Source organism: Lacibacter sp., from assembly GCF_057361365.1.
Genome location: NZ_JBMQSG010000021.1, coordinates 57,672 through 115,342 on the forward strand (window position 1 = coordinate 57,672; position 57,671 = coordinate 115,342).

A 57,671-nucleotide genomic window follows, 5' to 3' on the forward strand; every position below is an offset into this window, starting at 1 on the left:
CATCGCCATAAAATCGTTGTAGTGAATTTTGTCCACCACGTGATGCTGTAATATTTACACCATCATCACCAGCGCCACCGATTCTTAGTGAGCCAATGATAGCTGTTCCGGTTGCATTGATCTTTGTAACAAAAATATCATAACCCCCACCTGCACCAACCAATGTTCCCGGGAAGTTTGCACCTGAATTTGTTCTACCAGCTATAACAAGATTGCCAGCTCCATCTGCAATAAGACTATGTGGCTGATCTAATCCGTTTCCTCCGAGGTAAGTTGCATAGATCCGGTTTCTTCCATCGGGTGATAATTTAATGATCGCTATATCAGGAGGAGCGCCACTGCCCGATGGGCCGCCACCCGTACTCTGTATAGCACCAGCTGTAGTTGGGAAACCATTTGGCTGTGCAATACCTCCGCCAAAAAAACTACCATCAGCACCGGGCGTTGCAGTGAAGCCCCAGTTATCTGCAGTACTTCTGCTGAAAGAAGAAAACACCAGTGAAGGATCAATAATTAACGTTGTTGATTTGTTGTAAGCTTTTATATCGAAGCTGACGGTATTACCCGTGATCTTGTATTTGTTCCCTACCACTTCACGTTTACCATTTACAAATTGATAGCTGTAAGGCTTTAACTCACGGGCTTCACCAACCGAAGTGCCCACAACCAGTTCGTTATCACGAATAGTTAATTTTTCGGCGCCTTCATAATGCATTTGAATTTTAGAAATATCGGCACCCGGGTAAACAATTAGGTCATATTTCAACTGATCGTCCTGCACGTAATAACGTATATCAATATTGGGATACACATTTTTGTAGGTGATAGCCTGGTAAAGACGACAGTCACTTGCCCATTTTGATGGATCGTTTCCAATAAAATAATTTTCAATTCCCGGAAGTTGTTTTTCCATAACGGGTTTTGAATTGAAGTTGCCGCCCAGAAATTTAACACGAAAAGCATGACCCCGTATTTTTTCCGGAGCCGCCGCTCTTGCATTATACTTCACCAATGAATCGAACCCATGACCATGATTGAATTCTGATAAACGTAAATAATCGTCGGGGTGATTGATGAGAATGCTATACCCATCCTTAGTGAGAAAGAAAGCACTGTTGCCGGCCTCCGTTTTAAAATGCACCTGCTGATCCCATTGGCCCTTATTCTCAACAAAATAAAGTTGCGAAAAGCTCACGAAGGGTGCAGCTAAAAACAAGCAGGGAACAAGAAGGAGTCGGAGTAATTTCATGTAAATATTTTCTTATGCTACGGGACTTTGAATTTAAAACTTTAAAACGGAAATTACTATCGCTTATTTCTTTAAGCCACTCTGCTCCACTCCGTTTTTCCTTTTTTTAACAACAGGTATGATTTCAGCAGCAAATTTTCGGCCGAAGACAACTCAGGATCGTCTTGTAACAAACGGTCGCTCCATGTTTTTGCGATTTCCAACAAGTCTTTATCCTGCACAATACTCGCCAGTTTAAAATTGAGCATTCCACTTTGTCGGGTTCCTTCAATATCACCGGGTCCCCGCAGTTCTAAATCTTTCTCCGCAATCAGGAAGCCATCATTTGTTGCACACATTATCTTTAACCGTTCCCGGGCATCATTCGTTAATTTGTTACCTGTTAAAAGAATGCAAAAACTCTGTTCACTGCCTCTGCCCACTCTTCCACGCAGCTGGTGAAGTTGAGACAAACCAAAACGTTCCGCACTTTCCATCACCATAACACTTGCATTAGGTACATCAACGCCAACTTCAATAACGGTGGTTGCCACCATGATCTGCGTATCGTTTGTTTTAAACCTCATCATGTTGGTATCCTTCACTTCTGGCTTTTGTTTTCCGTGCACCATGCTGATGTAAAACTTCGGTTCCGGGAAAAATGCTTTTACTTCTTCATAACCTTTCATCAGGTTTTCAAAATCAAGCTTCGAGCTTTCTTCAATTAAAGGATAAATAAAATAGGCTTGCCGGCCTTTGGCAATTTCCTGTCGTACAAAATCCATAATCGACGGCCTTGCTGATTCAAAACGATGAACCGTTGTGATAGGTTTGCGCCCGGGTGGCAATTCATCCATCACACTATAATCAAGATCGCCATAAGCCGTCATTGCCATGGTGCGTGGAATAGGCGTTGCCGTCATTACCAACACATGTGGCGGAATTGTTGCCTTCGTTTGCAATTCGGCCCGTTGTGCAACACCAAAACGATGCTGTTCATCCACAATCGCCAAACCAAGTTGCTTAAATTGCACCACTCCTTCAATAAGTGCATGTGTACCTACGAGCAACTGTATTTCTCCAGATTGCAAACCGTTCAATATCTTTTCCCGTTCAGCTTTTTTGGTTGAGCCCGTCAATAAACGAATGCTGATGTTCATTTCACTCAGCATTTTTGAAAGACTATTGAAATGCTGTTGCGCCAAAATTTCTGTGGGTGCCATCAGGCAACTCTGGTAACCGTTATCGGCAGCAAGTAACATGGTTAATAATGCAACAATGGTTTTACCACTGCCCACATCGCCCTGCAGCAACCGATTCATTTGATGACCACGTGCAGTATCCTGTCGTATTTCTTTCAGCACTCGTTTTTGTGCACCGGTTAACTGAAATGGCAGGTGATGATTATAAAAATCATTAAAGAGATCGCCTACTTTATCAAACACAATTCCTTTTGAAAACCGATGACGGTTGCTTTTGATCATACCCATGCGCAACTGGGCGAAAAACAATTCTTCAAATTTTAAGCGTCGCAATGCATTATCATACTGCGATTGATGAGCCGGGAAATGAATATGGCAATAAGCTTCGTAACGTGATGGAAATTTTAATTCTTTGATAATGCTCTCGGGCAAATTTTCAGGAAGATCTTTTACATGGATTTGTGGCAATAGTATTGCTGTAAGCTTGGCAATGCTTCGTCCATTCAACCCTCTTACCTTTAATTTTTCTGTGGTGGGATAGATCGGTTCCAGCAATGATTTGCCATCAGCATTTGAATGCGTTCGAACTTCAAGTTCGGGGTGAACAATTTGCGGTTTGCCCATGAAAAAACCAAGCTTACCAAACACGAGGAACTCCTCTCCTATAGCCATCATTTTTTGCACCCAGTTAATACCCTGGAACCAGGTTAGCTCCATTGTGCCGCTGCTATCACGTATATGGGCCACCAATCTTTTTCCTCTTTTTTCGCCAATGATTTCAAAGTCGGTTAACCTGCCGGCCACCTGCACATAATCCATATGCATGTTCACCTGCGCAATGGGGGTGATCTTTGTTTTATCTAAATGACGATAGGGAAAATGTTCAAGCAGATCCCCGAAACTAAAAATGTTGAGTTCTTTTTTCAACAAGTCACCACGCAAAGGCCCCACACCTTTCAGGTATTCGATTGGACTGTTTAATATGGAATTTGCATTGCTGATATCGATGCTTGAAAACGTGAAATTATTGAAGAAACAATTAGCAAAGGTTACCGTTTAGCTTTTTCCCACAGCACTGATTGCTTACCGTTAGCGTAACGAACGATACCCGCCAGCATGGCCGCATGCATAAAAACAATATAAAATGGTATGTTGAACAAAAAGAAAGAGCGGTTATTTTTTGCCAGCTGCCACCCGATTATAGCACATAAATAAAACGAGACTTGAAGCAACATGAATAATGTGAACAGGCTTGTGCTTTCCTGGAATAAAATGGCGCCGTTACTAATTAATAATAAAATAAAAGCAGGGGCACAAAACACCCAACGTAACACCCGATGAGAAAAAAACTGGAAAGCGAGCAAAGGATACCTCAAAGGATTGAGTGCCTTACTCAATAAAGAAAGAGATTGGATACCTCCTGCTGCAATTCTTACTTTTCGCTTCCACTCATCTTTTAATGATGCAGAGGCAGGTTCAGTACTTACGGCGTTTGAAGCGTATTGTACGTTTTTATGTTGCAAGTTGATGTTGATCGAAATAAAAAAATCATCGGCAATAGTTTGATGAGGAACCGTAACAAATAATTCTTTTCTTAAAGCAAACAACTCTCCTGCCGCACCCACCACCGTATAAAATTTTGTCTCCTGTTGTTTAAGCCATGATTCATATTTCCAATACCAGCCCTCGCCTGATGCGGCTGACCCGTTTACACTGATCACTTTTTTCTCTCCGGCAACAGCACCGTTTTTCTCATCAGCAAATGGCGCAACCAAATGCTTTAGAGTTTGCGCCGATAAAATGGTATTAGCATCTGTTAAAACAATAATGGAGTGCAATGCATGTTGAATGGCATCATTAATGGCTGCAGCTTTTCCTGCCCTCTCATTTGCATATAACACAGAAACATTATTGAAAGAACTTGCTATGCTTGCCGTAGCATCTGTAGATCCATGGGCAGCCACTATAACCTGGAGTTTTGAAGAAGGGTAATCAAGTGCAAATGTGTTGTTCAACTTAGCCTCAATCACTTTCTCCTCGTTATAAGCTGCAATAATGATCGATACTGGAGGTTCTTCTCCGGAGGTATAGACCGTTTTTGTTCTCTTTCCCATTGAAAATATATACAGCAACACCGGGTATCCAAGATAAGAGTACACAATAATCCCTGCACAGCAATAAAACAAAACAGTCCACATGGGTTAAAAATAAAAAGATTGAAGCATTCGTCCGAATTCAGGTTTACACTTACCAGCTAAAATACCTTGAAGTGGGTATAGAAATATTTTGTTATCATTGCTAACATTGCCCAAGTAAACGGGGACAGTAATTCCCCCCACAAAATGAAACTATTTTTATTCTTAACCCTTTCCACTTTGTTGATGCAGGCAACTGCTCAAACTCCTGAGAAGTATGCATTGATCGTGGCAATCTCCAATTATGCTCCATCAACTGGCTGGAACGATCTGAATGCCGACAACGATATTCCACTTATTAAAGAATCGTTGAAACGCCAGGGTTTTAAAGAAGAAAACATCCGGATAATTGTTGACAAAGAAGCTACGAAAACTGGTATCCTCACTGCCATGCAGCAGCAACTTATTGGCAAGTCAAAACCCGGTGATATCTGCGTGTTTCATTTTAGCGGTCATGGGCAACAGGTAATGGACGATAATGGCGATGAAGCTGATGGCTACGATGAAGCATTGGTTACTTACGATTCACCCATTGAATATAAAGAAGGAGTTGAAAAACATTTAAGAGACGATGTGTTTGGTCTTAAGCTGGAAGAAATTCGTAAACATCTTGGCAGCAATGGTAACCTTCTGGTAATTGTTGATGCCTGCCACAGCGGCACAAGTACAAGATCAGGACTTGGCAACTACCGTGGCACTACCACTAAATATGCACCGAAAGGCTACAAGCCCGTTAGCAATACAAAAATTGTAAATGAGGGCCTGTTTAGTTTGGGCGAATCAAAACCAGGACTTGCACCAATGAGTGCGTTCTTTGCGTCGGCCGCATCGGAACTTAACCAGGAATGTGGCGATGAACATTGCGGAAGCTTGTCATTAGCTTTTTCAAGAGCATTGGCAAAAAGCGATAGTAAAACAAGTTATCGTGGTTTGTTTGATAATGTTCGCTTAGAGATGAGCAAAATGGTGCCAGGCCAAACTCCCAATGCAGAAGGTGATCTTGATAAAGAAATTTTTGGTGGCAACGCATTAGGCAAGCCGAACTATTTTCCAACTGAAAAAATCATCAGCAAGAAAAAGATAGCAATCGCCTGTGGTAAGATCTATAGTGTATTTGCAGGAACTACCGTTTCTGTTTACCCATCAAACACATACAACAGAACAACAACTAAACCAATTGCAAAAGGAAGCATTGTAACCGCTGGCGATTATAGCAGTGAAGTGGAACTTGATACTGAACTAGCTGAGGACGTATTAAAAACTGCCTGGATATTTTTAGAGGAAGTGAGCTTTGGTGATCTTACTGTTCCCATTACTATTAAATCAACTGATGCCGCTATTGCTTCAACGGTGAAGAAAATTGTATCGCAGATAAAGCAGGCAAAACTTACCGAGGCCCAAGGCGATGTGTTTATTGAATATGGTGCTACCGGTTTTAGTGCTGATTCTATTTATGTTTCTACATCAGGCGACTACAGGTTAGGTGTTTGCAGTAAAACATTGACGGAAGAACAACTTTCTACTTTTATCAGTTCAAAGATAGGCGCTTATGGCCGTGCTGCTTACCTGCGCAACCTAAACATGAAAAATGAAGAACTGAATGTTGTGTTTGAATTTGTGCCTATTGATTATAAAAAAGCTGAAGGAAATAATAACGCCATCATTAAAGATCTTCCAGTAAAAACAATTAAAGATGCATCAGGCAATATCGTGTTTCAGCACGATGATCGTTATAATCTCCGCATCATTAACAATGGCCAGGAAAGATTGTACTATAACATTCTTGAAATACAACCCGACAATATTGTGAATGTGTTGTTCCCTGCGGCCAATCAGCAACCAATGGATTGTTTTATTAACCCCGGCGATACCGTTCGTTTAACAAGAATATTCCGTATTGGACCGCCCGATGGAATGAATGTTTTAAAGTTGATTTCAGCAAAATCGGCATTAAATCTACGTCAGGTATTTGCAGCCCCGGGTTTAAGCCGTGGCGATGCTCCAAAGACAAATAATCCATTCGAGAAATTAATGCTGGGCATTAACAAAACAGAAGGTGTGCAAACACGTGGCAGTGGCGAAGAAACCATTCAACCCGATGCAGTCAATATTCATTCAGTACCATTTAAAATCGTTCCTAAAAAACAATAAATCTTTAAACCATCATTTATCACAAATCAAAAAACAATCAAACAGTATGAAAAAGTTAGTGCTTCTTACTATCGCTATCGTAGGTTTAACTGTTGCATTTGGCAACAAAGCAACTGCACAAGCTGCTGCTCCTAAAAAGAAAGTTGCAGTTATTGCACAGGAAGTAAAAGAAAAGAAAGATTTACCTGGCCCTGAAGGTGGTCCACGTGAAAAGAAAACCCGTGGTTACTGCTATGCTTACTTCGATAATTTTACCGGTCACTATGTTGACATTTGGGTAGAAGGTATCTATCAAGGTCGTCTTTCTCCGTATGCTACATCAGTTCGCATTGATGTATGGGTACCGGGCAACTGGACAAAATGGTATGCTGAAACAACCGACAAATCTTTGTATTGGAGCAACAGCAGCTATTGCAACGATAGCCGTGTGTTTACCTTAAACCTTAAGCGTTAATAAGCTTCTTAAATTTGCAAAAGGGTATAAACAATTGTTTATACCCTTCTTTTTTTATACCAACTTCGGCTCATGAAAAAATTCTTTAGTGAATACCTGCTGCTCAACCTTTTTATTCTTGGATGCGTAGCGTTGTTATCGCTGTTCATTCTCAACTTCTCAATATTCGACCCATTCACTGAAGCATTTCGTGATTTCACATTAACCGATTTGTATTACACCAAGGTGCAGGACAAGAATAAAATCTATAACAAAAATCTTGTACTCATCAATGTTGAAAACAAGAACCGCAAAGAGCTTGCTTTTTTATTGCAGCATATTCAGCAAGGCCAACCTAAGGTTGTAGCATTTGATGTAATTTTTGCTGAGCGAAAGAATAATGATGATAGTTTACTGAAGCAAACATTTCAAACCCATAACAATTACGTATTTGGTTATGCCGCCAATTTTGAACAGGAGCAAGCTTCAGTTTACAGCAATAAGTTTTTTACTGAAAGTAAAGGCGGTTATACCAATGTGGCGGGCGAACATGCGGAGTTTTCAACTATCCGGTATTATTATCCATTCAATAAAAACCAGCAAGCATTTACAAGCAGTATTCTTAAGAAATTCGATTCAACTGTTTACCAACGTTTAAAGAAGAAAACAAACCAACAAACCGAAATTCATTATTATGGTAATCTTGCTAATTTCAACTATTTCGATTTTGATGAAGTGATGGCTCAAGAATTTGATGTTACGCAGCTAAAGAATAAAATTGTACTGCTTGGCTATCTTGGCATACCCTCTCAGCGAGCTGATATGCGACTTGATGAAGACAAATTATTTACGCCGCTGAATGCAAGATTATCGGGTCGTAGTTACCCCGATATGTATGGCTTGGTGATACATGCCAATATCCTTCGGATGGCTTTAGAAAAAGATCATATAAAAGTGATCCCGAAATGGGTTACTGGCTTGTTATCGTTCTTTATTATCTGGCTTATTCTGCCCATTATGGGTGGCCTGTTTTTCAAAGGCGATCTTTGGTTTAATTCGGTAGGCACTTTGTTCCAATTGGTCGGCAGCCTGCTTATTGTTTTCCTCACCTTACTCTGCTACACCTATCTCAATATAAAATTCGACCCAGGTTTGCTTCTTGCCTGCTTAGTTTTACTCCCAACTTTCATAAATTTATACGAAGCTTTGCTTAACTTCCTGAAGCATAAAATGAAAATACCTATCACCTCAGCTTTTTTAGTGACGAATAAAAATGACTAAACTATTATTCATACTTTTTTTACTGCAGCAGTCATTTGCGCAAGCAAGCAATGATCAGAAATACCTGCTATACCACGTAAACAAAAATGTACAACGGGTAGAAAACGGGAAAAAAGAAATTGCAAAGCGTGGCATGTTTTTAACGGCGCCGCACACCATCATTGTTCAACCACAAGCCGATGTTATGCTGGTGCGGGGTGATGGCAAATCATTACAATTAAATAAACCCGGCACTTATAGTTTTAAACAAATCATGCAGCTTTTTAGCAAGGGAAACACAAGTTCGGTTTCATCTGCATTCTTTAGCTATGTGTTTGAAAAATTTCTGCAAAGTGAAAACATAGATGAAAAACAAAAAGTAACAGCAGTAGTTTACAGAGGCAGAAAAGCAATGCAGTTACCAGCGGATAGCAGTTTTATCTTTTCCTTCCCTGTTACGCTGCAATGGAAACCCGATCAAAAAAATATTCCTTACAAATTGCATATCCGTCTCAACAGGGACAGTATTGATACCATCATCCGCAACCAAAATACATTTATAGTTACAGAGCAGTTGTTTAAAACCGATAGCAGTGCTGCTCTGCTTGCCTGGCACGCAACACCGTCCGATAGTAAATCGACAACAGTTTCATTTCTTGCAATTGTTCCAGCTTCGGCCGATAAAGAAATAATTGAGCAGCAATTAAAACAATTGCGAACGGCTTACAGCAAGGACCCTGCAATGTTGCGTTTACTTGAAAAAGATTTGTTTGAACGATGGATGGAAGTGTACCAACTCCGCTAACCGGGAGTTAATTAGACTGCGCCAGCATTTCGCTGAGGATAGATGATATTTTCTCAAAATCGGAGCTTTTGTCGAGGAAGTGTTCAGCTCCTAACTCCATACATTTTTTACGGTAGCTTTCAAATGCATGATTGGTGATCATAATCACCCGGCAATCACTGTTATTTTGTTTGATGTAATTAAGAATATCAATACCGCTTTTGCCCGGAAGGTTTATATCGAGCATGGCAATTTGCGGCTGCAGTTCATTTATGAGTGCCGTTGCATCGTCGTAATTTGTAGCTGTATGAAATTTTGCGGCAATAAAATCTTCAGAAAGGATAGAAAGCATCCGTTCTACGTAGCTAATATTATCGTCAACAATAAGAATCACCGATTTCAAGGGCTATTAATTGAACAGCAATTTAGTGAGGTTACAAAGATGGAACTATAGGAGATTTCACCGTACAACTGTAGAGCTTTAAACTACAAGAGGTAGTATAACAACTACATCGCTTAAATCAACTTCTTTTCCAGCGCATACCTTGTGAGATCGGCATTAGATTTCATACCCATTTTTTCGAGTACCCTTGAGCGGTAGGTGCTTACAGTGGTTACACTTAACGCAAACTGGTTAGCAATTTCGCTTACGGCTTTACCACTTGCCAGCATTTTGAAAACGTCAAATTCTCTATCAGAGAGTTTTTCATGGAGTTGATCAGTAGTATCCACTTCAAATGCTTTCGCCAACTTTTCGGCTATGGTGGGTGTAATAAATTTCTTACCGAGTTGTACTGTTTGAATTGCCTTTACAATATCGTCGTGAATAGTTTCCTTACCCAGGTAACCTGCAGCACCGGCTTTCAACACACGCAGTGCATATTGATCCTCTGGATACATACTCATAATAAGCACGGGTAATTTAGGGGCAATTTGCTTAATCTGTGAAAGTGCATCAAGCCCACTACGGCCAGGCATGCTTATATCGCATATCACAACATCCCATTCCTGTTGAATTATCTTATTTACGAGTGTTTCTGCATCACCAGCTTCACCTATTTCTGCCGAAGGATATTCTTCAAGCAATAATAGCCTTAATCCTCTCCTTACTATAGCATGATCGTCAGCAATTAAAATTTTTTTCATAACGACGTTCGTGGGTATTTAGGTTGCAATTAATTTAATGGCACCCTCACTTCCAATTTTGTTCCCTTCAATGGTTCGCTGTTAATAATAAAAACTCCCTGCATCATAGCTGAACGTTCTTTCATCCCCAGCAAACCAAGTGTTTTCTTTCCCGCCACAGCATTCATGTCAAATCCCGAACCATTATCTTCAATACACAAAATAAACTCATTGTTTTGATTTTTCAAATGTATATCTACTTGAGTGGCAGAAGCATGACGAATAATATTTGTTAGCGACTCCTGCAAAATACGGAACAAACCGGTAACATATTCAGGTGGCAAGGCAACAGATTCGGGTTTTGAGAGCTTTACTTTTATGCCCGTGCGTTTTGCAAACTTATCGGCCTCCCATTCAATTGCTGCAATAAGCCCGATATCGTCCAAAAGGCTCGGCCGAAGATCAGTTGCTATACGCCTTACCGAAGAAACTGTTCCGTCGATAATTTCCAGTACTTCATCCATTTTTTCCGGTAAGGGCTCCACAATTCCTGCTTTCACTTTTTTCTTCATCCAGGTAATATCCATTTTCATAACGGTTAACTGCTGGCCAAGCTCATCATGTATTTCACGTGCAATATTGGCTCGTTCATCTTCTCTCACTTTTTGAAGGTAAGCTGTGAGGCGACGTATTTGCTGGTAAGAATCATTGAGATCTTCTTCCGCCTTTTTACGCTCGGTAATATCCCTAATGATGGTGTTTGTCTGTTCCTCGCCTGCAGCTGTTTTAAATTTAACGGAAGTAATCTCTGCCAGAAAAGTAGATCCATCTTTCCTGAAATGCCTCAATTCTCCTTGAGCCTTACCAAACCTGTTCCTCTTTTCAAAAAACTTTGGCCAGTTTGGATCGCTTTCATCAAGTATTGCTTCTCTTCCGCCCTGGCATATTTCTTCTTCTGACATTCCGAATATTTCGGTTGCTGCTTTGTTGGCTGAAAATATTTTTCCCTTACCATCGGTTAGCAAAATACCGTCCATACTGTTTTCGAAAAAGAGACGGTATTTTTCTTCGCTTGCATTTAGTTCCAGCAATGCTTTTTTACGAATAGTGATGTCACGTGTGTAAATTGAAAGTCCGGATGGCGATGGATAAATATTTAGTTCAAACCATTTTTGAAAACGGGCAAGCCATGTTTCGAGATAAATATATTCCCTCGACTTGAATGCTTCTTGAATTGCAGCTTCCACTTCACCTTCTTCGGTTGAAAACAATTCAGCAACAGAAGTATTGTGGAGTTGGGTAGAATCAACATTAAAAAGTAATTCTGCTTTTTTATTAACGTATACAACTTTTTGATCGTTATCAATCCCTATGAACGCATCGGATATACGTTCAAACACATTCCGAAGCTCAGCCGTTTTTTCTTTTACCTGAGCCTCCAGTTGCTGATTAAAAATTTGTAACTGTCTTTCCAGTTGCTTCCGCTCCGAAATATCTTTGTGCACAGCAACATAACCAGTAATATCCTGGTCGGTATTTCTCAATACTGAAACAGAAGCCTGCACGTAAACAGGTTGTTGTTCTTTGCTGAAAAATAAATACTCAGCGTTATAATATCCCCTCCTGTTTAAGTCTTCCATCAAACTACGTGACACTTCCGGTTCGAGCTGACTCTTCAATATATCACGTAAAGGTTTGCCTATGACTTCTTCAGTTTTGAAACCATAAATTTCTTCAGCACCCTTATTCCAGCTCACAATATTAAGAGAGGGATCGGTTGAGAGGATCGCATCACTCGTTTGCTCAACGAGGTTGGCGAGGTAATTTTTTTCCTGGATAATTTCTTCCTGTTTCTGTTCACGCTTGTTAAGCAACAATGTATTTACCCAAATAAATGAAAGGAAAACAAGAATCATACTGGTAACAAAAAGAGCAGATCCAAATTCAAAATTATATAAACCCGATTGTTGCCCCCAGATACGTAACAACCCTATCATTACAGGCAAAACAAAAGCAGGTAAAAACAAACGCCAGGCAATATAACTGCCGCTGTACTTGCTTGTAAGCTGTTCCATAAGTCCCCTGGCGGGTGATGCAAACATCAATGCCAATGAAAAAAGGACAAAACAAATACCGGTGTAAATCGACATGGGCTGGTAATGCCGTATTTCATAAAACTCCTGTGCGCCAAAAATGTACCCAAGAATTGTAAACACGGAGATCATCAATACTAAAACACCTGCTATTTGAGAGATGAATACGAATACATGTTTCGACCTTCGAAAGCAAAGAATAGAAGTAACCAATAAACCAAAACATAGGGCGGTATTGATTGCCATATTACTGCCCTGGCCAGGATGTGCCCCTGTATTTTTATCTTGCGCCAAAATCCGTTCTTCTATAGCAAATTGCCAACCTTCAGCCGTGCCAATAAGTTTTAAGGCGACAGTTATAAAAATGATTCCGGCAATAATATCTGCTAACAATTTCTTTTTTGCCTCTTGTTTGAAATTCAATTTAAGTCGAACTGCTATCACCAATGTTATAAAACAAACTGCGGTAACTGGGTTCATAGCTACCAATTCTTGTACAGGACTCTTTAACAACTGAATAGAAAATACCCAGCCAGCCAATGAAAGCAGGGCGATAAGTAAAATAATCGCAAGCAAAATAAAGGACCTGCTTCTCAGCCTGTGCTGTAGATCAAGGTCCGGACTAAACCCATTCATTGGTCTTTCTATTTTTCGTTTTTACCTCCATTATACTTCCTCAATTGTATATTATTTCATCAATAGTCATAAGCTTCATCTTGCGTAACAGGTACATGCACTTCCACTTTCATTCCTTTGCCCGGGTTACGTTTTATTCTAAAAGTACCCCCCATCATTACAGTACGTTCCTGCATGCCTAAAACGCCTAATGTTTTCTTTCGTCCAACACTGGTTACATCAAACCCTTTTCCATTGTCGGAAATTGTCATGGTTACTACTTTATCTTCCACAAATAATTCCACCATTACCTCTGTTGCTTCTGAATGGCGGGCAATGTTGGTAATACTTTCCTGGTAAATTCTGAAGAGACCGGTAGCTGTTGTTTTTGGAATTGCCACTGCCGATTCGAGTGTGAAGAATTCTGTTTTTATACCTGAACGTTTACCAAATTCTGCAAGGTGCCATTCCAGGGCCGCAGCCAAACCAAGATCATCGAGCAAAACCGGCCGCAGATCTGATGAAATACGACGAACAGTGTTTACTGTGTCATTCAACATCTGAACAATTTCCGTTGCCTTATCATTTAACTGTTGACTTTCGAGCTGTTTGATTTTTTTTGTTAACCACGATACATCCATTTTTAACACGGTTAACTGCTGGCCAAGTTCATCATGAATTTCACGGGCAATATGAGTGCGCTCTTCTTCCCTTGCATTCTGCAAATGCGAGGTAAGTTTTCGAATGGCTTTGTAAGAACTATTTAATTCGTTTTCTGCTTTTTTACGTTCGGTGATATCACGAATAAATGCCAGGAATCGTCCATCAGATAAAAACTTAGCATTGATCTCAATATCTACAATCGTTCCATCTTTTCGTTTCAGTTTGCGTTCACTTCTGGCTCCCAGCTCATTTTTCATCTCTTCAAACCTGAAGGGGTTTATTTTCAGTTCATCAGGATCGGCCAAATCATAAATAGTTAGCGTTGATAGTTCTTCTTCAGTGTACTGTGATAATTTTAAACCTGCTGAATTAACGATCATAAACTTTCCTGTGTGGTCGGCAATAAAAATACCATCGGTTGCCTGTTCAACAAGTGTGCGGTATTTTTCTTCACTCTGTAATAAAGCATCTTCTGCAGTTTTGCGTTCCGTAATATCCATCATACTACCCATCATGCGCACAGGTTTACCATCGGCATTGCGAACAATGTAGGTACGATCGTAAATAGTTATTATTTCACCTGAAGGTTTTATGAACCGGTACTCTACGATCCATGTTTTATCGGTCGAGGCTAAAACATCGTCTAAATTTTTTACGACCCAATCTCTGTCATCGGGATGCAGATGCTCTTTCCATTTTTCAAAATCGGGAATCTCGCTCTCTAATGTAAGTCCATATAATTTTTGATGCATCTCATTTCCCCACGAAAAACCTGTTTCAAGATTTGTTTCCCAAACAGCATCGTTGGTGGTATTTGCAATCAGTTCAAACCGCTGGTTTGAATGAAATATTTTTTCTTCAGCCAATCTACGTTCAGTTATATCCATCATGCTACCCGTCATGAGGATGGGCACATTTTGTTCATTGCGGGTGATGTAGCATCGGTCGAAAATGTATTTGTATTCACTACCGTTGCCTGTACGAAAACGGTATTCGGAGATAAACACGTTTGTGTCAGAAGCCAACGCATCATCCTGCATTTTCAGAATGGTATAGCGGTCTTCGGGATGGATGCGGGAAACCCAATCTGCTTTTTCGGGCACCGAATCCTGCAGTGTTAATCCATATAATTGCTGATGCATTTCGTTGCACCAAAGGCTGTTTGTTTCGAGGTCCCATTCCCACACAGCATCGTTTGTAGTGCTGGTGATACGTTGAAACCTGCTGCTTGATCGTTGTAATTCTTTTTCGGCATTGATGCGCTCGGTAACGTCACGAACATACGTGCACAGGAAATAATCATCACCGTTTTTTATTTCCCTGATCAATAACTCGGCAATAAACTCATCGCCATTGGAACGCACAGCCGGCAGAATCATAACTTTATTGATCATATGACTTGTGCCGGTGGATTGATATTCACTAAACCCTTTCTGATGCTTACTGTAGTAACGTTGATGAATAACAAGCGAAGAAAGTTTTTTGCCGATTGCTTCTTCTTGTTTCCATCCAAAAATTTCTTCTGCCTGTGGGTTCCAGGTAAAGATCACCTCATTTTTATCGATGCAAATTATGGCGTCGAGTGCCGAATCCATAATAAGTTTGCGAATATCTTCACTTCGGCGAAGCTGTTCTTCTTTTTGTTTTCGTAAAGTAATATCACGGGTAACACCTAATGCATGAATAATTTTTCCTTCCGCATTTTTGTAGGGAACAATGTTTGATTCGCACCAACGCTTAGTTCCTTTTTTAGTGATCATTTCAAATTCAATCGAACCTGCTTTTCCGTCAAACGCCTCCCTTATTACTGCAGCTGCGTTCTCTTTAAACGTATCGGCTACAAAGTCAAGAACTGATTTTTCTTTTACTTCTTCAAAAACGCCGATCTCCAACATTTCCAAACCAGCTTTATTAATTTCAATCAACTCCCCATCTCTCCGCATCAGCTTTATACATTCGGGATCGGTATTAAGAATAGTACGTAAACGATTTTCACTTTCAATAAGCGCCAGTTCGTTTTTCTTACGTTCAATACTATATTGAATGCTGCGGGTAAGCGTTGCGTCATCAAACTCGCCTTTAACAAGGTAATCCTGTGCGCCTCTTTGTAAAGCATCCAATGCCAACTGCAAATCATTTAGGCCACTGATGATAATAATGGGAGACGCAGGGAATAGCTGGTTGATCTCTGCTAAAGCAGGTAATCCGTAACTATCAGGCATTACAAGATCAAGAAAAATAAGCGAAGGCGAAATGCCTGCGGCTTTTTCACGAACTTGGTGAAAGTTTGATACGTTAATGATCTCGCCGGTTTTTATACCGCCGGATTCAAGTGCTTCTTTAATTAAAAAGAAGTCTCCTTCATTATCTTCTATGACTAATATGGATTGAACCATTTGCATAACCTCAACATTCTTGACAATTCCGTTCATTATGGTTTAGCAATAAATTGTTGTGTTAATTCAGGTGATGAAGGCTTTGGATAACTTTTTGGGCTAAAGGAGCAACCGCAAAACCTTTGGTTTTTGTATCGAAATGATGAACATAGGAGGATGGTTTAAGCCTACGCAAGATTGATGTTTTTTCTGTTATTTTCCATGCAGTTCTTTATTACAAAATAGCAATTTTCTTTCCCTTCTCTGTGTTTTGTTTTAAAATTAGCAGAAACACATCGAAAGTTTCTCATTTCGTAATGGTTTACACTAAGCTTTATTAGAAACATTGTTTTTGCCTGAGCAAAACACTTGACGAAAAATTCATCTATGTAGATTTTCAACTACACATTTTCCGCAATGCCAATGACCTTAAGATGAGCAGGCATTCTATTGTTACAGGCGTTCGAAATTTGTCTCTTTGTAGTGTTGAAGCAATTGTAAAAAAGATCATTGAGAAACCTGTATTATAAGCAACGGGCGAAAGAAATTTTTTCCAACGCCTCTGAAACCACGATAATCCAACCTATGGCGACCGAAAATTCGATGATGATAAGATGATGATTGATGATGATCCGTATCCTGAAAACCAAAATTCCTGTTGCAAGGAAAACGATTAAGCCCGGCTTTTGCTACTAGCAGCAGCCGGGTTTTTCATTTGGCATGCCAGTTTAAATTCTACTTGCAATTCACAACCCTGTCCCGGAGAAGTAATCATCTTTACTTCTCCATTTTGCAAAGCTGCTCGTGTGCGTATGTTCATTAAACCTACACCCTGCGTTTTTTGTTCCGGATCGAAACCAACACCGTTATCTTTTACACGCAACACAATTTTATGATCTTCCTGCAACAATTGAATTTCGAGTGTTGATGCCTTTGCATACTTGAGAATATTATTTACCTGCTCCTGCAAAATGCGGTAAATGGCAAGTTTTAATGGCTCCGACATGAGGCTTTTATCAATAATGGAAACTTCTTTTGAAACAATAATGCCACTGCCTTCCTGCACAATATTGATAAGTGTGTTAATTGATTTTTCAAGATCAGCATCCTGCATAGCCGGTGGAATTAATGCATGCGAAAGATGACGAATTTCCTGTATGGCATCATGTATCAGCACATCCGATTCATCAATAAACGCTTTATAATCCCAGCCTCTTTCTTTTACTAAACCGAGATACAGTCTTGAGCTTGCAAGAATCTGGTTTACGTTATCGTGCAGTTCACGGCCAATTTCTTCTCTCTCCTTTTCCTGCGCCACAATAACAGCTCTTGTTATTTCGTATTCCATATTTTGCCTTTCTTCTTCCAGCTTACGCTCCAGTTTAATTTTTTCAGTTACGTTTGAAGCAATGGCCATAATTGCAGAGCGATTATTGTATTGAATCTTATTTGAAATGATCTGCATATACATTTCATCGCCTTGTTTATTGATATGCTTCCACAACCTGCTTACAGAAGTAAACGAATCTTTCTTTGCATCGTTGGCAAAATAAGTAAAACTTAAATGATCTTCAGTGCGCCGGATGTTCTGCATCGTCATTCCTAAAAACTCTTTCCTGCTGTAACCGTAATTATCGCAGGCAGTTTGATTTACTTCCACAATGTTTAAACTATCAAGATCCCATATAAATACACTGGCCGGAATATTATTAAAGAACAGGCGGTATTTCTCTTCCGATTCTTTTAACTGCTCTTCAGCAAGTTTGCGTTCAGTAATATCCTGCAACGAACCGATCAAACGGGTAACGTTGCCTTGCTCATTTCTTACAGCATAGCCTTTATCTAACACATGAATATAAACGCCATCTCCACGTAAGAAACGATACTGCTCTTCAAAATGAGTTGCCGTTTTATCTTTTTCAAGACCGCTGAGAATTTTATGCTTTAGATCGCCTTCGTCGGGATGAATACGTGAAGCCCAGAAATCGTTTCCTTCATTTCTCAATTCAGCAGGTAGCTGCAGAATTTTCACAAACTGTTCTTCATTGCGATATACTTTATCGTTCGGCACATCCCAATCCCATACAAGATCATTTGTTGCTTTACTTACCAGTTGATAACGCTCATTGCTATATCGTAATTGGAGTAAAGTTTTCTTCCGCTCTATACTGTACAAAATTGTTTTTTCCAGCAGCTTCTCATTAAACTCACCTTTCATCAGAAAATCCTGGGCGCCCAAGGCAATTGCTTCTATCGCTGTTTTGGCATCATTCATACCAGAAAGAATCACCACAGGAATATTCTGAGCATGCTTATTAATTTGTAGAAAAGTGTCGATGCCATTAAAATCGGGCAAAGAAAGATCGAGCAACACGATATCAATATTCTTTTGTTGCAACAGCGACACTGCAACTTGCACGTTCATTGCCTTTTCAATGGCTACAATATGCAATGATGTGTCTTGCAGCAGTTCTTCGATAAGAAACTGATCACCCGGGTTATCATCCACAATCAACACATGCAAATCACTGTACTTCATAAACTCCCTTTTTAAAATTGTTCATCCAAAAATTCTGGATGTTACGAATGGCATCAAAATAGCCGCCCAAATCAACCGGCTTTTGTAAATAGTAATCAGCTTTTAACATTCTTATTTCTTCCACTTCGCTTTCCCTGCAAGACGATGAAAACACAACAACCGGTAAGTGCTTTAATACATCGCAGGACTTTATACATTTCAATACTTCCTTACCATCTATTTTAGGAAGGTTTATGTCGAGTATAATAAGATCAGGTGCTGAAACATGATTGTAGGGTTGCTCACGTTTCAAGTAACGTAATGCTTCATCGCCATCTTTTAATGTAACAATGCTGTTCTTTAGTTTCCAGCTAATGAATGCTTCTCTCGTAAGCAAATCATCGCCCTGGTTATCTTCAATCAATAATACCTGTACTTCTTTCATAAGTTGCTCTTTCATTGTTCGGAAACCAGGTGTTTCTTAATTGTAAAGAAAAATGTACTTCCTTCTCCGGGCACCGACTCCGCATAAATCTTTCCTCCATGCCTGTCGATGATTTTTTTACATATCGCCAGGCCAATACCCGTTCCCGAGTATTCACTCCGGTTGTGCAGGCGCTGGAAAATCACAAATATTTTATCTGCAAATCGTTCATCAAAACCAATTCCATTATCCTTAACTGAAAATAACCATTCATCTTCTTTGTCTACAGCATCAATTTCAATTAAAGGTTGTTTGTCGCCTGAATACTTTAATGCGTTGCCGATCACATTCTGAAACAACTGTATCATCTGGGTTTTATCGGCCATGGATAATAAAGGCAATGAAGATGTTTTTATTACAGCCTGCTTTTCTTCGATTCGCAAACTCAGGTTCTGCAACACATCCTTTATGACAAAGTCAATATGAACCTGTTCAAGTTTTTGGCGGCTTGTACTTACACGGGAATAGTTAAGCAGGTCATTGATAAGATATTTCATACGCAGCGATCCATCAACTGCATAACGGATATAGTCACGGCCTTTTTCGTCAATAGATCCCTGGTATCGCTTTTCGAGTAACTGCAAAAAACTACTGATCATCCGCAATGGCTCCTGCAGATCATGGGAAGCCACATATGCAAATCGCTCAAGTTCAGTATTTGAAATTTGTAATTGCGCTGCACGTTGTTCAAGTTGATCGTAAAGATCTTTCAAACGTAACTCCGATATTTTTTGTTCCGTAATGTCTTTTACTGAACCAACAAGCCGCACACAATTACCTTCTTTATCTAAAATAGGCGTAACAGTTACTACACCTGTTTTAGTGCCGGTTGGGTAAGTAGTTTCTTCCTGCCAAACAACTGCTTTTCCAAGCTTGATTGCTTCTTTATATTTTCTAGCCACCAATGAATAGGAAGGCTCAGGAATAACTTTGTGTACCGGTTGTCCAAACACATCTTTTTGTTGGAGACCCACAGCGCTTAAACCAGCATTATTCATGGAAATGAAACGAAAATCTTCGCCGTTGTTTTCAACACCTATTAAAAAAATAATGCCGGCAGTGGTGTTGTAAATAAGATTTAACTGCTCTTCATTTACTTTAAGAATTTCTGCCGCAAGCTTTGCTTCAGTGATATCCTGGATAGTACCTTCAACAAAAATCGGCTCTTGGGCATCATTATAAATCACCGAACCTTTTTGCAAAACAAATCTTACCTGTTTATCGGGCATAATAATCCGGTGCTCATGTTGCAACGGTGCGCCTTTTAATACCTTAGTTTGCTGGTTCAGGAATTCAGCCCGATCATCGGGATGAACACGATCGAAAAAAGAATTAAAGTTTGATTTGAACGCATCTTCCTCTACACCGAAAATAGTATACACTTCTTTTGACCAGAATAACACGTCCTTCTTAAGATCATGCGACCAATAACCCAACTTGGCAATTTGTTGTGCCATTTCCAACTTGTTGTTGACCGCCAATAATTTTTGTTGATGGGTTTTACTCTCAGTAATATTTCTTTCACGACATGCAACACCAATAACCTCTTCATTATTTACAATGGGGTTAAAGCTGATCTCATCCCATCGGCTTTCCTGGTTAGCTGTGGCAGGAAAGTGCAACTCAACGGTGAATGATTCTCCATTTAATGCCCTGATATATAAATTTTTCCAGTACTGGATCACATCGTTTGTGAAGATATTTTCATCCAGTACGCTATCACCCGCATTAAGCCGCACATCATAATTCGTTTTCAACGATTGATTAAAAGCCTCATTCGCTGCTATTAATTTATACTCCCTGTTCACACTCCAAATCAAATCAAATGTAGAATTGATGAGTGCTTCCTTATCTAGACGATCGAATTCTTTCTGCTGCTCCGCAAGTTTACGTTCGGTAACGTCGTACGATACGCCGATGATGCCTTGCACATTTCCATCGTTATCATAAACAGGAGAGTTCATGGAGAACGATGTAAACACTTCATTCTGTTTATTTCTTACAAGAAAATCTCCCGACCAGCTTTTGCCTGCCGCCACCAAATGAAATACCTCACCTGCCAAAGCCACATAATGCGGATCGTTTGTTGTAATGATAGAAAGCTTGTTACCAATGGCTTCCTGTTTTGTGTAACCGTATAATTTTTCAGCAAAATGATTCCAGTAAGTGATAGTACCTGTTAAATCCGACGCTATTACCGCTTGCTCAACATTATCCAATAAGTTGGCCTGGAATTTTATATACTCTCTTGCTTCCACTTCACTGGTAATATCCCAGCTAATTCCCACAACACCGATAAGCCTGTTATTTGCGTCAAGCAAAGGAGAATTCTGCACCTGCACTTTAATTGGATCGTTATCCCTGGGCTTTACAACAAACTCTCCCCTCCAACTTTCGCCGGCAACAAGTTGCTCCATCAGGCTTGTTGCCTGTGCGTGCGAAATATCATTAGTTAAAACGTTCTGGAATTTTTTTCCAATTACTTCATTTCGTTGCCAGCCATATAACTGCTCGGCAAAATTATTCCAGTAAATAATTGTGCCGTCGTTATTAGTAACAATAACAGATTGCTGAATGGTACTTAACAGGTTCGATTGAAACTCCAACTCATCTTCATACAATTTTTCAAGTGTAATATCTTTTAAGATGCCATACACGCCTGTTATTTCATTTGAAATAATGATGGGCATTAAACTTACCGCCACAGTTTTTAGTTTCCCGGTAGAAGTTGAAATAGTTGTTTGAAATCTTTGTGATACTCCTTTTACTACTTCTTTAAAATAGTTCCGGATCACCTCTGCTTCACTTTCGCTGAAATACTGATCGAAACGTTCGGTCATCAGTTTTTCACGTGTTGATTCGGCTATTAACATCCCCGCATCATTCACACTAACGAAATTTCCCTGCAGATCAAATGAAACCACTGCATCGGGATTTTGATCAAACAACGATTTATACTCTTGCTGACGAATGGCAAGTTCACGTTCCATGATCTTTTGATCAGTTACATCATGAAAAACACCGGTTATGCGAATTGCTTTCCCCTCTTTATCTAAAATTATTTTTGCTTTTGTATTGATGTAGCGAATGCTTCCATCAGCACGAACAAACCGGGTATCTGTTTCGTAATTCTTTTTATCAACAATGGCTTTTTGTAAGCTGCTGGTAAATGAAGAGAGATCATCGGGATGAACAAATGACCAACCCCGCTCAACAGTTAGGTTAAATGCTTTGGGCTGGTGGCCACAGATACGAAATACTTCATCGGACCAATACAGTTGATTGGTTACAATATCCAGGTCCCAGCTTCCAACATGTGCAATTGATTCCGCCTGCTGCAGCAAATGCTGGCTCTGCGTAATATCATTCAACACCTTTTCTTCAATAGTGATATCTCTCACTGTTATCATAAAGCTTTTGCAGCTTCCATCTGAATCGGTTACAGGTGAAAAAGAAAATTGATAATGTTCAATACCCAGCCCCCTGTCAACTATATGTTTGTACCGGATGATTTCACCCGCCAATACTTTTTCATATACTGCTACAAGATGTGCATGCCTTTCCGGCTCTGCAAGCGATAGTAAGCTATCGCCCAAATTCAACTGTTTTCCTAATATTGATTTAGCTCTTTCTCTTGTTGCTTTATTATAATTAATAATGTTATAATCTTTATCAATAACCATGAACATCTCTTCTGTGTTGTTCAGGATTAATGCCATTTGCTGTTGCGAAAGAAGAAGTTGTTGCTCCTGTTCTTTCCGAACGGTAATATCGTGCGCCAAAGTGCTGGTTGCTTCTTCGCCATTTACTCCTTTGTACTTAATTGAGGAAAATTCGAAAGGAAAACGATCGCCATTTTTTCTGACACCCACCAGTTCACCTGTTGAAAAGCCGTTATCATTACGCTCTTTTAACTTTTGCTCCAATCTCACATCTGTTCCATCGATAATTGCATTTCGGCCAATAGAACAAAATTCGTCTGCAGTGTAGCCAAACATTTTTTCTGCAGCATCATTAACCTCCATTATGGTTCCATCGGGCTTCGTTAGAAAAAAAGCATGGATCGAGTTCTGTATAACCGAACGGTATTTCAGAATTGTATTCTCTGCTTCATCCAGCTTCTGCTTTTCCCGGGAAATATCAGTAAACGATGCCAGGAGTAAATGATCGCCCGTTTCATCGGTGAAAGAATCAAAATGAATGCTAAGCTCAATCAACGATCCTTGCTTCGTTTTTCCAATTGACAAGCTGTTTTTAATAGGCAATCCTTTTAAAACAGCTTGTTGAATGGCATGAACCTCATCTTGAATTGAATCGGGGAAAATTAAGTAAAGTGGTTGGTTGTTAAGTTCAGCAGATCGATAGCCGAACATGTTGCAAAGCTTTTCATTTACTTCAAGAAAAAAACCTTGCCCGTCAATAATAGCCAGGCCCACCGGCGAGCTATTAAACACGGTTTTGAAGAACACAGGATTATTGGATCGACTACTCATTGATGGCTTCGGGTTCTAATTACTTATAAAAACACAAGGTTTCGTTGTACTTCATCATTCAGGAAAAAAGTGAGGCACAAAAAAATCTGCTTTCTGCTCAGCGATAAACCGAAAGACATATCAAACTTCAATACAGCGAAAGAAAAAGATATTCGTTTCCAGAAGCACGCTCTTACAGCACAGATCTTAGCAGGATGAAAATGATGGGAGGTTAAGAAACGGCATCAGTTTAACCATAGGATCTATGCTATTGCAAAAAAAATGTGGATTTTGGGTTCTCATTTTCCTGGCTAAAATGCTTCGGAAAAAGCTGATTTCGTACTTGACAATCGTCTTTTTCCTGCAGGTACAACGAGGGTACAAATATGAATAGAAACACTTAGCTATAATATAGTCTGCTTGCTCTATTGCTTGTAGTACCCCTACTACACTTCTTGAACGCAAAGCGGGCTGCCGACAAAACGAAATATGTAAGCCTTGAATTACTAAGCCGATGCGGTTATCATGGCATTAGATAAAGTGGCATAACATTTTGACCAGGCTGTCTTTACTTCAGGAGTAAAATCGCTTCCCAGCCCTTGCTCTAATGTCCAGAGAAGTGCTTCGCCTACTTTTTGATATTGAGCTGGCTTAACGCCGTATGATACATGCCGACGACCCATAGCAGCAATTTCACCGGACAGATCTTCAAGATGGTCGAGCCTTGCCACCACCGTGCTTAGCATATCAATGATTTTTTGATACTGCTGGTTCATGTCTTTCGGGAACATCTTGCGTATTGCCGGATTGTCAAGAAATAACTTAGAGTAGAAAGTATCGCCAACTACTGCGGGATCTATTTCCCTGAAAAGTTTCCACGTACGTTTAATTAATATAATTTCCTCCTTTGTCATCGCTATTCATTTTCTCAACCGTAAAATTGAAGCAAAGAAAAAAGCTGGCAAAAAATATATAGCCGAAGTGTAGTAAAAACAAATTGAAGTGTAAAAGCCCCGCATACAAGCGGGGCTTATTAAACCTTATATCCAGGAGAAGCAACTATGCACGTTCGGGTGCTTCAGCCGTAGCCTGCAGCATGGCAGAAGAAAGCAAATGATAACAGTTAGCCCAGGCTTCTTTTAGCTCGATCGTCCACAAGGAAACAAGAGCCCGTTCAAGCGTCCATAACAATGCAGCGCCTACAACCTCGTAGTGTTCTTCACGCACGCCGTATTTCACATGACGTCTTGCTAACTGTTTTACGTCTTCCAAAATAGTATCCAGCTTATCCAGCTTGTTGATGACGTAACCGATCATAGCCATTAGTTTTTTCGATTGAACAGGAATTGATTCACTGAACATGGGTTTTAAATAAGGCGCCAACTCAAACAGGCGTTTATAAAAAATACCTCCTGCCACTACTGGATCAATACGGTCGACCACCGACCAGGAATACTTTACAAGGTGAATTTCGTTAGCTGTCATTGTTATTTATTTTAATGTGATGATTAAACTATTAATATTCTTGAGAGATCATCAGGACAACACTTGATATGTATCGTATCGCCGATGAGTGGTTTTTGTTCCTTACTTAACAAAGTTTGCGTGTGCCTGTAGGTTACAACTCCTTTAACTCTTAACATCATCCACATCCTTAGTTGAACATACCCGGGCAACTGATCCTTTTCCTCCACCATATCAAGAATATATGCAGTTGCAGAAACACCGGTTCGCAACAAAAACCTTTGCCATTGCAACTGCTCATAAACCAAGCGCCTGTTGTTTTTTTGAATGAGCCTGTTGAACCAGTGTAGCAACATATCCTGCAATTTGTACTGCAAATATTGAACTGATAATCGCCGGTTAAAAATTTAATAGCGTGAAGCGTATGAATTTTGAAATGAAGTGTACAAGCAATATAATTATACACATGAGGAATGCACTGTGAATTGAAACTATTACCGCTAAAACTAAAAAGCACTTTCCGTGGAAAGTGCTTTTTAGTTTTAGCGGTCGAGCCATTTTTTAAACTCCGGGCTTTTTAACCGGCTCATATCAATCTCGAGTTTATGATTCGGTTCTTTTAGCTTAATGATAAGTTTTGAATTCTCAACCGGCTTTACCGATTGTATTGCTCCAATATTGATAATGAATTGACGATTGGCTCTGTAAAACAAACGGGGATCAAGCAACTCTTCCACCTCTTCAAGCGTTACATAATCAATAATGTATTTTTCGCCGTTAAACAGGTAAATGTAATTCAGCACTTCTTTAGAAAAGCAGGCAATATCACTGGCATTAATGGGCATCCATTGATTACGCACGTTTACAATAAAACGCTCTTTATATTTTGATGCAGAAGCAGGATTACCAATTGACTGAAGAAGTGCAGCAAAATCGGCAGGTGGTTTTTCATTGTTTTTCTGAATCTTCCTGCATTTTTCAATAGCATCGGCCAGTTCCTTTTCCTTTACAGGCTTTAGCAAATAATCTACACTGTTTACTTTAAATGCACGAATGGCATATTCATCATAAGCAGTTGTGAAGATGACAGGGCATGTAAGATTAAAATCGTTGAAAATATCGAAGCTTACGCCATCGCTCAACTGTATATCCATAAACAAAAGATCGGGTTCTGCATTTTCACCCAGCCATTTACGTGCTGTTTTTAAACTGGAAAGCACATGCGTTACTTCTACGTCAGGAGCCACTTTTTTTATTTTATTCTCCAATACGTTAGCGATGATCTCTTCGTCTTCAATGATTACTGCTTTCATAATTGATGTTTTAAATAAGAGGAACTTTTATCTGGAAATATTGATCTGTTTCTTCAATAATAACGGGCAAATTGCTGAGGTAACGGTAAAGGGTTGTAAACTGTGCCAGGCCCTTTTTGTTAGAAGTTTCCACTACGTGCTTTCGCTGCAGATTGTTTTTCACCACTACGTAATCGTCCTCAATAAAAATATCGATCACAAGCGGTGTACTTACATCAATAACATTATGCTTAATGGCATTCTCAATCATGTTTTGCAATGTAACCGGGGCAATCTTGTAATGAAGATATTCATCGGGCACATTCATATTAATCTGTAATCCTTTTTTGAAACGTGTTTGCTGCAGATTGATGTAGAGCTGTACAAATTCTATTTCATCTTTCAAAAAAACCGTTTCACTGTCACCATTCTTTAAAATATAACGGTATATGCCCGACATCTGTTCAAGAAAATCACCTGCTCTTTGCTGATCGGTTTCTATAAGGCCGGATAACGACGTAAGTGAGTTAAATAAAAAATGGGGATTAAGTTGCTGTTTCAGGCTTTCATACATTGCCAGCGTTTTCTCCTTCTCTAACAGCTGGGCTTTTGATTTAAGCGAAAGAATTTGCTGCTGCTTTTGCAATCGAAAACGGTAAAAAAACAGTAAAGCCGCCGCAAGCAAAAAACCTATTGTGCACCAAAACCAGAGTGCTTTATAAAATGGTGTGCGTATGGTTAAAGCAATAATGCGTTCAGGCGTTTGCCAGGATCCATCTTTTGCCACAACCTTTACCCTGAAAATATAATTGCCCGGATCAAGGTTGTTGTACTGTGCAACTGCACTGTTATTTGCAGTCACCCATTTTTTATCAAAGCCGTCTAGTTTATATTCAAATGAATAAGAGAAAATTGCCCCATTTATTAATGAACCGAAACTGAACTCCAGCGAATTTTGATTGGGCTCCAGCTGAAGATTTGTTTCATCAACAATCAATTTATCTTTCCCTGAAATTTTTACCAGGCTTAAAGAAGGTGCTATTAAGGTTGGTTTCAGGTTCAGCCTATCCGGCATAAACGTGACAATGTCTTTATACAAAGTTGAAAGTATAGCTCCATTCCTATCGGCCAATGTAACGTTGCCATAGTTATGTGTATTTTCGTAAAGGGGTATGTTATAATGGCTGATGCTTTTCGTAACCGGGTTGAAAACGGAAAACTTATTTAGCGCTGCAATCCATATACGTTCATTGTTATCAGCAACAGCCTGGCGGGCGAAACTTGTAATTCCATTCGCCTGATCATATAAATGCATTTCCCTTTTTTGTACATCATATTTATACAAACCAATACCTACTGCTGCCATCCATATATTTCCCTGTTTATCATTTGCCAGTGAAGTCAGGTAGCCAGCTAGTTCTTTAGGTTTATTCTTTACGTAGTATGTTACGGTTATTTCATTTTTGTCAGTTATGTAGGCCAGCCATCCAAATGCAGGAATAAACCAGGGCGTTCCTGACCTATCAAAAAACATTGGTGTGTAAACAACTCGCTGCCCATCGGCCAGCATATCAACCTGCATTTTAATTTTCACAGCATGGTTCGATTTTTTATTCCATTTTATATGCCCCTCTGCAGTTGAAAACCAAACATCATCGCCACGCTCTGTAAAATGATTCGAGTGAATATAGGGCCAATCATTAAATTGCTTTTCAAAAGGAATCAACTGCTTAGTTTTCTCATTTATTTTCCAAATACCGTTATGCGTAAATATATACGGTTGGGAATCCATAAAGCCCACATTAAAAACAGGGCCGGCCTGTTGTCCAAACCTGTTCTTTACAGATTTTGAAAAATCGAAGAATTGATACTTGCCCGATTTAGGATAATAATGAATAAGTGAAACATACCCTTCAGATGCTATCCACCAGCTATTATCTCTTATATCAATAGTAAATGCGCCCAGCGATGCGTTTTTCATTTCCGGCACTTTCTCAGTAATTGATGTAATGCTGTACACACTTTTTGAATAGTTACATTTCGAAATGCCACCAGCCGTGGCCAGCCAAATGTTTTTGTCTTTATCTTCCCACGCATCCCAAAAATTATCACCAGCAATGGAAAGAGGATTTTCATTTTTATAGGCGATGGTTGTAAAATGATTTTTCTTATAATCAATTACCACCATATTTTTATTCCATGTACTTACCCAAAGTTTGTTTTCACTGTCTTCAAAAATAGTTTGCCCAAATGAATTGGCCATCGAACTTCCAACCTGGATGCGGTGAAGAATTTTGTGTGTTGACGGATCAAAGGCAACAATGTCTTTGGTAACATTATCGAAGAACCAGAAGTACCCTCCTTTTGCTAATGACAGTGCAGCTATGCCGTGGTTTGTAAACAAAGAATCGCCTGGTTGATTTCTATAGCCATAGAATTTATTTTCTGAAATATTATAAAAATGCAATCCTGAGCGTGTAGCAAACCACAAACCGTTTCCCGACGGATCTTCCACCAAACCATTCTGTCTTACAGAGTATGCTCTTAAAGAGTCTTTATCTTTTGTAAGCGGCCCTATTTCTTCAAATTTTTTCTTCAGCTTGTTGAACTTAAGAATATTCCATTCACTGGTCGCCCAGATATTTCCATTCCGGTCGCAGATAATGTTTTGTATCCGCCTGGCAAAATCGAGAGTTGGAGGAATATAATTAATGAAGCGATTGCGTTTTACATCGTAACAGAAAATGCCGCTGGCCGTCCCTCCCCAGATATTGCCGATGCTGTCCTCACACAAATCAATCACTTCGCTGTTAAGAAATGAACGACTAGTATTTCCGGTATTGAAATTATAAAAATGTGCACCATCATAACGGCTTAAACCATTTACCGTGCCCACCCATAAAAGTCCCCTACTGTCTTTTAATATACTGTAACAGGCATTGTAACTGAGGCCTTGGCGCTCGCCAATATTGTGAAAAATAAATTCTGATGACTGCGATGACAATTCAGAAAACGCAAACAGAAACAACGATATAATAAGATACTTTCTCAACTGCAGATTAAATTATTTGAGTAACGGAAAGCTAGTTAAAACTGGTGGGCTGCACAAGTTTAGCCCTTTGATGTGTCTAAAATTGAATTGAACTGTACTAAAAATAAAACGAAATGTAGAGTAGCGCAGGCGAGGTGAGTACTGCGTCGTTTTCAACCGATTTTTTTCTTTCAAACACGCCTTACACTTCAAATTAAAATAAGGTCACTTTAAGCTTTTCATCTGTCATTTAAGGATCATAAACTTTTATCATGCGACACTCTTTTTCATTTTTGAGTTTCAAACAAATACAAACACCAAATTTTAACAAGCAAAAAAACCAAACTAAAAATGAAAAAGCTAATGCTATCCTTCTCACTTATCGTCATTACATTTTTTACGCAGGCCCAAAGCGTAGCTGTAAACACCGATGGCACTTCAGCACATGGCAGTTCCATTTTTGATGTAAAGAGTACAACAAAAGGCATGTTAATACCACGTATGACCTCCGCTCAACGCTCTGCTATTGCAGCGCCTGTATTGGGTTTACTCGTTTTTGATACAGATACAAAAAGTATCTGGGCATTTAACGGCGTTGCATGGAGTAACCTTACAACTTCTGGCAGTGGCAATTTTTCACTACCGTTTAGCCAAAACGTTAGTCTTTCAACACCCGCTTTTAAAATTGAAAACAACGGCACCGGCGATGTACTTCAAATAGGAAATTTAGGCGCCGGTACTGGTTTAAATATTTACACAACCAATGGCTTCGGTATTAATGTAAATACCAGTAATAATATGGGCATCCTTGCAACAAGCTATACAAGTAACGCCATACATGCATTCACAACAAACCCTGCTAATACAATACCAACCATAAGGGCTAACAATACTGGTGGTGGTGTGGGTATTCACGCAAGTTCAACAAACAATAATGGAATTTTAAGTACTACAAGCGCTGTTAGTAGTTCGGGTGTAAGAGGCGAAGCATCTGTAAACGGTGCGAATGGGGTGTTTGGTATCAATACATCTACCAATGGTGTTGGTGTAAGAGGCGAAGCTTCAGGTACCGGCACTGGGGTAATTGGTTACAGTACAAATGGCACTGGTATGTCAGCAGGAAGCATTGCAGGTACGGGATTATACGCAAACAGTATTTCCGGTCTTGCTTTAAATGTAAATGGGAATGTAAAAATTGCAGGTGGTAATACTGCACCTGGTGCTGGTAAAGTATTAACCAGTGATGCCAATGGAAATGCAACATGGCAAGCAGCACAAACCCCTGCGAAAATTGCTTTCAGAGCTGCTGGAGTAGCTGATGCAATCGGTCTTACAAACTCAATAATAGCATCAACATTTGCCGCCCCTGTTTATTCAAAGGTTGAGTTCAAAGCGGTGGGTTATGATTTCGGAAACGGCTACACACCTTATAACGGAACTGAAACCGGTAATACAAGCACCTACACAATTCCGGTGAGGGGTTTATATCATTTCGATGCTTCAATTCAATTTGTACCCGCAGTTCTACTCGACTATACAGATATTGAAATCGTTATCATGCTGGTACGAGATGGTGCAACATCAACCTTGCTTAGAAAAGGTGCGTATGTGTCAAGCCTGGATAATACTTCAGTAGCTGTAAGCGGTGATGTAACCTTACTGGCGGGCGACAAAGTGTATGTTGGGGTAAGACAATACAACTTTTCATCTCTTCCTTCTTTAATGCTGGATAGCTACGACCAGGTTTTCTTTAATGGTCACATGGTATTCTCTTTCTAAGCAAATCACTCGCTTTAACTTTTAAATACGAGCAATGAAAAAATATTTAATAATTCTGCTGCTGAGCATAACGGGTATGAGAGCATTGGCTCAACTTACGGTCAGTGGCGGAACGCAATGGGTTACCGGCGGTAACGTTTCGGTGGTGCTGCAGGATCTGAACCTCGTTAACGACGGCGTGATTACATCTGGAACCGGCATATTCAAATTTGCAGGATTTCAAAACTCTACCATCAGCGGCAGCAGCACTTCAGGATTTTACATGTTGGAAATGGCTAAGACGAATAGTTCAAAAGTTTTGCTTAGTAACAACATCAACATACAACACTCGATCAACTTTGTATCAGGACAGTTAGACATGAATGGAAGTAATATTTTTCTTTCATCAGCTGCCTACTTAAATAATGAAACAGAGTTGAACAGGGTAACCGGTGCAAGTGGCGGTTATATCCAGGTTATACAAAACCTCAGTGCACCAAACAGCTCTAACCCCGGTGGCCTCGGTGCATTTATCAGCACTGCTGTTAACCTCGGCTCCGTTACCATTCGTCGTGGGCATACTTCGCAAACAGGCACAGGTTTATCAGGAAGTGTAAATCGTTATTACTCGATTGAACCTGCAACGAACGGTAATTTAAATGCAACTATACGCTTTAAATATTTTGATGCGGAGTTAAATGGGCAGATCGAGAATAACCTTGCAACCTATCAAAGTTCTGATGCAGGTATAAACTGGATCAATCTTTCAAGAACAAGTAACAGCACCTCTTCAAACTATGTTGAAAAAACAGGAGTTGCAAGTCTTTCGTTATTCACTTTGGCCAACGACAATACAAGCGCCAGTGCTGTAACCGGTTTAACATTTACCGGAAGTCGTAAGAAAGCAACTGATGTGCAATTAAAATGGAGTACTCAAACTGAAAATAATATGAGTGGATTCCAGGTGCAACGCCGACTTGATACAGAAGTTGATTTTACGGACAAAGCATTTATTAATTCACAGGCGGCAGGCGGTAACAGTAGTACAACATTATCGTATCAAACTGTTGATGCAAATGCACATACCGGAATATCTTACTACCGCTTGAAAATTATTGACAAAGCAAATAACGTTACCTACTCACCCATTATTAATATAGCGGGGAAAACTAAAGGAAACGGCGGCGGTGGAAATGGTAACAATCGTATGATAGATGAAGTGGCAGACGCAAAAGTGACCGTTGGACCTAATCCTAACAATGGTAATTTCTGGTTTGTTGTGAATGGAATCGAGAAAGAAACAAGTGCAACCCTCTTTACGATTGATGGTAAGGTAATAAAACAGTTCAAAGTATTTAACCAACAACAGGAAAAAGTAAACAGCTTACGTACTGGTGTTTATATTCTGAAAGTAGAAGGTTTAGAATCCGTAAGAATAATTGTACAGTAACAACTAACAATCTATCTTAAATAAGAAAGGCTGTCTTAGCATAAAACTAAGGCAGCCTTTGTTTATTAAAAACAAGCAGATACAATTACAATTCCCGTATCATGATATTTTTAAAGTAAGCTTTGTTACCGTGGTCCTGTAAAGCTATTCTTCCTTTTTTTGCCGAACCATAATCAGGATAGTCTTTCCATTTGCCTTCAGTCTTGGCTTTCGTCCATGTTTCATCCCAAGCCTGGAACTCCACAATTTTTTCACCATTCAACCAATGTTCAACATGCCCTTTATTAAAAACGATCTTACTGTTGTTCCATTCACCTACAGGTTTTAATTTCTTTTTATCGTTTGCTAAGTTCATTGCATAATCAGCTCCGGTTTTTTGCCATTCTTCTAATTTCTCCGGAAAGCCAACATCATCCAGTACCTGGTACTCGGGGCCTGTTTCATAAGGTGCTTTATATTTTGGATCTTCTATTACATGATACATGACACCACTGTTACCGCCTTTAGTAATTTTCCAATCCCATATGAGTTCAAAGTTTTCAAACTCTTTATCACTAACAATATCTCCACCCGTATCTCCGTGGGCTGCACCAAGACAAACCAATGCAGAATCTTCAATAATCCAGTTTTTTACTTCACCTTTTTTGTTGAAACCATGCCAGCCGCTCAATGTCTTCCCATCAAACAGGCTGATCCATTCGGCTTCTGTTTTTGTTTCAGGTTGGTCGTTGGTCACAGTATTTTTTTTAATGTTTTTATCAGTGCAGGCAATAAGACTTATCACCAACAATGAAATTCCCATTTTTTTAAACGTAGTTCTTTTCATGCGCTTTTATAATTTTTTGAGATAAATACCAATTTTGAAAATGCAGAATATATTGTTCCGTTTATTTTTTCACCAATAACATTTGTTCAGGATTCCATAAAATAGCTTTATCCTGGTTATAGCTATCATTACACAATAACGCCGGAGCAGCTGCTCTATAACCAAAAGTTGCATCTTCAGCTACCTGTCCGCCGTTCCTTATCGCATTAAAGAAGTTGGCGAAATGATCATAAGGTCCGCCGAGATAACCCTTCTCTGCTGCAAACGTATATTCTTCCGGAGCTAATATTCGTTTACGACCTGTTACCGGTGTTCCTGCCTTTTTCATTTGCTCAATAAAAAACGGATCATCCGAATCAAAACTCTTGTTTCTTTTTAGAGTGACACTATCCCATGTAACATCCATTGATCCTTCGCTACCCACAAGTTTCAGGTAAGTTGTGCCGCTTGTTCCATCAACAAAATTGCAACGCAATGAAAGGTTGAATGCGGGGTGCGCTTTGCTTTGCGGATAATCAAACGTTCCCAACAATACGTCGGGAACTTCACGGCCATCTTCCCAGTAGCGAAGACCACCTGATGCATAAACTTTATTGGGACCAAATGAATTTGTAATAAAATGCAGACTCGAAAAAAGATGTACAAACAAATCGCCCGACATGCCAGTACCATAATCTTTATAATTTCTCCAACGGAAGAAACGTGTGGCATCAAAAGATCGTTTATTTGTATTGCTCACAAACGTATCCCAATCAACTGTTGCAGGCGAAGCATCTGCCGGAATAGGATATTGCCATGCACCGGTTGGTGAATGTCTTGCCCAAAAACCTTCCGCATAATTGAGTTTACCTATGGCCCCGTCTTTCAATAACTCTTTTGCTTTTTCATTACCGAGTGAAGAGACACCCTGGCTGCCTACCTGGAAAATTTTACCGGTTTCTTTTTGTGCTTTTATTACTGCTGGTCCTTCGCCAATAGAATGCACCATTGGTTTTTCGCAATAAACATGTTTACCTGCATGTAAAGCATCAATTGAAATTTGCTGATGCCAATGATCGGGTGTAGCAATGATCACTGCATCAATATCTTTCCTGTTCAATATTTCTTTGTAGCTACGGGTTGTAACAAGATCGGCACCCCATTTTGCTTTTGCATCTTTTAAACGACCATCATAAAGATCACAAGCGGCTACCAGTTTAATGCCGGGAACCTGCAGTGCAGTAATGGTATCTTGTACACCCATACCACCACTACCAATGAGTGCAATATTTATTTTATCATTTGCGCCAGGTGTTTTTCTCCTTAATGTTTCAACGTAACCGGAGTTATTTTCTGATGCAAAACTGTTCGAACCTACTGCTACTGCAGCAGTTGAAGTGGCAAGATTTTTAAGAAACCGCCTGCGTGATGATGCTGACATTATTTTACTGTTAGAGGTTATTGAATAAGTTAATCATTTACTTGAGCTGTTTGATGAGAATATCTTTCCACCTTACTTTTATTCCGCCGCCATCGTGTATTTGCAAAGCAATAAATCCCTGTCCTGCACCTATTTTATCATCTTTTAAATAGATCATTTGTTTGCCGTTGAGCCATGTGGTTACTTCATCATTAATTACCTGTATACGCATGTCGTTCCAATCATCGGCCTTTAATTGTTTTTCATCTTCAGGCTTTGGTTTAATAAGCCAACCTCTTCCATACGATTCGTAAATACCGCCGCTATTATGATCGGGTGGAGCCACCTCTACCTGCCATCCACTGATCTTTGTGCCTTCAATACCCGAACGAAAGAAAACACCACTGTTACCATTAGCCTCAAGCTTAAATTTCAGGGTAAGAATAAAATTTTTGTGCCCCTTGTTGGTTGAAAGATATCCATACTGTTTATCAGGTCCGCTTTCACATACCAACTCTCCATTTTCAACATACCATTTTTCAGTACCGTGGATGGTCCAGTTACTAAGATCTTTACCGTTGAATATTTTTTTAAACTTTGGGCGAATGCTTTGTGCAGAAAGTAAGAAAACAGGAAGAAGTATTGCCAGGTATCTCATGCGTTGACTTTTATTTTTTTATTGCCTCATAATATGTCCACAAAAATCAGTTTCGATAAATTTTTGTGGACACATCTTTATCTGACAATATACTGATTTAACAGTAGCGGAGTCGCTGATTTTTTAGTCAACCGATTGCACTAATGTCGAGATGCATGATTGAATCATTATCCTTAAAACGGAGAAGGCGGGATAGCTTGTTGAAAACTAGTAAAGCCAGCTAATTAGCGGGCTGGCTGAATCGGCGATTTGGTTCACGCCACTACACTTTTACTTGATGATAACCAAGTTGATTATTGAGAAATAAAATTATACTTCTTTAGTAGGCGGTTGCCGCTACGCATTTCCAATGATTTGGCAATGCCGCCGGCATCTATTTTATAGAAATGATCAACCTGCACAAGCAGTTCACCATCTTCATCAAAAACTTTCGCAGTTTTTACCAGGTTCTTTGATTGCTTACCAAACTGGTTGTCGTTTACAAACCCAATCTGCCTTGTATCGAGAAAGTCAACAGGCAAAGAGTTATTTAAGTTGCTGTAGTACTCAATTGATGCTGTTGATTGCAATCTGCCGTTTATAAATTCTTCTACAGTTTTAAGATTTCCGTTCGTATAGGTATAAATAAACTCACGTACAAATCCTGATTCCGTTGGTGTGACCGTTTGATTGATGAGATATCCATTCGCACTATATATAAATCTTACATCCGCCATCTTCTGTTCATTCACATATTTTTCGAAATGATTCACTCTGCCACTAGTGCCTTGCTCCGCATTCTTATAGGTTACTGTTTCATTAGTACCCTTCGCTATCAATGTAGCGAAGTGACTATTACCGGGCTTATAATATATAACAGCATCTCCCGCAGTAAAAGCCAGCAAATACCCATGATCATTATAGAGCAGATGATGGTTCTTACCATCATCGTCAGTAATAGTGGTCAACTGGCCGTTAACTACCGACTTCGATTTTGGAACAGCTACCATTATTTCTTTTCTGCAATTCAACAACAGCAAGGCTGCTACTATAGAAGCGATCAACACTTTCATAAATTATACTTTAGACCGTAAAATTGAAACAGAAAAAATCCTGATGAAAACTTAAGACAGTCAAGAATCAGTTTGATTAATTAGAGAGTATCAAAAGCCAATTGAATTGAAATTGTTGCAAGTGTTCAAATGGATAGTTTTGAGTTTTAAAATTTCAATCCGTTGAAAGCTTCAATCTTAAAAAATATTGAACGGGCCGCCACAAAAGAATATGCCAGGAAAAGCACAACGATTATCAATCACTTTAATGGCCTTTTTCTACGCTTCGAACGGTAAAAACAGCGGTTCACCCTTATTAATTTTTACTTCGCTTTTGTTTACTGCACTTTTACACTGTTGATTTAACAAAGAGAAACACCTTTATGTATTTGCAGGACAGAAACAATAAATACAAGCCCTTCAAAAAGGGCATGCTGCTGAAAAACACCCTACGCATTTTATTAAGCATGAAGGGCAGGCCGGCGATTCAATTGCCGGCTGCCTCCTGCTTTTTTCTTTCGCTTTTACTTTTATCATGTGGCAGTAAAAAGATAGCAGGTGTTACAAAAGATTTTAATACAGGATTAACTGCACAGTACATTAACATGCAACCAAAGTCGGTTTTTCTTATCATGAACAATGAAGTGCTGGGCCATACCGATATTCCTTTGGGCGAAAGTTTTGTGTTGGTGAATGATGAAATTGCCGGCCTGATCGAAAAGAATGGAAATGTATCAGCTGGCTGCTCTTTACGCATCAGCGATGAAGCGGGAAAGATTATATTAGAAGAAAAAGATCTCTTTGCCGGCAATGATGTTTTTAAAAAAGATTCAGCTACCAGATTAAAGTGTACCATTAACACCGGCTCACCGATGGAGTGGGAAAAAAATTATAACATACAAGTGGTCTTTTGGGATAAATATGGTACAGGTAAAATCATCAATGAATGTACAATCAGGAGTATCGACATTCCTTAATTCTCTTATGCAGTTTTTTTGGTTTCCGGCGTTGCTTTTTCCAGGCGACGCTTTTTATTTTCCGATACAAAACTTACTAAAGATATAATCCAATCGATCTTCATTCGTGATCTCACCTGTTATCTCCCCAAGAAAATGCAGGCAGCGGCGAATATCCAATGCCAGCAAATCACCAGGCAGTTGATTATCCAATCCAGCTTTAATATCATTCAATGATTTTTCAACTTCCTGCAATGCCGCATAATGTCTTGCGTTGGTAACTATTGTGCTTTCTGTATGTACTGTTCCTTGCACAACTTTATCGACCAGCCTTTCCTTTAATACATCAATATATTTGTGCGATTTTGCAGCAATAAATAAAACCCCATCACCTGAAAATTTCTCCTGTGCTGCATCTTCACCTAATACATCCACTTTATTCCCAACAAGGAGGTAGTTTTTATTTAGTTCCTGCACCTGCAATAATGCAGTTTCAAGTTCAGTTGTCGCTTCGGTGTTTACATCAAAAAGATAAAGTACAAGATCTGCTTGTTGCATTTTCTCCATGCTTTTTTCCACACCTATCACTTCAATTACATCGGTACTCTTACGAATACCTGCAGTATCAATCAAACGAAAAAGTATTCCGTTGATATTAATTACTTCTTCAATTGTATCTCTGGTTGTACCGGCAATTTCGCTTACAATCGCACGGTTTTCATTTAACAAAGTGTTGAGCAATGTTGATTTACCTGCATTAGGTTTTCCAACTATCGCTACACTTACTCCATTTTTAATGACATTACCCAGCTGAAAAGATTGCAATAAATCGGTTGTAACTTTATGCGACCTATGAATGAGTTCGTAAAATTTTGTGCGGTCAGCAAACTCTACATCTTCCTGGCTAAAATCAAGTTCCAATTCTATTAACGCTGAAAAAGAGATCAACTGATCTCTCAACTCTTTTAATACCGTTGAAAATCCACCACGAATATTGTGCAATGCTGTTTTTTGCGACGCTTCTGTATTACTTGCAATCAAATCAGCAACAGCTTCGGCTTGAGTAAGATCAAGTTTACCTTTTAAAAAAGCACGTTGTGTAAATTCGCCGGGCTTTGCTAAACGTGCGCCATACTTTACTATCGTATTGATCACCTGTTCCTGTATAAACGGAGAACCATGACAGGAAATTTCAATTACATCTTCGCCCGTATAGCTTTTTGGATTTTTAAACAGTGATACCACTACTTCATCAAGCACTTGATCGCCATCTTTCAAAAAACCCACATGAATAGTATGTGAAGATTGTTTTGCAAGATCTTTCGAAGGAAACAATTGGTTAACGATGTCGATTGTTTTTTCTCCACTCAAACGTATCACACCTATTGCTCCAACGCCATGCGGCGTAGCCAATGCAACTATAGTATCGTCCCAGCCTGCTAATTTTCCGAGCATGCTGCAAATTTAACGCAAGCTGACATGCGGATCACTTTTACTGCTTGTCATCCAGCAAAACGTATTTGTTGATGGCAAGAATTTGCATTTCGTCCAACACATCAACAATCTCTTTATACGAAGTTTTTAAGGTTGGCTTAATCAGAACCACATAGTTTGAATCAGTACCGAGCCTTTGAAGAATACGATTGCGCTTATCTATCAAGTGAGTTCGCAGAGAATTTTGCGCATAAAGTGAAAGCGTTCCTTTTTGTGTTGGCTTCTGTTCAAATCCCTCATAGTAATCCACCACGCCATTGCCTTTCAATTGCAAAGTGATTGTTCCCGATTCAATTGTAGTGGTATGAATATTTACGGGGCCATCGTCAGGCACATTCAACTTAAAGGCTTTTGCCTCTGTGAGCTTTGTTGTAAAAATGAAAAAGGTGATAAGCAAAAATCCAAGATCAACCATTGGGGCGAAATCAATATTAAGTAACCTTTTGTTGGTTTGATTAATGGCATCCATAAGCTTTGTTTTTAATTGAAATGAAAGGCTAAACAAAATCCATATGAATGGACGTTTATAATTTAGTGACCCCAATCCAACACCCTCACCTCCCGGGAGGAATAAAAACAAAAATCCCCATCGGAAATCCGATGGGGAACTTGCTTGTATATTCCTTCTTGAAAAGGTCTTAAGGTTGTTCGTCTGGAAGACGGAACGTAATTTTTTGACGACGCCATGCTTTTACCTGGCGACCGTTTTGAATAGCGGGTATCCATTTAGGTCCACGCTTGATAGCGTTTACCGCTACTTCTGCTAATTTAGAACCTTTCATTGACAATGCTTCCACATTACTTACGTTACCTTCTTTATCCACGATGAACTGAACTTCACATGTACCAGCTTGACCATCATCAACGAGGTCGTCGATGTTTTTCTCTACTTCACGTTGTACATATTGGTTCCATTTGCCTTCACCACCGGGGAACTGGGCTTCCACTTCCACTTTAGTAAATACCTGGTTAGGATCTTCTTTAGGAGCTTCCACTACTTTTGTTTCTTCTTCCACCTTTGGAGGATTCACAATTTCGGGATCCTTAATACCTTCCTGGTCAATTTTACCTACGTTGGTGATTTCTTCCACTTCCTTCACTTCTTGCTTCTCATCAAATTTTTCGTCTTCTACGATTTTAGGAGGCGTAAACTTGGTGATCTCAATTTTTGGTGGCTCCTGTTTTGGAGGAGGAGGCGGAGGCGGTTCAATCTTTTGTTGCTCTTCCGGCTTAATTTCTGCCAGTGTAACATCCTGCACCTTTACTTTATTCTTTTCACTGTCGCCCACGCTGCGGCTAACAATTACCATCAGAAAAATCAGTAAAGCAACACCTGCTGTTATCAGCAACGCAGTAGTTAACCTCTTCTGGTAGTTTTTGCGGAGTTCATAAGCACCATATTCCTTGTTCCTTTCCTCGAAAAGGATGTCAAGAAAATCGGCGGTTAATATTTTATTTACTTCCATAATTAACAATTGTGTTTAGAATTAGATGCTGGTTTGCTTATTTTCCACAAACTATTTTCCACCGGCAGGAGCAGCTGGAGGGCTTGATCCTTCTGTGGCGTTTATTAAAGCCACCTCGCCAGGAAATATGTCAACAATTGCATACCGCTTAATGTCAGTTATCTGCATTTCATCAAGCATGTCCACCACATTCTTGTAAACAGAATTGTCGTTGGGCTTAATAATAATTACCAGATCTTTCTCAGGTGTATTTGCTTTCTTCCTGAGCAATTCGGTTCTGATATCTTTAAAACTAGAAGTCTTGAAATTGGAACCGTCCTCGGCCAATTGTCCTTCGTAGTAATAAATGTGATTATCCTTACCTAACAATACGGTAAACGCACCCGACGCTTTAGCCTGATTTTGTTCCTCTTCTTTTGCACTATCGTCCGGAACATTGAGCTTAAAAGCCTTGGGCGTGCTCATTGTTGTAGTGAAGATAAAAAAGGTAATCAACAGGAACCCAAGATCCACCATCGGCGTCATATCCACCTTGGTATCTTTACGGGCTTGTTTCTTGACCCCGGGGCCTTTCTTATGCCCCCCACTATCCGGTGCTGATACATCTGCTCCCATAGCGTTTGTTATTAAAGTTAAAAATGTTGTTTAGTTACCTTCTCTTTGCTTTTTATAAAGCGGTGTTCCGCTTGGCACACCTTCTAACGCAGTGATAAGCTTAAAGGAGAAAATACCATTCTTTTTAAATGCAGCAAGTACATTCTTAAAATAAGGATACTCCGTTCCATTATCACCGTTCAACATTACGTTTTCAGGTTTGCGGCCACCGGTGCCTGTAATTAAAGCATTCAAATAATCATTTAATTGATTGTTCAACGTGTCTTTAACAGGAATACCGGGTTGAGAAAACGCTTTGTATTCAGCTTCTGAAAGTGCCAGGAAACTCTTTAACTGAGTAACCGGAACTCCAATACCACCAACGGAAAAATTTACAAATGTTGCAATTTCAGCAGGTGTGAGACCTAAACCTTTCTGGCGGTTCAACACTTCTGCAGTGAGCTGCGCCTTCTCTTTACCATCCTTATCAGGACTGAAGCTGATAAAAACTTTACCGTCTTTATCAAACGATACCTTAAACACATCCTTCTCAGGCTGGTTTATTGATGATACGGAGTGAGGGTTTTGAATTTTAAGCACCTCAGGTGGCTTAAACTTCGTTGCCAGCATAAAGAAAGTAAGAATCAGAAACGACAGATCCACGAAGGCTGTCATATCGACCCAGGTACTTTTCCTGGCTATTTTATTGAGTTTAGACATTAGTTGAAAGTTTTCAAATAAGAAGATTCAAATTCAGTCAAATTCCACACGCCTGTTTTCGAATATTTTTCGAAGGCGAACAGCTTATTTGTACTGAGTTGCAAAACTCTGTGTTAATGTGAAACTTGTTTCATCGATACCGTAAGTGATCGAATCGATCTTAGTTGTAAACACATTATACATGATGAGGGCGAAAGATGAAGTGGCAATACCCAAAGCCGTGTTATAAAGGGCTTCAGAGATACCAATCGCCAACGCTGTAGCATCACCACCGCCACCAGCTGCACCCAAGGCACCGAATGAACGAATCATACCCAATACTGTACCTAACAGGGCGATCAACGTACCGAGAGATGTAATGGTTGATAAGAATACAAGGTTTTTAGAAAGCATTGGTAATTCCAACGCAGTAGCTTCTTCAACTTCTTTTTGAATTGCCTGGATTTTTTGTTCGTGGTCCATTACAGATTCAGTTGTCATTTCACGGTATTTTTTCAAACCCGCTTTCATTACATTACCAACTGATCCTTTTTGCTTATCGCACTCAGCAATTGCAGCGTCAATATTTTTGTTTGCAAGATGATACTGTACTTTACGGATAAAATCAGTAGCATTTCCTGCACCCATTGCTTTGCTGATAGTAAGGAAACGTTCAATAGAAAATACAATTACCATTAAGAAAAGACCGATAAGGAAAGGAACGATGATACCACCTTCGTAGATCTTGTTCATTTCACCAATTGGCTTGTGATGTTTTGGCCAGAAACCACCTGCAGTATCAGGCTCCTGGAAACCGCTGGCATTACCGAAAATGAAACGCCAGATTAAATAACCGGCAATGATACATACGATTGGCGCTATCCAAGAGATAACGTTACTGCTCTTCTTTGCTTGACCTGAAGTTGCGGCCTTAGTTGCCGTTGGTTTAGTTTCAGCCATGACAATTGATTTTTTGGTTTTTAATTAAGTAAGTTTTATTCTTAAATAGTGGTACAATTCTATGAAATTTTCCTTTTCAAAAAATCAAACCATTCCCTTGATACGGGTGGCACAAGTTAGGGAAATATTTATTTTCACCAACTTCCCGCCATTTTAATTTTTTAAGTTCTTGCTGCAATCGTTTGAGCCGTTTATCACATTTCTCCGCTCAACCCTAACATTTCCCATTCCCATTTTGTTTGGCTGCTGTTTGAGTCATTACAATTAATTTCAATCGATTTTTTTAAACCCAATAAAAGTATGATGAAAAATGTAACATTAGCCTCCTTGCTGCTGGCAGGTAGCTTAACCGCAGGGTTGGCGCAAAACCGTCCCACTGTGCCGGCATCGGGAGGTGCTCCCACACAAGCGCCAACAGGTACGCCTACACCTCAGCGTGCATCGATGCCCCGGCCTTACAAAGAAGTTATAACCGACAAAGCCAAAACCGATGAAGGTTTGTTTAAAGTACACTTCTTAGATGACAAATGGTTTTTTGAATTGCCTGATTCATTGTTGAACAGGGAAATTCTTGTTGTAACCCGCATTTCGAAATCAGCGGCCGGTTTAAGTAATGGCTTCTCTGGTTATGCTGGGGACATTGTAAACAATAATGTCATTCGTTTTGAAAAAGGACCAAACAACCGGGTGTTTTTAAGAAGAGTTTCTTTTGATCAGCGTGGTACCGATGAGAACGGAATGTATAAAGCAGTGGTGAATTCAAACATTCAACCCATTATGCAAACCTTTAACGTTAGTGCATATGGCAGAGACTCTATCAGCAATACACGCTCAACTGTAATTGATGTTACAGAATTTGTTGCAGGTGATAACGATGTGTTATTCTTCAGCACTGGTTCAAAATCAAGTTTGCAATTGGGTGCTGTGCAATCTGATAAATCGTACATCAACACCATCAAATCTTACCCCATCAACATTGAAGTAAAAACGGTAAAGACATATGCACGTGGTGCAGCTTTACCCACTGCGCAGGCAAGTCAATTTGGTACACAGGCCCGTAGCGGAAACTTTACTTTAGAACTTAACAGCTCTATGTTGTTGTTGCCAAAAGTTCCTGCAAAGCCACGTTACTTCGATCCACGTGTTGGTTACTTTACCCGTCGCTATACCGATTTTGATGCAAACCCACAAGGTGTGAAAGACATTGAGATGGCTGTTCGCTGGAAACTTGAACCAAAAGATGAAGACATCGAAAAATATAAACGTGGTGAATTGGTTGAACCAAAAAATCCAATTGTTTATTACATCGATCCAGCTACACCGAAAAAATGGGTGCCTTATCTTATACAAGGTGTAAGTGATTGGCAGGTTGCATTTGAAAAAGCTGGTTTTAAAAATGCCATCATAGGTAAACTTGCTCCTACTGCGCAGGAAGATAGCACATGGAGTTTGGAAGATGCACGTTTCAGCGCTATTGTTTACAAACCAAGTGAAGTAGCAAATGCAAGCGGACCAAACGTGCATGATCCACGCAGCGGACAAATTTTAGAAAGCCATATCAACTGGTATCATAATGTAATGAGCTTATTACGCAACTGGTATTTTATTCAAACAGCTGCCGTTGATCCAGGCTCACGCACAATGGTATTTGAAGATGCATTGATGGGTGAATTGATTCGCTTTGTATCATCGCATGAAGTTGGACATACATTAGGTCTTCGTCATAACTATGGTTCTTCTTCAACTGTTCCTGTTGACAGCCTTCGTAATAAAAAATGGGTTGAAGCAAACGGACATACACCATCAATTATGGACTATGCACGTTTTAACTATGTAGCACAACCGGAAGATAATATTGCACGTGTTGGATTATTTCCACGCATTGGTGACTATGATAAATGGGCTATTGAATGGGGTTATCGTTGGATGCCTGAGTACAAAACTGCAGAAGCAGAAGTACCGGTATTGCAAAAACTCACAACTGAGCGCTTGAAAAATAAACGTAATTGGTTTGGTACTGAAACAAATCCTGATGATCCACGTTCACAAAACGAAGACTTAGGTAACGATGCTATGAAGGCAAGTATGTATGGCATTAAGAATCTGCAACGCATTCTTCCAAACCTACTTACATGGACCAAGCGACCTAATGAAAGTTATGAAGGCTTAGATGAAATGTACAACCAGGTGCAATCTCAATACGGACGTTATATGGGCCACGTTGCAAAAAATATTGGTGGTATTTACGAAACACCAAAAATGACTGAACAAGATGGCGGCGTATATGAGTTTACACCAAAATCTGTGCAGAAAGAAGCAATGAGTTTCCTCAATCAGCAATTGTTTACAACACCAACATGGTTGATCAATAACGACATCTTCAGTCGTACTGGAATTAGCCCACAAGTTGTTATTGCAAACAGGCAGGAAGTAATTCTTAACCGCATCATCAGTTCTTCAACAATGACCAAATTGTTTGAAGCAGAAGCTGCAGTTGGTAACAGTGCTTATAAAGCAACAGAAGTGATGGATGATCTTCGTCGTTCTATTTTCAGCGAAGTGTATACAAGAAAAGCAACAGATGTTTATCGCCGCAATTTGCAAAAAATGTTTGTTGAACGTGTGATCTCATTATTGCCCGGTGGTGCTTCGCCACTTTCATTGGGCAGCATTGGCATTACATTCCAGGTATCGCCTTCGCTTAATATCAAAAACACAGATGCTTATTCAATCCTGAAAGGAACATTACGTACACTGCGTAACGATATTAAAGCTGCACTTCCTTTAACAACTGATAACATGACGAAACTGCATTTGCAGGATCTGAGTGATCGTATCACTGATGTGTTGGAGAATAAATAATCATTCTCTTAGCAATAAAAAAACCTCTGCACTTGCAGAGGTTTTTTTATTTAGATGACTTAATTAATTCTCTTTACTTTTTTCATCCTTCTTATCTGCATCCATCATTTCCATCAGCTTTAAACCAAGTAAGCCGCTGATAGGACCGTCAGAACCATTTCCACCACCGATTAATACATCAGGTATGATCTTGATCTGTCCTTTGCTGATCTCTTCAGTGATCTTATAACGTGTAAAGTTATCGCCACCCATCGCTCTTACCTGCAATTCGTATGCTTCCGCAGTTGATTTACCAATAGCCATGATCTTTTCAGCTTCAGCCAAACCTGTTTTTGAAATACGTTCCGCATCGGCAGCAGCATTCAACTTTGTTGATTCAGCTTGTGCAGCAGCTTTCATTTTAATGGCTTCACTATCGGCGTTTGCACGCATCTTAGTAGCCTCGGCTTCTGCATTTACGTTCAACTTTAAACTTGTTGCATCACCTTCTGCCTTCTTTACAGTTGCGTCAGCAGTGCGTTGGGCGATCTCCACACTTTGTTGCGCTTTTACTATTTCTTTCTGCATGTCGGCAATGGCTGTTTCCTTTTCTACACCCTGGCGTTTCTCTTGCGCCATTCGTTGTGTTTCGTATGTCTTCTCTTCTTCCTGTGCGATCTTTCGGTCAGTTAATGTTTTCATCAATGCTTCCGGCGGAACGATATCACCGATCAATGTATCCACTGCATTTACGTTATACTCTTCCAATACTTCTTTAATGTGTTCTTTCGCTGCTGTTTGTCTTTCCTTACGTGTGCTTAAGAAAGAGATCACATCGCTATCCTGCGCACTGTTACGGAAATAGTTGCCAATGGTTGGTTCCAGCACCTGGCTTACAAGATTATTCATGCTACCAAAACGTGCAATCACTTTTGGTGCTTCTGTTGCTGGTATATGAATGATTTGTGCAACGTCGAGATTAAAAGGGAAACCGTCTTTTGAACGAACTGTGATTGTTGACAGATTTTTATCCAGTGAATGCGCTTCACTTCTTGCATTTGCCCAGTTCAATACCAGATTGGTTGTGGGAACCAACTCAACTTTTGTTGTGTATTTGTTGATGGGATATTTACCAGGGCCTAATGGTTCCATCCAAACACCACGAAATCCTTTTTCAACAATGTTACCGTGCTTGAAAGTATCACCTGTTAAATCTCTACCTGCTTCACCAATATAAGAGATCACTACACCTACATGACCAATTGGAATATCGGTCATTGGTGTTTCTTCAATTTGTAAGGCCCATGGATTGATGTAATAGGAACCAGCTAATATTACCTGCGGTTGCAAACCACGATTACCTCCACTACCAAGAAATGCATCAAAGTTCTGAAAGTTGTTATGCCCTTCAACAAACTTACCGGCAATTGAACCAATTGGAATTGGTTCACCATCAAGTGCCGTAACAATGCCCACCATGTTTTCGTTGATTGTTACCTGGTCAACAATACTTATATCAAACAAATGACGGTTGATACGGTAAGAACCTGCCGTGATAAATGCAGTTTGTCGGCCACGTTGACCATTACGATCAAGAAATGCATGAGCATCCTGGAAATTATCACAATCAACCCTGCGTGCAAGGATATGACCGGTAGGAATTTCTGTACCGTCTTTACTCAATACAAGAGCAATTTTACCTTCGGGTACAACAGTGAATGGAATCATGTCTACTCCATACTGCCAGGGCCACATGAACCAGTATAAACCTGGTGCTAGTGTTTTTGCCTGGAAACCGGCCTCTCCTTTGGTTGCAATAATGCGTCCGTCGGGTAATTCACGGTTTGAGCCAATGAGCACAAACTTTTTAGTTACAAGACCAATTTTGTCTTCGGGTACGATGACCATACCAAAGAATACACGTAATACGAATTTGTAAAATATGAGTGAGAAAAAAATAACTAACACCCACCAATAGGCGAAAAATAATGATGCGAAGTCCATAGCGTAAAATGGTTTAAAGTTGAAAAATACTTGTTGTTGATTACGATTTACAGCATTGTGCGGCTATGCAGGAGCATTGTGGGTAAGTTGGTGCACCTTGTTAAGAACTTACGTTAGATGACTGGGGAAGCGGTTAGAGCTGAAAACGAAAAGTGTGAATACTACATCGGGGTAATTCCTTTAAAAGGAACAGCAAAGATATTTCAGTGTTTACAACTGTGAAATAAAATCCGGTGAGAACGGAAAGTACGCTTTCACGACTGGTAAAGCATGTATGATGAATGGTAAACGAAAACTAATTCGTTACTCGTAACGCAAGGCTGTAATAGGATCGAGCTTTGATGCCTTGCTTGCAGGATATAAACCAGCTAACAATCCCGTTAAGAAACAAATGATGGCACCAATTGCAGCCCAACCCCAGGGAACAATAAAACCTGTTTTAAAAAAGAGCGCTGCTAAATTTCCAACAAGAATTCCCAACACAATTCCGAAGAAGGCACCGAGTAAACTGATAAGGATGCTTTCCCACAAAAATTGTGTGCGAATGCTTGCTCCTTTTGCTCCTATTGATTTTGCTAATCCAATTTCTCTTGTGCGTTCGCTTACTGCAACCAGCATAATATTGGTTAAACCAATAGCAGCGCCAAGTAGAGTAATGGCGCCAATAATGTAAGCAGCATATTTTACAAAGCGAAGCGTGTTCTTCAATGTTTCAACAATACTATCACTGCGATCGATATAAAAATTATCAGCTTCCTTAATGTTTAACTTACGTGCCTGGCGAAACACACCGGTTGCTTCACCAACTGCCGCATCCATCTGTTTAAAATCATTTGCCCGTATGGTAATATTGTAACTTCCACTACTACTGAAGACACGACGCACATTATTGTAGGTAACCAACGCAAGGTTATCAAGTGATAAGAACGAACTGGCGCCACGTTCTTTCATTACACCAATAATGCGATAACGGTTAGAGCCAATGCGAATAAGTTTACCAACAGCCGTTGAACCCTTTCCTTTAAATAGCTTACGTACAAGATCACTACCAATGATCACCACATTTCTGCCCGACTCTACATCGAGTTTATTAAAATCACGACCATGCTCCAAAGTGTAGCCACTGTTCAGCAAATAGTTTTCATCACCACCAATCACCCTCACATTGGGATTGGTTTTTTCATTTTCATAAAGAACAGTAGTGTTGCCACTTGCAAATTTTGAAATGCTTACTGTTGCAGGGAATGAAAATTGATCTTTAAATCTGCGGGCTTCTTCAAACGTAATAAACCTGTCGAGGTTTGAGTTACGCTGCTTGTTTGCTCCTTTTTTTGTGCGGGTGAGATCACTTCTCGGACCGCCACCAAAACGAATGTTACGTTCCTTAAAACGAATACTGAAGGAATTAGCACCTAGTATGGAGAAGTTCTCATACAAACTTTGATTCATTGCTTCAATGGCTGTGATGATACCAATAAGAGCCATGATACCAAATGCAATAATGGAAACTGTAATACCAGTACGTAGCTTATTGGAACGTATGGTGCGCCATGCCAATGATAAGATGTCTGAGAATGTCATTGTTGAAATGTAAACGAGCAACTTGAGCTTACGAGCTACTTCATTCAATGGTGAAGTTAAGAAAGCTCTTGGGAATTGCAAGTTGTTTCCATGAATGGCGTAGCTACTACCGTTTCAACAAAAACGCTGAGAGGCCAACGCTGATAAATGCTAATTAAAAGGAGGTAAGCCAGTTGAGTAATAAGCTTGGGAATATGCCAAGCAGAATTACTACTGCAGCTACAGCCACTAACAAAGCTTTAAAGGGTGTTGTGAGCGCTATCTCCTGCCCTTCCCCTTCTTTAAAGTACATGGCCTGGATAACACGGAAATAGTAGTACACGCTTACTGCCGCCATAACTACTGCAAAAATCACGAGCCAAAGGTATGTGCCTGTTTTAACCGCAGCTGCCAGCACGAAATATTTAGCGAAGAAACCGGCGGTTAAAGGAATGCCCGCCAATGAGAGTAAACATATCGTCAATACTAAAGCAACCAATGGTTGCTTTTTAGCAAGTCCATTAAATCCATCAAACGTATAATCTTTCATTTTTACCAACACAGCAAAGATGCCGATTGTAGCAAAGCAATACGCCGCTGCATAGAGTAGTAAACCTTGCTTGGCCATATCATTGATGGCAAACACTGAAAATAACATAAAACCGGCTTGTGCAATACTTGAATAAGCAAGCATGCGCTTTACACTTTGCTGGTAAACTGCTGTAATATTTCCAATGAATAATGTTAATGCTGTAATGATGGCAATGGTAAGTTTCCATTGCTCACCTTTATTACCAAATGCATTTGCAAACAGGTTAAGGAAGCCTATGAACACCGCAGCTTTAACAATAGTTGCCATGAATGAAGTAAATACTGTTGGCGCACCATCGTACACATCAGGCGTCCAGAAATGGAATGGAGCTGCCGACACTTTAAACGCAAGCGCTACCATGATCATCACAATACCGATCAGCATGAATATTTTATAATCGTCCTGCGGCTGCAGCATCAATTGTTCCAGTTGGAAAGAACCTGTTGCACCATACAGAAACGCAATGCCCATGAGCATAATACCGGTTGAGAAAGATCCCATGAGGAAATACTTCAATGCAGCTTCATTACCCTTGAGGTTACGCTTATCAGAACCGGTTAAAATATAGAGAGGAATAGAAATGATTTCAATGCCAATGAAGAGGATAAGCAGGTTGTTGAACAACGCTACTAATCCTGCGCCACTCATGACAAAAAAGATCAACGCAAAATATTCATACGTGTGATTACCTACCGCTTCCACATCTTTCCCGCTGAGAAGGATGTACATGATGAGAGCAAGAACGAGAACAGTTAAGAACAACAAACCAAAACGTTCATATTGCAGCATACCGTTGAAGTTGCTGTCGATGATCATTTTACCGGACAGATCAAAAAAGTTACCAATAAGTAAAGCGATCGATCCAATCAATGCAACAGTTTTAGCAGACGATTTGCTCTTGAGAAACAAACCGCTGAACATCATCACAATACCCCAAATCGCCGAAATTAAAATAAGGTTCATCGTTCTTCGTTGAATAAATTATTTAAACACACTAAGTAGCATGGTTACCGTATCTGTTGTTAATTCAAATACAGGTTTGGGATAAACTCCCATTACAAATATGGCCACAACAATTACAGCCAGACTTGCTTTTTCAAACCAGTTGATATCTTCTCCTGTTGCTGTTAATGTGTTTTCGTTTCCGTAAAATACTTTCTGGATCATACGCAGTGTGTAGATCGCACTAAGGATAATGCTCAATCCGCCAACTGCAGCATACCAAACATTGAATTTGAACAAGCCATTGAACATTAAGAATTCTCCAATGAACGCATTGGTCAATGGTAATGCCACGTTTGCTAATGCAACAATCACCAACAGAATAGTTAAGCCCGGAGCTTTTTGTGCAAGTCCACCCAACTCACTCATCTTACGAGTACCAAACCTGCGTTCAATCAATTCAATCACGATCCACATACCTAACACATTCACACCATGACTGAACAACTGGATCATAGCACCTTGTAAGCCGCTTTCGTTTCTCACAAAAAGTGCGGCAGCCATTAAACCGATATGTGCGATAGAAGAATAAGCGATCAAACGTTTAATATCATCCTGCTGCATGGCAAGAATACTTGCGTAGATCATACCAATCACACTTAAACCAATCACTACATTATCAAACTGCACAACAGCATCGGGGAACAAAGGCAATAACCAGCGGATAACTGCAAACAAACCCATCTTCACCATCAAAGCACTCAACACCATTGTTACAGCTGTTGGAGATTGTTCGTATGTATCCGGCTGCCATGTATGAAAAGGAAACACCGGCATCTTTACAGCGAATGCAATAAAGAATAACCAGAATAACCACGACTGTTGATCGCCGCTCAATTTCACTGCATACAATGATTGCATGGAGAATGATGCATCGGCTGTTTGATAATACATGTACAACAAACCAACGAGCATCAACAATGAACCAATGAATGTATAAATGAAGAATTTAAAAGTAACCGCAATACGTTTTTCGCCACCCCATTTGCTACAGAGGAAATAAACAGGGATCAATGCCAGTTCCCAGAAGAAGTAGAATAACAATCCATCAGCTGCAAGAAACACACCGGTGATACCTGCCTGTGCCAGCAACATCAAACCATAAAAACTATTGGGCGATGCGTAACTGCTTTTCCATGTGGAAGCAAAGATGATGGGGAAACACAGTGCAGTCAACGCACAAAGCAATGTGCTTGCGCCGTCCATTTGTAAAGCGAATGAAGAACCCAGTTGTGGTAACCATTCAGCAGTAAAGCTTCTTCCGGCTTCATCATGCATCAACAGGTTAACAGCCATTGCAGCCAATGTAACAAGCGATACAACAAAACTCCACATCTTAGCCTGGCTTTCCTGTTTCACAAAAAAGTTAACAAGACCACCAATTAACGGAACCAATATCAACAATAATGCAGTCATAAACAGTTTTAACCCGATTTATTTAAGGATCGTAATTGTAATTACAAATAATATCAAAATACCCAGCACCATCCACAACACATAAGAACCTACTTGTCCGCTTTGCATTAAACGCAATTGGCGGCCACCCCACTGCACCGTTTTACCAACACCATTTACAATACCATCAATACCACTCTTCTCTATAAAACGATTTGTAAATGCACCTAAGCCATTCAATGGTTTTGTGATGATGCTGTTGTACAGTTCATCTACATACCATTTGTTGGCCAATACTTTTCCAAAGCCTTCTGCTTCGCCTGTTTTAGGTTTTTTGCTGAAACGATTCAATGCATAAAGAATGGAAACAACTATAAGGGTAATGCTTACACCTAGTAAAATATATTCAGTTGAATGTTCCACATGATGTGCTTCTGCAATGTCTGTTGATGCTTTGAACACAGGTGCTAAATAATGTTCAAGCTTATGCGCATCCGCTGCAAATAATTCAGGGATACCGACAAAACCAGCAACGATCGCTAATACTGCCAACACCACCAATGGCATCGTCATTTGCCAGGGACTTTCATGTAAATGATGCTCCTGCTCATGTGTGCCGCGGAATGTTCCTCTAAAGGTCATTGCATATAAACGGAACATATAGAAAGCAGTCATCAACGCACCTGCTAATCCAATTACATAGTAAACAGGATTTGCTGCGAATGCATGTACTAAAATTTCATCTTTTGAAAAGAAACCACTGAAAGGAGGAATACCAGCGATGGCAATACAACCTGCTAAGAATGTCCAATGAGTTGTAGGAAGTTTTTTTGCCAATCCACCCATCTTACGGATATCCTGTTCATGATGCATGGCATGAATAACAGAACCTGCACCAAGGAACAAGAGGGCTTTGAAGAATGCATGAGTCATTACATGAAACACAGCACCAGTGTAAGCTCCAACACCTAAACCAAGGAACATATAACCCAACTGACTTACTGTAGAATAAGCCAGTACTTTTTTAATATCATTTTGTTTGAGGGCAATTGTTGCAGCAAGAATCGCTGTTGCCAAACCGATCACTGCAACTACAGTTTGTGAAACAGGAGCAAGCGTATATAAAATGTTACTGCGTGCAATCATGTAAATGCCTGCAGTCACCATCGTTGCAGCATGGATCAATGCAGATACAGGTGTTGGACCCGCCATCGCATCGGGCAACCAGGTATACAAAGGAATCTGTGCGCTCTTACCGGTTGCACCAATAAACAGCAACAGGGTGATGACAACAATAATTGTTTCGCCCTTGAACATTCCTGCTGCCTGTGAAAAAACTTCCGTGTATGTTAATGATCCAAATTGCTGAATGATGAAGAATAAACCAAGTAAGAAACCAAGATCACCAATACGGTTCATCACAAAGGCTTTACGTGCTGCATTGCCATATTCCGTATTCTTAAACCAATAACCAATCAATAAATAAGAACAAAGACCAACACCTTCCCATCCAATGAACATGATGAGATAGTTAGCACCCAACACCAGCAACAACATGCTGAACACAAATAAATTCAAGTAAGCAAAGTAGCGTGCATAATGATGCGGCGCTTCTTCATGCATATAAGATGTTGAGTACACATGAATGAGAAAACCAACACCAGTAATTACCAGCAGAAATAAAGCTGACAACTGATCAACCTGGAAAGCAAACGGAATATTCAGCCCGGCTACGTTAATAAACTCAAACAGGTTTACGGTTGCAGCAGTAAAACCTTCAGCTCTTGTTTCATTAAAGATCAACAAGCTCACAATGAAAGATGCAAGAATTACCCCGCTGCCAATAATGCCGCTGAGCGATTTGCTGAGATTATTCCTGCCCAACCCGTTGATCAGAAATCCAATCAGCGGAAACAACGGAACCAAATAAACCAGGTCGATAATACTGTTCATAATAATCAGGTACCAGGTACAAAGTTGGAAGTACGTCGTTCGTACTTCGTAGCTCGTACTTCTGTATTAATGTTTAAGTCTGTTCAAAAAGTTTACATCCACACTGTGAATATTCCTGTACATCATCACAATAATGGCCAGTCCCACACTCACCTCCGCTGCAGCCACCACCATAATAAAGAATACAAACAATTGTGCTTCTGTCCCTGTTATTGCAGAAGGGTCAACAGCTATTGCATTGGCATAATGCATTTTTGAAAATGCAACCAGCAACAGGTTTACCGCATTCAGCATTAATTCAATGCACATAAAAATAATGATCGCATTGCGGCGTGTTAACACACCCGCTACTCCAATGCTGAATAACGCAACTGCAAGAATGATATAATAATTGATCGGCATAAATACTATTTGAAATTCTTCAATTTGAAAATTTGTCCTTCGACTTCGCTCAGGATTATCTTCAAATTTTCCAATTATTAATTTTTTAATCTCCTTTCTTCCCTATCACAACAGCACCAACCATCGCACTCAAAAACAACACGCTGCTGATTTCAAAAGGCAATACATAATCAGTAAACAATGTTTTACCAAGTGTTTTAATTAAACCAGCTTCACCTCCCATGTTTACCTGCTGTGCTTGCAAAGTTTCTGCCTGGCGTAATGCAGCAATAAATACCAGCATCAAACTTCCACCGGCAACAGCACCGGCTATCTTTAACCATTTATTTTTTTGTGGTTCATTATCAGCATTCATGTTCATGAGCATGATCACGAAGAGGAACAATACCATGATGGCACCGGCGTACACAATAATGTTCACCACTGCAAGAAACTGTGCGTTCAATAAAATATAATGACCGGAAATAGCAAAGAATACAACAACCAACCACAGTACACTATATACCGGGTTTTTGCTGGTAACCATCATCAACGCCCCGCCAAGTGCTAAGGCACTGAGGAACCAGAATAGAATTTCAGTAATGCTCATATTATGCAGTCTGTTGATTGGCTTTCGCCTTTCGTTCGTCAATTAATCCTTTCGCTTTGTTAAAAGCTTCCGGGTTTTCCTTCGGATGAGGGATAACCAGGTTGTCTTTACCATATATAAAACTCTTACGACTGTAATTAGCAGGCGCAAATGTTTCAGTTAAATAGATCGCATCTTTCGGACAAGCCTCTTCACACAAACCACAGAAAATGCAACGCAGCATATTGATCTCATACTTAGCTGCATATTTTTCTTCACGATATAAATGTTCTTCACCGGGCAAACGTTCTGCTGCATCCATTGTAATAGCTTCAGCAGGACATGCTACTGCACACAAACCGCAAGCGGTACAATTTTCACGACCCTCTTCATCACGATTCAAAATATGTAAACCACGAAACACAGGACTGAATGGTCTTGTTTCTTCGGGGTATTGAATCGTTACCTTCTTTTTAAAAATATGCGAAAACGTGATACCCATTCCTTTGAGGATTGCAGGCAAGTAAATCTTTTCTGCAATACTCAACGGCTTACGGTCTACCAGTTTTGCTTTGTTTGTTAATTGCATCAACGTTTATTAAAAAAGTTTGCAAATATATTTTTTGTCATCAACTTCTGATCTTTCATCATCTGCTGTTGCGTCGCACACTTGTACTGCAACAATTCTATTCATCATTTTTTCAAAAACAAGATCACTGCTGCTGTCACCAACATATTAAATAATGCCAGCGGAATCAATCCTTTCCAGCCAAGATTCATCAACTGATCGTAACGAAATCTTGGAATGGTCCAACGTACCCACATGAATATGAAAATGAAAATCAGAATTTTTACAAATAAGGCTGCTGCACCCAGCAATGCCATAATGTTTGCAGAGAAGCCCCATGCACTTTCATCGTAGAACGGAATAATGTCGTAACCACCGAAATACAATGTTGCCATGATAGCACTGCTGATAAACATATTGATGTATTCAGCAAAAAGATAAAAGCCCAATTTCATACTGGAGAACTCACTGTGGTAACCTCCGATCAATTCATTTTCTGCTTCAGCTAAGTCGAACGGCGTACGGTTACATTCAGCAAAGGCACACACTAAGAAAATAAAGAAGCCTAGTGGTTGAACAAAAAAGTTCCAGTAACCTGTTTGTTGTTGTTTCACCATGTCGCCGAGGCTAAGTGTTCCTGTGATCATGATCAATGCGATCAATGCAATACCCATCGCCAGTTCATACGAAATGATCTGTGAAGCTGCACGCAAACCACCCATCAACGAAAACTTATTATTACTCGCCCATGATCCGATCATAATACCATACACACCTAAACTCAAAATACCAAACACATACAGAATACCAATATTTACATCAGCGATCTGTAAGGAAATGGTACGTCCGAATAATTCTACTTTATCGCCCCATGGAATAACAGCGCTTGTTAACATGGCTGTGATCATTGCCAGTGATGGGCCAAGAATGAATAATATTTTATTGGAAGAAGTAGGAATGATCTCTTCTTTCATGAACAGCTTTAAACCATCAGCCAATGGTTGCAACAAACCAAAGGGACCTGCACGGTTTGGGCCTAAACGATCCTGGATGAAAGCTGCAATCTTGCGTTCGCCATAAGTTGCATACATGGCTACCACCAATGAAATAGTGATGATGAACCCAATGAAAAGAGTTTTCTCCAGCACCAGTGCCCAATCAATTGCTAATAAAGTCATATCCATTAATTTCCTTTCTTCAATTGTTTAAACGATTCCGATGTTGCCGGTCCTTTTATTTCACTTAACTCAACCTGGTTCACTTCGCTCACATCTTTTATATCCATCAGTAACTTCGGATCTCTTCCGCCCATTACTTTCTTAATCGTTTCATTTGGCTTCACTCCATTTTCATAATGTCCTTGAGAAATCACCGAATGACGATTAATATTTGACGGGCCTTCAATCACCCAATCGCTAATTTCTTTGCGTTCAAAACGACAGGTGTTGCAGATCCAGCCGGTTTCACCTTTGCTTGTATCTTTTACTTCACCCCATTCATCTTTACGTGCAGTAACACGAAGTACTTCATCGCCACGCATCCATAATTGCACTTCACCGCTGCACTTATCACAGTCACAATGTGCATCCACAGGCTTCGTAAACCATACACGGTTTTTAAAACGGAATGTTCTATCGGTTAATGCACCTACTGGGCAAACATCAATTACGTTACCGATAAAATCATTATCTAAACTCTTCTCTATATACGTCGCAATTTCAGAATGATCACCACGCATCAGGATGCCGTGCTTACGTTCATTCGTAACCTGGTCGGCCGTGTACACACAACGGTAGCAAAGAATGCAACGTGTCATGTGTAATTGAATGTATGGACCGAGGTCATGCTTATCAAACGTTCTGCGTTTGAACTCGTAACGACTTGCGCCTTTACCATGTTCATAGCTAAGATCCTGCAAATGACATTCGCCCGCTTGATCACAAATTGGACAATCAAGCGGATGATTGATCAATAAAAATTCAACCACTCCATTTCTTGCATCGATCACACGATCACTGGTAATATTTTTCACCACCATTCCGTCCATTACATTGGTACGGCAACTTGCAACCAATTTTGGCATTGGTCGTGGATCGGCTGCAGAACCTGC

Annotated in this window: 43 protein-coding genes (2 of these 43 cut by a window edge); 8 read left to right on the forward strand and 35 right to left on the reverse strand. The window is 39.9% G+C overall.

All coding sequences use genetic code 11. The annotated features are described in order from the left end of the window. The 3 genes from ACO1QW_RS17665 to ACO1QW_RS17675 all read right to left on the reverse strand — a co-directional run. A protein-coding gene (locus ACO1QW_RS17665) for a DUF7948 domain-containing protein (RefSeq protein WP_486260711.1) crosses the window boundary here: on the reverse strand, positions 1-1,249 show its 5' end (the start). 2,360 nt of this gene lie to the left of the window's left edge; the window shows 1,249 of its 3,609 coding nt (coding positions 1-1,249); the start codon lies at positions 1,247-1,249; the stop codon falls past the left edge of the window. A gap of 71 nt (positions 1,250-1,320) precedes the next feature. After that, positions 1,321-3,438 carry an ATP-dependent DNA helicase RecG gene (recG, locus tag ACO1QW_RS17670; protein WP_486260803.1) on the reverse strand — a complete coding sequence of 706 codons (2,118 nt, stop codon included), beginning with the start codon at positions 3,436-3,438 and terminating at the stop codon, positions 1,321-1,323. A 41-nt stretch (positions 3,439-3,479) separates the two neighbouring features. Next, complete coding sequence (locus ACO1QW_RS17675; RefSeq protein WP_486260712.1) at positions 3,480-4,544, reverse strand: glycosyltransferase family 2 protein; 1,065 nt, start codon at positions 4,542-4,544, stop codon at positions 3,480-3,482. A gap of 228 nt (positions 4,545-4,772) precedes the next feature. Between ACO1QW_RS17675 and ACO1QW_RS17680 the strand changes: the two genes are divergently transcribed. The 4 genes from ACO1QW_RS17680 (at position 4,773) to ACO1QW_RS17695 (ending at position 9,274) form a co-directional block, all read left to right on the forward strand. Further along, entirely contained in the window at positions 4,773-6,776 is a 2,004-nt protein-coding gene (locus ACO1QW_RS17680; protein WP_486260713.1) for a caspase family protein, read from the forward strand. A gap of 46 nt (positions 6,777-6,822) precedes the next feature. Continuing rightward, positions 6,823-7,230, forward strand: a complete 408-nt coding sequence (locus ACO1QW_RS17685; protein WP_486260714.1) for a hypothetical protein — start codon at positions 6,823-6,825, stop codon at positions 7,228-7,230. 72 nt (positions 7,231-7,302) lie between these two features. Beyond that, positions 7,303-8,490 (forward strand): CHASE2 domain-containing protein, encoded by a 1,188-nt coding sequence (locus tag ACO1QW_RS17690; protein ID WP_486260715.1) that lies wholly within the window; start codon positions 7,303-7,305, stop codon positions 8,488-8,490. Beyond that, the gene (locus ACO1QW_RS17695) at positions 8,483-9,274 is read left to right on the forward strand and encodes a hypothetical protein (protein WP_486260716.1); all 792 of its coding nucleotides are present in this window, start codon (positions 8,483-8,485) and stop codon (positions 9,272-9,274) included. The genes ACO1QW_RS17690 and ACO1QW_RS17695 overlap by 8 nt, the downstream gene beginning before the upstream one ends. Before the next feature lie 7 nt (positions 9,275-9,281). Here the strand turns inward: ACO1QW_RS17695 and ACO1QW_RS17700 are convergent, their stop codons facing one another. The 12 genes from ACO1QW_RS17700 to ACO1QW_RS17755 all read right to left on the reverse strand — a co-directional run bounded on the left by ACO1QW_RS17700 (position 9,282) and on the right by ACO1QW_RS17755 (position 29,406). Next, positions 9,282-9,647 carry a response regulator gene (locus tag ACO1QW_RS17700; RefSeq protein WP_486260804.1) on the reverse strand — a complete coding sequence of 122 codons (366 nt, stop codon included), beginning with the start codon at positions 9,645-9,647 and terminating at the stop codon, positions 9,282-9,284. A gap of 122 nt (positions 9,648-9,769) precedes the next feature. Continuing rightward, positions 9,770-10,399: a response regulator gene (locus ACO1QW_RS17705; RefSeq protein ID WP_182804201.1), complete on the reverse strand. Its 630-nt coding sequence runs from the start codon at positions 10,397-10,399 to the stop codon at positions 9,770-9,772. Positions 10,400-10,428: 29 nt separating this feature from the next. Then, positions 10,429-12,951: a sensor histidine kinase gene (locus tag ACO1QW_RS17710; protein ID WP_486260717.1), complete on the reverse strand. Its 2,523-nt coding sequence runs from the start codon at positions 12,949-12,951 to the stop codon at positions 10,429-10,431. A gap of 215 nt (positions 12,952-13,166) precedes the next feature. Next, the gene (locus ACO1QW_RS17715; protein WP_486260718.1) at positions 13,167-16,181 is read right to left on the reverse strand and encodes a PAS domain-containing sensor histidine kinase; all 3,015 of its coding nucleotides are present in this window, start codon (positions 16,179-16,181) and stop codon (positions 13,167-13,169) included. Between the two features lie 616 nt (positions 16,182-16,797). Continuing rightward, positions 16,798-18,663 carry a PAS domain S-box protein gene (locus tag ACO1QW_RS17720; protein ID WP_486260719.1) on the reverse strand — a complete coding sequence of 622 codons (1,866 nt, stop codon included), beginning with the start codon at positions 18,661-18,663 and terminating at the stop codon, positions 16,798-16,800. Next, on the reverse strand, positions 18,650-19,102 hold the full coding sequence (locus ACO1QW_RS17725; RefSeq protein WP_486260720.1) for a response regulator: 453 nt from the start codon (positions 19,100-19,102) through the stop codon (positions 18,650-18,652). Before ACO1QW_RS17725 ends, ACO1QW_RS17720 begins: the two co-directional genes overlap by 14 nt. Then, positions 19,099-23,619, reverse strand: coding sequence for a PAS domain S-box protein (locus tag ACO1QW_RS17730; RefSeq protein ID WP_486260721.1), 4,521 nt, complete (start codon positions 23,617-23,619; stop codon positions 19,099-19,101). The genes ACO1QW_RS17725 and ACO1QW_RS17730 overlap by 4 nt, the downstream gene beginning before the upstream one ends. 485 nt (positions 23,620-24,104) lie before the next feature. Then, the gene (locus ACO1QW_RS17735) at positions 24,105-24,512 is read right to left on the reverse strand and encodes a globin domain-containing protein (RefSeq protein ID WP_486260722.1); all 408 of its coding nucleotides are present in this window, start codon (positions 24,510-24,512) and stop codon (positions 24,105-24,107) included. A gap of 145 nt (positions 24,513-24,657) precedes the next feature. Beyond that, on the reverse strand, positions 24,658-25,083 hold the full coding sequence (locus ACO1QW_RS17740; RefSeq protein ID WP_486260723.1) for a globin domain-containing protein: 426 nt from the start codon (positions 25,081-25,083) through the stop codon (positions 24,658-24,660). 23 nt (positions 25,084-25,106) lie between these two features. Further along, positions 25,107-25,418 (reverse strand): hypothetical protein, encoded by a 312-nt coding sequence (locus tag ACO1QW_RS17745; RefSeq protein ID WP_486260724.1) that lies wholly within the window; start codon positions 25,416-25,418, stop codon positions 25,107-25,109. A 186-nt stretch (positions 25,419-25,604) separates the two neighbouring features. Continuing rightward, positions 25,605-26,375, reverse strand: coding sequence for a LytR/AlgR family response regulator transcription factor (locus ACO1QW_RS17750; RefSeq protein WP_486260725.1), 771 nt, complete (start codon positions 26,373-26,375; stop codon positions 25,605-25,607). A gap of 10 nt (positions 26,376-26,385) precedes the next feature. Next, on the reverse strand, positions 26,386-29,406 hold the full coding sequence (locus tag ACO1QW_RS17755) for a ligand-binding sensor domain-containing protein (protein ID WP_486260726.1): 3,021 nt from the start codon (positions 29,404-29,406) through the stop codon (positions 26,386-26,388). Between the two features lie 330 nt (positions 29,407-29,736). Between ACO1QW_RS17755 and ACO1QW_RS17760 the strand changes: the two genes are divergently transcribed. Together ACO1QW_RS17760 and ACO1QW_RS17765 are read left to right on the forward strand one after the other, a co-directional pair. Next, positions 29,737-31,164, forward strand: coding sequence for a hypothetical protein (locus ACO1QW_RS17760; RefSeq protein WP_486260727.1), 1,428 nt, complete (start codon positions 29,737-29,739; stop codon positions 31,162-31,164). A gap of 34 nt (positions 31,165-31,198) precedes the next feature. Then, the gene (locus ACO1QW_RS17765) at positions 31,199-32,593 is read left to right on the forward strand and encodes a T9SS type A sorting domain-containing protein (protein WP_486260728.1); all 1,395 of its coding nucleotides are present in this window, start codon (positions 31,199-31,201) and stop codon (positions 32,591-32,593) included. 85 nt (positions 32,594-32,678) lie between these two features. On the opposite strand, the gene ACO1QW_RS17770 is transcribed toward ACO1QW_RS17765, so the two are convergent. The 4 genes from ACO1QW_RS17770 to ACO1QW_RS17785 all read right to left on the reverse strand — a co-directional run bounded on the left by ACO1QW_RS17770 (position 32,679) and on the right by ACO1QW_RS17785 (position 36,528). Further along, the gene (locus ACO1QW_RS17770; RefSeq protein WP_486260729.1) at positions 32,679-33,419 is read right to left on the reverse strand and encodes a 3-keto-disaccharide hydrolase; all 741 of its coding nucleotides are present in this window, start codon (positions 33,417-33,419) and stop codon (positions 32,679-32,681) included. Positions 33,420-33,480: 61 nt separating this feature from the next. Then, positions 33,481-34,839 (reverse strand): Gfo/Idh/MocA family protein, encoded by a 1,359-nt coding sequence (locus ACO1QW_RS17775; protein WP_486260730.1) that lies wholly within the window; start codon positions 34,837-34,839, stop codon positions 33,481-33,483. Positions 34,840-34,876: 37 nt separating this feature from the next. Continuing rightward, on the reverse strand, positions 34,877-35,476 hold the full coding sequence (locus ACO1QW_RS17780) for a 3-keto-disaccharide hydrolase (RefSeq protein ID WP_486260731.1): 600 nt from the start codon (positions 35,474-35,476) through the stop codon (positions 34,877-34,879). Between the two features lie 293 nt (positions 35,477-35,769). Continuing rightward, positions 35,770-36,528, reverse strand: a complete 759-nt coding sequence (locus ACO1QW_RS17785) for a hypothetical protein (protein ID WP_486260732.1) — start codon at positions 36,526-36,528, stop codon at positions 35,770-35,772. Between the two features lie 410 nt (positions 36,529-36,938). Between ACO1QW_RS17785 and ACO1QW_RS17790 the strand changes: the two genes are divergently transcribed. After that, positions 36,939-37,484: a hypothetical protein gene (locus tag ACO1QW_RS17790; protein ID WP_486260733.1), complete on the forward strand. Its 546-nt coding sequence runs from the start codon at positions 36,939-36,941 to the stop codon at positions 37,482-37,484. 54 nt (positions 37,485-37,538) lie between these two features. Here the strand turns inward: ACO1QW_RS17790 and mnmE are convergent, their stop codons facing one another. The 6 genes from mnmE to ACO1QW_RS17820 all read right to left on the reverse strand — a co-directional run bounded on the left by mnmE (position 37,539) and on the right by ACO1QW_RS17820 (position 42,676). Next, positions 37,539-38,918: a tRNA uridine-5-carboxymethylaminomethyl(34) synthesis GTPase MnmE gene (gene mnmE, locus ACO1QW_RS17795; protein ID WP_486260734.1), complete on the reverse strand. Its 1,380-nt coding sequence runs from the start codon at positions 38,916-38,918 to the stop codon at positions 37,539-37,541. Between the two features lie 37 nt (positions 38,919-38,955). After that, positions 38,956-39,426 (reverse strand): ExbD/TolR family protein, encoded by a 471-nt coding sequence (locus tag ACO1QW_RS17800; protein ID WP_486260735.1) that lies wholly within the window; start codon positions 39,424-39,426, stop codon positions 38,956-38,958. A 169-nt stretch (positions 39,427-39,595) separates the two neighbouring features. Then, positions 39,596-40,423, reverse strand: coding sequence for an energy transducer TonB (locus ACO1QW_RS17805; protein ID WP_486260736.1), 828 nt, complete (start codon positions 40,421-40,423; stop codon positions 39,596-39,598). A gap of 51 nt (positions 40,424-40,474) precedes the next feature. Beyond that, positions 40,475-41,038, reverse strand: coding sequence for an ExbD/TolR family protein (locus tag ACO1QW_RS17810; RefSeq protein ID WP_486260737.1), 564 nt, complete (start codon positions 41,036-41,038; stop codon positions 40,475-40,477). A 30-nt stretch (positions 41,039-41,068) separates the two neighbouring features. Next, entirely contained in the window at positions 41,069-41,737 is a 669-nt protein-coding gene (locus ACO1QW_RS17815) for an ExbD/TolR family protein (RefSeq protein WP_486260738.1), read from the reverse strand. Positions 41,738-41,821: 84 nt separating this feature from the next. Then, on the reverse strand, positions 41,822-42,676 hold the full coding sequence (locus tag ACO1QW_RS17820) for a MotA/TolQ/ExbB proton channel family protein (RefSeq protein WP_486260739.1): 855 nt from the start codon (positions 42,674-42,676) through the stop codon (positions 41,822-41,824). 300 nt (positions 42,677-42,976) lie between these two features. On the opposite strand from ACO1QW_RS17820, the gene ACO1QW_RS17825 reads away from it, so the two are divergent. After that, on the forward strand, positions 42,977-45,538 hold the full coding sequence (locus ACO1QW_RS17825; protein WP_486260740.1) for a zinc-dependent metalloprotease: 2,562 nt from the start codon (positions 42,977-42,979) through the stop codon (positions 45,536-45,538). 63 nt (positions 45,539-45,601) lie between these two features. Here ACO1QW_RS17825 and ACO1QW_RS17830 read toward each other — a convergent pair whose 3' ends face one another. From ACO1QW_RS17830 to ACO1QW_RS17875, 10 genes are all read right to left on the reverse strand, one after another. After that, positions 45,602-47,521 (reverse strand): SPFH domain-containing protein, encoded by a 1,920-nt coding sequence (locus ACO1QW_RS17830; RefSeq protein ID WP_486260741.1) that lies wholly within the window; start codon positions 47,519-47,521, stop codon positions 45,602-45,604. A gap of 303 nt (positions 47,522-47,824) precedes the next feature. Beyond that, the gene (locus ACO1QW_RS17835) at positions 47,825-49,102 is read right to left on the reverse strand and encodes an ABC transporter permease (protein WP_486260742.1); all 1,278 of its coding nucleotides are present in this window, start codon (positions 49,100-49,102) and stop codon (positions 47,825-47,827) included. Positions 49,103-49,256: 154 nt separating this feature from the next. Then, positions 49,257-50,636 (reverse strand): NADH-quinone oxidoreductase subunit N, encoded by a 1,380-nt coding sequence (locus ACO1QW_RS17840; RefSeq protein WP_486260743.1) that lies wholly within the window; start codon positions 50,634-50,636, stop codon positions 49,257-49,259. Between the two features lie 18 nt (positions 50,637-50,654). Then, on the reverse strand, positions 50,655-52,091 hold the full coding sequence (locus ACO1QW_RS17845; protein ID WP_486260744.1) for a complex I subunit 4 family protein: 1,437 nt from the start codon (positions 52,089-52,091) through the stop codon (positions 50,655-50,657). 18 nt (positions 52,092-52,109) lie between these two features. Beyond that, the gene (gene nuoL, locus ACO1QW_RS17850) at positions 52,110-54,023 is read right to left on the reverse strand and encodes an NADH-quinone oxidoreductase subunit L (RefSeq protein ID WP_486260745.1); all 1,914 of its coding nucleotides are present in this window, start codon (positions 54,021-54,023) and stop codon (positions 52,110-52,112) included. Positions 54,024-54,089: 66 nt separating this feature from the next. After that, complete coding sequence (nuoK, locus tag ACO1QW_RS17855) at positions 54,090-54,425, reverse strand: NADH-quinone oxidoreductase subunit NuoK (protein WP_486260746.1); 336 nt, start codon at positions 54,423-54,425, stop codon at positions 54,090-54,092. 85 nt (positions 54,426-54,510) lie between these two features. Beyond that, the gene (locus ACO1QW_RS17860) at positions 54,511-55,014 is read right to left on the reverse strand and encodes an NADH-quinone oxidoreductase subunit J family protein (protein WP_486260747.1); all 504 of its coding nucleotides are present in this window, start codon (positions 55,012-55,014) and stop codon (positions 54,511-54,513) included. Between the two features lies 1 nt (position 55,015). Continuing rightward, on the reverse strand, positions 55,016-55,582 hold the full coding sequence (gene nuoI, locus ACO1QW_RS17865; protein ID WP_486260748.1) for an NADH-quinone oxidoreductase subunit NuoI: 567 nt from the start codon (positions 55,580-55,582) through the stop codon (positions 55,016-55,018). Positions 55,583-55,686: 104 nt separating this feature from the next. Next, complete coding sequence (nuoH, locus tag ACO1QW_RS17870; RefSeq protein ID WP_486260749.1) at positions 55,687-56,739, reverse strand: NADH-quinone oxidoreductase subunit NuoH; 1,053 nt, start codon at positions 56,737-56,739, stop codon at positions 55,687-55,689. Positions 56,740-56,744: 5 nt separating this feature from the next. Then, positions 56,745-57,671, reverse strand: the 3' portion of a protein-coding gene (locus tag ACO1QW_RS17875; protein ID WP_486260750.1) for an NADH-quinone oxidoreductase subunit G. It continues 186 nt past the right edge of the window; the window shows 927 of its 1,113 coding nt (coding positions 187-1,113); its start codon lies off the right edge, out of view — the gene reads right to left on this strand; the stop codon is at positions 56,745-56,747.

Coding starts and splice junctions, on each gene's coding strand:
- ACO1QW_RS17680 (WP_486260713.1), top strand. CDS start 4,773: ATGAAACTATTTTTATTCTTAACCCTTTCCACTTTGTTGATGCAGGCA.
- ACO1QW_RS17740 (WP_486260723.1), bottom strand. CDS start 25,083: ATGACAGCTAACGAAATTCACCTTGTAAAGTATTCCTGGTCGGTGGTC.
- ACO1QW_RS17845 (WP_486260744.1), bottom strand. CDS start 52,091: ATGACTGCATTATTGTTGATATTGGTTCCGTTAATTGGTGGTCTTGTT.
- ACO1QW_RS17675 (WP_486260712.1), bottom strand. CDS start 4,544: ATGGGAAAGAGAACAAAAACGGTCTATACCTCCGGAGAAGAACCTCCA.
- nuoL (WP_486260745.1), bottom strand. CDS start 54,023: ATGAACAGTATTATCGACCTGGTTTATTTGGTTCCGTTGTTTCCGCTG.
- ACO1QW_RS17685 (WP_486260714.1), top strand. CDS start 6,823: ATGAAAAAGTTAGTGCTTCTTACTATCGCTATCGTAGGTTTAACTGTT.
- ACO1QW_RS17775 (WP_486260730.1), bottom strand. CDS start 34,839: ATGTCAGCATCATCACGCAGGCGGTTTCTTAAAAATCTTGCCACTTCA.
- ACO1QW_RS17720 (WP_486260719.1), bottom strand. CDS start 18,663: ATGAAGTACAGTGATTTGCATGTGTTGATTGTGGATGATAACCCGGGT.
- ACO1QW_RS17825 (WP_486260740.1), top strand. CDS start 42,977: ATGATGAAAAATGTAACATTAGCCTCCTTGCTGCTGGCAGGTAGCTTA.
- ACO1QW_RS17735 (WP_486260722.1), bottom strand. CDS start 24,512: ATGACAAAGGAGGAAATTATATTAATTAAACGTACGTGGAAACTTTTC.
- ACO1QW_RS17760 (WP_486260727.1), top strand. CDS start 29,737: ATGAAAAAGCTAATGCTATCCTTCTCACTTATCGTCATTACATTTTTT.
- ACO1QW_RS17770 (WP_486260729.1), bottom strand. CDS start 33,419: ATGAAAAGAACTACGTTTAAAAAAATGGGAATTTCATTGTTGGTGATA.
- nuoI (WP_486260748.1), bottom strand. CDS start 55,582: ATGCAATTAACAAACAAAGCAAAACTGGTAGACCGTAAGCCGTTGAGT.
- ACO1QW_RS17745 (WP_486260724.1), bottom strand. CDS start 25,418: ATGTTGCTACACTGGTTCAACAGGCTCATTCAAAAAAACAACAGGCGC.
- ACO1QW_RS17690 (WP_486260715.1), top strand. CDS start 7,303: ATGAAAAAATTCTTTAGTGAATACCTGCTGCTCAACCTTTTTATTCTT.
- ACO1QW_RS17835 (WP_486260742.1), bottom strand. CDS start 49,102: ATGACATTCTCAGACATCTTATCATTGGCATGGCGCACCATACGTTCC.
- ACO1QW_RS17860 (WP_486260747.1), bottom strand. CDS start 55,014: ATGAGCATTACTGAAATTCTATTCTGGTTCCTCAGTGCCTTAGCACTT.
- ACO1QW_RS17750 (WP_486260725.1), bottom strand. CDS start 26,375: ATGAAAGCAGTAATCATTGAAGACGAAGAGATCATCGCTAACGTATTG.
- ACO1QW_RS17705 (WP_182804201.1), bottom strand. CDS start 10,399: ATGAAAAAAATTTTAATTGCTGACGATCATGCTATAGTAAGGAGAGGA.
- ACO1QW_RS17820 (WP_486260739.1), bottom strand. CDS start 42,676: ATGGCTGAAACTAAACCAACGGCAACTAAGGCCGCAACTTCAGGTCAA.
- ACO1QW_RS17695 (WP_486260716.1), top strand. CDS start 8,483: ATGACTAAACTATTATTCATACTTTTTTTACTGCAGCAGTCATTTGCG.
- mnmE (WP_486260734.1), bottom strand. CDS start 38,918: ATGCTCGGAAAATTAGCAGGCTGGGACGATACTATAGTTGCATTGGCT.
- ACO1QW_RS17840 (WP_486260743.1), bottom strand. CDS start 50,636: ATGAACCTTATTTTAATTTCGGCGATTTGGGGTATTGTGATGATGTTC.
- nuoH (WP_486260749.1), bottom strand. CDS start 56,739: ATGACTTTATTAGCAATTGATTGGGCACTGGTGCTGGAGAAAACTCTT.
- ACO1QW_RS17810 (WP_486260737.1), bottom strand. CDS start 41,038: ATGGGAGCAGATGTATCAGCACCGGATAGTGGGGGGCATAAGAAAGGC.
- ACO1QW_RS17785 (WP_486260732.1), bottom strand. CDS start 36,528: ATGAAAGTGTTGATCGCTTCTATAGTAGCAGCCTTGCTGTTGTTGAAT.
- ACO1QW_RS17830 (WP_486260741.1), bottom strand. CDS start 47,521: ATGGACTTCGCATCATTATTTTTCGCCTATTGGTGGGTGTTAGTTATT.
- ACO1QW_RS17725 (WP_486260720.1), bottom strand. CDS start 19,102: ATGAAAGAGCAACTTATGAAAGAAGTACAGGTATTATTGATTGAAGAT.
- ACO1QW_RS17710 (WP_486260717.1), bottom strand. CDS start 12,951: ATGAACCCAGTTACCGCAGTTTGTTTTATAACATTGGTGATAGCAGTT.
- ACO1QW_RS17765 (WP_486260728.1), top strand. CDS start 31,199: ATGAAAAAATATTTAATAATTCTGCTGCTGAGCATAACGGGTATGAGA.
- ACO1QW_RS17790 (WP_486260733.1), top strand. CDS start 36,939: ATGCTGCTGAAAAACACCCTACGCATTTTATTAAGCATGAAGGGCAGG.
- ACO1QW_RS17815 (WP_486260738.1), bottom strand. CDS start 41,737: ATGTCTAAACTCAATAAAATAGCCAGGAAAAGTACCTGGGTCGATATG.
- ACO1QW_RS17730 (WP_486260721.1), bottom strand. CDS start 23,619: ATGAGTAGTCGATCCAATAATCCTGTGTTCTTCAAAACCGTGTTTAAT.
- ACO1QW_RS17780 (WP_486260731.1), bottom strand. CDS start 35,476: ATGAGATACCTGGCAATACTTCTTCCTGTTTTCTTACTTTCTGCACAA.
- nuoK (WP_486260746.1), bottom strand. CDS start 54,425: ATGCCGATCAATTATTATATCATTCTTGCAGTTGCGTTATTCAGCATT.
- ACO1QW_RS17800 (WP_486260735.1), bottom strand. CDS start 39,426: ATGGATGCCATTAATCAAACCAACAAAAGGTTACTTAATATTGATTTC.
- ACO1QW_RS17715 (WP_486260718.1), bottom strand. CDS start 16,181: ATGAACGGAATTGTCAAGAATGTTGAGGTTATGCAAATGGTTCAATCC.
- ACO1QW_RS17805 (WP_486260736.1), bottom strand. CDS start 40,423: ATGGAAGTAAATAAAATATTAACCGCCGATTTTCTTGACATCCTTTTC.